Origin of the sequence: Pseudomonas sp. PA-4-8C (assembly GCF_021606625.1) — a bacterium.
Classification (GTDB): domain Bacteria; phylum Pseudomonadota; class Gammaproteobacteria; order Pseudomonadales; family Pseudomonadaceae; genus Aquipseudomonas; species Aquipseudomonas lactis.
This window is the reverse complement of sequence record NZ_WKCD01000012.1, coordinates 1-57,671: the sequence shown is the minus strand read 5'-3', so window position 1 is coordinate 57,671 and position 57,671 is coordinate 1. Positions and strand designations below refer to the sequence as shown.

General features: G+C 62.0%; 51 protein-coding genes and 2 pseudogenes (1 of these 53 running past the window's edge). 34 read left to right on the top strand and 19 right to left on the bottom strand.

Annotated features, from left to right (window positions below; translation table 11 throughout):
* Positions 1-606, top strand: part of the annotated coding region (locus tag GIW04_RS04225) for a protein adenylyltransferase SelO family protein (RefSeq protein WP_236478933.1) (this coding region is incomplete at its 5' end). The annotated region extends 327 nt beyond the left edge of the window; 606 of its 933 annotated nt are in view.
* A gap of 4 nt (positions 607-610) precedes the next feature.
* On the opposite strand, the gene GIW04_RS04220 is transcribed toward GIW04_RS04225, so the two are convergent.
* Together GIW04_RS04220 and GIW04_RS04215 are read right to left on the bottom strand one after the other, a co-directional pair.
* The gene (locus tag GIW04_RS04220) at positions 611-1,012 is read right to left on the bottom strand and encodes a helix-turn-helix domain-containing protein (protein ID WP_003187963.1); all 402 of its coding nucleotides are present in this window, start codon (positions 1,010-1,012) and stop codon (positions 611-613) included.
* Positions 1,009-1,305 carry a type II toxin-antitoxin system HigB family toxin gene (locus GIW04_RS04215; protein WP_003187960.1) on the bottom strand — a complete coding sequence of 99 codons (297 nt, stop codon included), beginning with the start codon at positions 1,303-1,305 and terminating at the stop codon, positions 1,009-1,011. Before GIW04_RS04215 ends, GIW04_RS04220 begins: the two co-directional genes overlap by 4 nt.
* 216 nt (positions 1,306-1,521) lie before the next feature.
* Between GIW04_RS04215 and trxC the strand changes: the two genes are divergently transcribed.
* Entirely contained in the window at positions 1,522-1,956 is a 435-nt protein-coding gene (gene trxC / locus GIW04_RS04210) for a thioredoxin TrxC (protein WP_120247920.1), read from the top strand.
* A gap of 130 nt (positions 1,957-2,086) precedes the next feature.
* On the opposite strand, the gene GIW04_RS04205 is transcribed toward trxC, so the two are convergent.
* Positions 2,087-2,302, bottom strand: coding sequence for a DUF6124 family protein (locus tag GIW04_RS04205; RefSeq protein WP_047712416.1), 216 nt, complete (start codon positions 2,300-2,302; stop codon positions 2,087-2,089).
* A 474-nt stretch (positions 2,303-2,776) separates the two neighbouring features.
* Entirely contained in the window at positions 2,777-3,547 is a 771-nt protein-coding gene (locus tag GIW04_RS04200; RefSeq protein WP_003187956.1) for a ParA family protein, read from the bottom strand.
* A 315-nt stretch (positions 3,548-3,862) separates the two neighbouring features.
* Between GIW04_RS04200 and GIW04_RS04195 the strand changes: the two genes are divergently transcribed.
* The 20 genes from GIW04_RS04195 to GIW04_RS04100 all read left to right on the top strand — a co-directional run bounded on the left by GIW04_RS04195 (position 3,863) and on the right by GIW04_RS04100 (position 21,355).
* On the top strand, positions 3,863-4,582 hold the full coding sequence (locus GIW04_RS04195; RefSeq protein WP_003187954.1) for a beta-ketoacyl synthase chain length factor: 720 nt from the start codon (positions 3,863-3,865) through the stop codon (positions 4,580-4,582).
* Entirely contained in the window at positions 4,558-5,370 is an 813-nt protein-coding gene (locus tag GIW04_RS04190) for a lysophospholipid acyltransferase family protein (RefSeq protein WP_003187953.1), read from the top strand. Before GIW04_RS04195 ends, GIW04_RS04190 begins: the two co-directional genes overlap by 25 nt.
* Positions 5,348-5,617 carry a phosphopantetheine-binding protein gene (locus GIW04_RS04185; protein ID WP_120247918.1) on the top strand — a complete coding sequence of 90 codons (270 nt, stop codon included), beginning with the start codon at positions 5,348-5,350 and terminating at the stop codon, positions 5,615-5,617. Before GIW04_RS04190 ends, GIW04_RS04185 begins: the two co-directional genes overlap by 23 nt.
* Positions 5,618-5,626: 9 nt before the next feature.
* Positions 5,627-5,881, top strand: a complete 255-nt coding sequence (locus tag GIW04_RS04180; protein ID WP_003187949.1) for an acyl carrier protein — start codon at positions 5,627-5,629, stop codon at positions 5,879-5,881.
* Positions 5,878-6,423 carry a membrane protein gene (locus tag GIW04_RS04175; protein WP_034134724.1) on the top strand — a complete coding sequence of 182 codons (546 nt, stop codon included), beginning with the start codon at positions 5,878-5,880 and terminating at the stop codon, positions 6,421-6,423. The genes GIW04_RS04180 and GIW04_RS04175 overlap by 4 nt, the downstream gene beginning before the upstream one ends.
* Positions 6,420-8,090, top strand: coding sequence for an acyl-CoA synthetase family protein (locus GIW04_RS04170; protein WP_120247917.1), 1,671 nt, complete (start codon positions 6,420-6,422; stop codon positions 8,088-8,090). Before GIW04_RS04175 ends, GIW04_RS04170 begins: the two co-directional genes overlap by 4 nt.
* Positions 8,091-8,239: 149 nt before the next feature.
* Positions 8,240-8,974, top strand: a complete 735-nt coding sequence (locus GIW04_RS04165) for a glycosyltransferase family 2 protein (protein WP_019818323.1) — start codon at positions 8,240-8,242, stop codon at positions 8,972-8,974.
* Positions 8,971-9,906, top strand: coding sequence for an LpxL/LpxP family acyltransferase (locus GIW04_RS04160; RefSeq protein ID WP_003187943.1), 936 nt, complete (start codon positions 8,971-8,973; stop codon positions 9,904-9,906). The genes GIW04_RS04165 and GIW04_RS04160 overlap by 4 nt, the downstream gene beginning before the upstream one ends.
* A complete protein-coding gene (locus tag GIW04_RS04155; RefSeq protein WP_057709590.1) occupies positions 9,890-11,431 on the top strand; it encodes an HAL/PAL/TAL family ammonia-lyase in 1,542 nt (513 codons plus the stop codon). The genes GIW04_RS04160 and GIW04_RS04155 overlap by 17 nt, the downstream gene beginning before the upstream one ends.
* Positions 11,424-11,849, top strand: coding sequence for an acyl-CoA thioesterase (locus GIW04_RS04150; RefSeq protein WP_120247916.1), 426 nt, complete (start codon positions 11,424-11,426; stop codon positions 11,847-11,849). The genes GIW04_RS04155 and GIW04_RS04150 overlap by 8 nt, the downstream gene beginning before the upstream one ends.
* Positions 11,846-12,529 (top strand): outer membrane lipoprotein carrier protein LolA, encoded by a 684-nt coding sequence (locus GIW04_RS04145; protein WP_120247915.1) that lies wholly within the window; start codon positions 11,846-11,848, stop codon positions 12,527-12,529. The genes GIW04_RS04150 and GIW04_RS04145 overlap by 4 nt, the downstream gene beginning before the upstream one ends.
* The gene (locus GIW04_RS04140) at positions 12,519-14,831 is read left to right on the top strand and encodes an MMPL family transporter (RefSeq protein ID WP_120247914.1); all 2,313 of its coding nucleotides are present in this window, start codon (positions 12,519-12,521) and stop codon (positions 14,829-14,831) included. The genes GIW04_RS04145 and GIW04_RS04140 overlap by 11 nt, the downstream gene beginning before the upstream one ends.
* Positions 14,832-14,864: 33 nt before the next feature.
* Positions 14,865-16,112: an NAD(P)/FAD-dependent oxidoreductase gene (locus tag GIW04_RS04135; protein ID WP_034134716.1), complete on the top strand. Its 1,248-nt coding sequence runs from the start codon at positions 14,865-14,867 to the stop codon at positions 16,110-16,112.
* Positions 16,109-16,858, top strand: coding sequence for a class I SAM-dependent methyltransferase (locus GIW04_RS04130; RefSeq protein ID WP_034134715.1), 750 nt, complete (start codon positions 16,109-16,111; stop codon positions 16,856-16,858). The genes GIW04_RS04135 and GIW04_RS04130 overlap by 4 nt, the downstream gene beginning before the upstream one ends.
* Positions 16,855-17,337: a hypothetical protein gene (locus GIW04_RS04125; protein WP_120247913.1), complete on the top strand. Its 483-nt coding sequence runs from the start codon at positions 16,855-16,857 to the stop codon at positions 17,335-17,337. The genes GIW04_RS04130 and GIW04_RS04125 overlap by 4 nt, the downstream gene beginning before the upstream one ends.
* Positions 17,334-18,500 (top strand): beta-ketoacyl-[acyl-carrier-protein] synthase family protein, encoded by a 1,167-nt coding sequence (locus GIW04_RS04120; protein WP_003187932.1) that lies wholly within the window; start codon positions 17,334-17,336, stop codon positions 18,498-18,500. Before GIW04_RS04125 ends, GIW04_RS04120 begins: the two co-directional genes overlap by 4 nt.
* Positions 18,497-18,958, top strand: coding sequence for a hotdog family protein (locus tag GIW04_RS04115; protein ID WP_003187930.1), 462 nt, complete (start codon positions 18,497-18,499; stop codon positions 18,956-18,958). The genes GIW04_RS04120 and GIW04_RS04115 overlap by 4 nt, the downstream gene beginning before the upstream one ends.
* Positions 18,955-19,683, top strand: a complete 729-nt coding sequence (gene fabG / locus GIW04_RS04110) for a 3-oxoacyl-ACP reductase FabG (RefSeq protein ID WP_094774362.1) — start codon at positions 18,955-18,957, stop codon at positions 19,681-19,683. The genes GIW04_RS04115 and fabG overlap by 4 nt, the downstream gene beginning before the upstream one ends.
* Positions 19,683-20,909: a beta-ketoacyl-ACP synthase gene (locus GIW04_RS04105; protein ID WP_236270078.1), complete on the top strand. Its 1,227-nt coding sequence runs from the start codon at positions 19,683-19,685 to the stop codon at positions 20,907-20,909. The genes fabG and GIW04_RS04105 overlap by 1 nt, the downstream gene beginning before the upstream one ends.
* 26 nt (positions 20,910-20,935) lie before the next feature.
* Positions 20,936-21,355, top strand: coding sequence for a hypothetical protein (locus GIW04_RS04100; RefSeq protein ID WP_003187927.1), 420 nt, complete (start codon positions 20,936-20,938; stop codon positions 21,353-21,355).
* Between the two features lie 38 nt (positions 21,356-21,393).
* Here the strand turns inward: GIW04_RS04100 and GIW04_RS04095 are convergent, their stop codons facing one another.
* Positions 21,394-22,287, bottom strand: a complete 894-nt coding sequence (locus tag GIW04_RS04095) for a LysR family transcriptional regulator (RefSeq protein ID WP_120247912.1) — start codon at positions 22,285-22,287, stop codon at positions 21,394-21,396.
* Positions 22,288-22,468: 181 nt separating this feature from the next.
* Here GIW04_RS04095 and GIW04_RS04090 point away from each other — a divergent pair, with 181 nt between their 5' ends.
* Positions 22,469-23,686 (top strand): MFS transporter, encoded by a 1,218-nt coding sequence (locus tag GIW04_RS04090; RefSeq protein ID WP_236313509.1) that lies wholly within the window; start codon positions 22,469-22,471, stop codon positions 23,684-23,686.
* Positions 23,687-23,786: 100 nt separating this feature from the next.
* Here the strand turns inward: GIW04_RS04090 and hemE are convergent, their stop codons facing one another.
* The 10 genes and pseudogenes from hemE to pilM all read right to left on the bottom strand — a co-directional run bounded on the left by hemE (position 23,787) and on the right by pilM (position 38,231).
* Positions 23,787-24,854 (bottom strand): uroporphyrinogen decarboxylase, encoded by a 1,068-nt coding sequence (gene hemE / locus GIW04_RS04085; protein WP_003187922.1) that lies wholly within the window; start codon positions 24,852-24,854, stop codon positions 23,787-23,789.
* A gap of 223 nt (positions 24,855-25,077) precedes the next feature.
* Positions 25,078-26,496 (bottom strand): FAD-dependent oxidoreductase, encoded by a 1,419-nt coding sequence (locus GIW04_RS04080; RefSeq protein WP_003187920.1) that lies wholly within the window; start codon positions 26,494-26,496, stop codon positions 25,078-25,080.
* Between the two features lie 32 nt (positions 26,497-26,528).
* The gene (gene gltB, locus GIW04_RS04075; RefSeq protein ID WP_094774364.1) at positions 26,529-30,974 is read right to left on the bottom strand and encodes a glutamate synthase large subunit; all 4,446 of its coding nucleotides are present in this window, start codon (positions 30,972-30,974) and stop codon (positions 26,529-26,531) included.
* 352 nt (positions 30,975-31,326) lie between these two features.
* Entirely contained in the window at positions 31,327-32,904 is a 1,578-nt protein-coding gene (locus GIW04_RS04070; RefSeq protein ID WP_057709582.1) for an SPOR domain-containing protein, read from the bottom strand.
* A gap of 9 nt (positions 32,905-32,913) precedes the next feature.
* A complete protein-coding gene (aroB, locus tag GIW04_RS04065) occupies positions 32,914-34,014 on the bottom strand; it encodes a 3-dehydroquinate synthase (RefSeq protein ID WP_069556714.1) in 1,101 nt (366 codons plus the stop codon).
* A 126-nt stretch (positions 34,015-34,140) separates the two neighbouring features.
* Positions 34,141-34,659, bottom strand: coding sequence for a shikimate kinase AroK (gene aroK, locus GIW04_RS04060; protein ID WP_003187914.1), 519 nt, complete (start codon positions 34,657-34,659; stop codon positions 34,141-34,143).
* 4 nt (positions 34,660-34,663) lie between these two features.
* Positions 34,664-35,917 (bottom strand): annotated as a pseudogene (locus GIW04_RS04055) (type IV pilus secretin PilQ); the annotation flags it as partial.
* A 141-nt stretch (positions 35,918-36,058) separates the two neighbouring features.
* Positions 36,059-37,030 carry a pilus assembly protein PilP gene (locus GIW04_RS04050; protein ID WP_120247911.1) on the bottom strand — a complete coding sequence of 324 codons (972 nt, stop codon included), beginning with the start codon at positions 37,028-37,030 and terminating at the stop codon, positions 36,059-36,061.
* Positions 37,027-37,578 (bottom strand): PilN domain-containing protein, encoded by a 552-nt coding sequence (locus tag GIW04_RS04045; RefSeq protein WP_003187909.1) that lies wholly within the window; start codon positions 37,576-37,578, stop codon positions 37,027-37,029. Before GIW04_RS04045 ends, GIW04_RS04050 begins: the two co-directional genes overlap by 4 nt.
* Entirely contained in the window at positions 37,575-38,231 is a 657-nt protein-coding gene (pilM, locus tag GIW04_RS04040; protein WP_169856546.1) for a type IV pilus assembly protein PilM, read from the bottom strand. The genes GIW04_RS04045 and pilM overlap by 4 nt, the downstream gene beginning before the upstream one ends.
* A gap of 233 nt (positions 38,232-38,464) precedes the next feature.
* Between pilM and GIW04_RS04035 the strand changes: the two genes are divergently transcribed.
* Complete coding sequence (locus GIW04_RS04035; RefSeq protein WP_410174405.1) at positions 38,465-40,927, top strand: penicillin-binding protein 1A; 2,463 nt, start codon at positions 38,465-38,467, stop codon at positions 40,925-40,927.
* A 213-nt stretch (positions 40,928-41,140) separates the two neighbouring features.
* Here the strand turns inward: GIW04_RS04035 and GIW04_RS04030 are convergent, their stop codons facing one another.
* From GIW04_RS04030 to rpmE, 3 genes are all read right to left on the bottom strand, one after another.
* Complete coding sequence (locus GIW04_RS04030) at positions 41,141-42,409, bottom strand: malic enzyme-like NAD(P)-binding protein (protein WP_003187906.1); 1,269 nt, start codon at positions 42,407-42,409, stop codon at positions 41,141-41,143.
* A 182-nt stretch (positions 42,410-42,591) separates the two neighbouring features.
* A complete protein-coding gene (locus tag GIW04_RS04025; RefSeq protein ID WP_120247910.1) occupies positions 42,592-43,398 on the bottom strand; it encodes a thermonuclease family protein in 807 nt (268 codons plus the stop codon).
* Between the two features lie 14 nt (positions 43,399-43,412).
* A complete protein-coding gene (gene rpmE, locus GIW04_RS04020; protein WP_003187904.1) occupies positions 43,413-43,643 on the bottom strand; it encodes a 50S ribosomal protein L31 in 231 nt (76 codons plus the stop codon).
* Between the two features lie 357 nt (positions 43,644-44,000).
* Here rpmE and GIW04_RS04015 point away from each other — a divergent pair, with 357 nt between their 5' ends.
* The 10 genes from GIW04_RS04015 (at position 44,001) to GIW04_RS03970 (ending at position 56,894) form a co-directional block, all read left to right on the top strand.
* The gene (locus GIW04_RS04015; RefSeq protein ID WP_120247909.1) at positions 44,001-46,220 is read left to right on the top strand and encodes a primosomal protein N'; all 2,220 of its coding nucleotides are present in this window, start codon (positions 44,001-44,003) and stop codon (positions 46,218-46,220) included.
* 204 nt (positions 46,221-46,424) lie between these two features.
* On the top strand, positions 46,425-48,161 hold the full coding sequence (argS, locus tag GIW04_RS04010; protein WP_236478932.1) for an arginine--tRNA ligase: 1,737 nt from the start codon (positions 46,425-46,427) through the stop codon (positions 48,159-48,161).
* Position 48,162: 1 nt separating this feature from the next.
* Positions 48,163-48,864 carry an SPOR domain-containing protein gene (locus GIW04_RS04005; protein WP_003187899.1) on the top strand — a complete coding sequence of 234 codons (702 nt, stop codon included), beginning with the start codon at positions 48,163-48,165 and terminating at the stop codon, positions 48,862-48,864.
* Between the two features lie 220 nt (positions 48,865-49,084).
* Entirely contained in the window at positions 49,085-49,615 is a 531-nt protein-coding gene (hslV, locus tag GIW04_RS04000; protein ID WP_003171209.1) for an ATP-dependent protease subunit HslV, read from the top strand.
* 37 nt (positions 49,616-49,652) lie between these two features.
* On the top strand, positions 49,653-50,990 hold the full coding sequence (gene hslU / locus GIW04_RS03995) for an ATP-dependent protease ATPase subunit HslU (RefSeq protein ID WP_003187898.1): 1,338 nt from the start codon (positions 49,653-49,655) through the stop codon (positions 50,988-50,990).
* Positions 50,991-51,154: 164 nt separating this feature from the next.
* Complete coding sequence (locus tag GIW04_RS03990) at positions 51,155-51,532, top strand: gamma-butyrobetaine hydroxylase-like domain-containing protein (protein WP_003187897.1); 378 nt, start codon at positions 51,155-51,157, stop codon at positions 51,530-51,532.
* 249 nt (positions 51,533-51,781) lie between these two features.
* Positions 51,782-53,461, top strand: a complete 1,680-nt coding sequence (gene phaC, locus GIW04_RS03985; protein WP_094774368.1) for a class II poly(R)-hydroxyalkanoic acid synthase — start codon at positions 51,782-51,784, stop codon at positions 53,459-53,461.
* 165 nt (positions 53,462-53,626) lie between these two features.
* Positions 53,627-54,472: a poly(3-hydroxyalkanoate) depolymerase gene (gene phaZ / locus GIW04_RS03980; RefSeq protein WP_120247908.1), complete on the top strand. Its 846-nt coding sequence runs from the start codon at positions 53,627-53,629 to the stop codon at positions 54,470-54,472.
* Positions 54,473-54,562: 90 nt separating this feature from the next.
* Complete coding sequence (gene phaC / locus GIW04_RS03975; protein WP_120247907.1) at positions 54,563-56,245, top strand: class II poly(R)-hydroxyalkanoic acid synthase; 1,683 nt, start codon at positions 54,563-54,565, stop codon at positions 56,243-56,245.
* Between the two features lie 28 nt (positions 56,246-56,273).
* Positions 56,274-56,894 carry a TetR/AcrR family transcriptional regulator gene (locus GIW04_RS03970; RefSeq protein WP_003187893.1) on the top strand — a complete coding sequence of 207 codons (621 nt, stop codon included), beginning with the start codon at positions 56,274-56,276 and terminating at the stop codon, positions 56,892-56,894.
* Positions 56,895-57,081: 187 nt separating this feature from the next.
* On the opposite strand, the pseudogene GIW04_RS03965 reads toward GIW04_RS03970, so the two are convergent.
* A pseudogene (locus tag GIW04_RS03965) lies at positions 57,082-57,555 on the bottom strand (hypothetical protein); the annotation flags it as partial.
* Positions 57,556-57,671 lie beyond the last annotated feature (116 nt).

Below are 57,671 nucleotides of genomic sequence, written 5' to 3'. Positions count from 1 at the left end.
TACTCCTTCAGCAACCAGGTGCCGATCGGGCAGTGGAACCTCAGTGCCTTGGCCCAGGCGCTCACGCCGTTCATCAGCGTTGACGCACTGAAAGAAGCCCTCGGCCTGTACCTGCCGCTGTATCAAGCGCACTACCTGGACCTGATGCGCCGCCGGCTGGGGCTAACCACCGCCGAAGAAGACGACCAGACGCTGGTGGAGGGTTTGCTCAAGCTGATGCAAAACAGCGGTGTGGACTACACGCTGTTCTTCCGCCGCCTGGGCGACGAATCGGCGACGTTAGCCGTGGCGCGGTTGCGTGATGACTTTGTCGACATGGCCGGGTTTGATGCCTGGGCCGAGCGGTACAAGGCCCGTGTTGCACGGGATGGGGATTACACCCAGGAACAGCGCCGTGAGCGGATGCATGCGGTGAACCCGCTGTACATCCTGCGCAACTATCTGGCCCAAAACGCCATTGCTGCCGCCGAGGCTGGGGACTACAGCGAAATTCGGCGGCTGCACGAGGTGCTGTCCAAACCGTTTGAGGAACAGGCGGGGATGGAGCAGTACGCGCAGCGGCCGCCGGATTGGGGCAAGCATTTGGAGATTAGTTGTTCGTCGTGACCCCTTAGATAAAGGTCTCCACCGACACCCCGAAACGCTCGGCCAGCCAACGAATCTGGCGCACGTTGAGCTGGCGCTTTCCGCTCAATATCTCTGAGACGACTGATTGCGCCCCAACGCCCGGGAGGTCGCTCTGGGTGAGGTTGTGCTCACGCATCATGTAGCGCAGCACATCGACCCCGCTGGCGACTGGCATTGGGCGATGCTCACGATCATAAGCTTCGATCCAGTCGCTCAGAATGTCGACCAGGCTCATCAGTGGGCTGTCCTCGTCTTCACCCACCAGACTCAATAGCTCGTCCAAGCCGCACACCAGTGCGTCGTAGTCTGCGTCGTTTTCCGGCTTGCGCAGCACAGGCGAAACGAACTGCCAGTGCTCTGCCGCCACTCGCATAAGTGCGCTCATCTGATTTTTTCCTTCCATTTGTTTTTCTCATAATCACGGTGGTCAAGCAGGTGTTTGATGTAAACGCGCTGCATTCGATACTGCACCGACGCAATCAACCTCAGCTTGTTACCGCCAATATCAAATACATGAAATTCACCTACCTTGTCGGTGGCGGGAAACATGGCTTTCATTGCGGCAAAGTCCTTGGGGGCGTTGCGCTTGATCACGCGATACCACTGATCCAGAGCCGTTGCAGAGCGCGGCCATTTTCCTTTTGCTTCCCAGATCCTGCTTTCACTGATGACTCGCATGCAACGTCCTTATCGCATCTTGCTATGGAGGTTAAACCTGAATTCGAGCTATCGCAATTTGCTATAGCCGCAAACAGACCGGTGGCGCACAACAAAAAGCCTAGCCACACCGCTCACGCTGGCGAGAACGAAAATGTGAGCGGATAAGTATCTATATCCTTGATAAACCTCTGTCTCGACACCAAATACCCAACTGGCCAAACCCAGGAGTCTCCGATGTCCGCACCTCTTGTAATCCCCTGCCCACATTGCAACGGCCTCAACCGCATCCCCGGCGAACGCCTGGGTGACGCGCCCAAGTGTGGGCGTTGCAAGCAGTCGGTGTTGCTGAGCAAACCCTTTGATTTGAAACAGGGTGACTATGCCAGCCAGATCAAGGGCGACCTGCCGCTTTTGGTCGATGTGTGGGCCGACTGGTGCGGGCCGTGCAAGTCGTTTGCGCCGGTATTCGAACAGGCCGCCGGGCAGTTGGAAGGCAAGTGCCGGCTGGCGAAGCTGGACAGTGAAGCTAACCAGCAGCTGTCGGCGCAGTTGGGGATTCGTTCGATTCCCAGTTTGATTCTGTTCAAGAACGGCCGCGAAGTGGCGCGCCAGAGTGGGGCGTTTCCGTTGCCGCAGTTGATGAGTTGGTTGCGTAGCCAGGGGGTGTAAACATCCCCCCATCAACTCGGTCAATGTGGGAGCTGGCTTGCCTGCGATGCAGGCGACTCGGTCTGCCTGGTATACCGAGGTGATGCCATCGCAGGCAAGGCCAGCTCCCACATTAGATGCATTTCATGCGTTAGGTCAGCGGGGCTTCGCGGTCCATCATCTGGCTGACCAGCATGACGCCCAGTTCGCTTAACTGGTGGATGGCCAGCGCTACGTCGCGGTGTTCGCCGGTGAGGTCGTTGGACAGGTTGAGCAGCAAGGTGCGCACCGAGGAGAAGGTTTCGTAGCTGTTGAGTACGAGGGTTTCGGTGGGGAGGTTGGGTGACACGGTATAGAGGTTAGCCATGGATCGTCTCCGGGTTGGGAAGCCGCAACCAGCCCGCTACTAAACGGAGGGTGGCAGCTGTACGCAGGTTAGTAGACCGGGGAGACGCAACCGGCGCGCTCGAAAACGCCCTCCGTACAGCCACCATAGAATTCAGGAAGATCCTGATCGACGATATGCCGTACATCTCACCACGGGCTACTAAACCCGATCACTGAACATTCAGCGACCGGCAAACCTTAGAGACGCCCATCCAGACGCACAAGCCGGCGGATTCTGGCGTAGCTGTAGGCAAGGTTACAAGGCACAAGCCCAATTGCCAGACCCTTCCTACAGACCCTGTGGGACAAATCCAACTCACCTGCCGAAATGCAATCCAAACTGTGGGAGCTGGCTTGCCTGCGATAACGGTGTTCCAGGCGACACATTGACTCAATGTGCCGCCTTCATCGCGGGCAAGCCCGGCTCCCACAGTGTTCGATGTTGCCTGTGGGGTCAGGCGTTTTCCAGCAAGTTATGCAGCTCCACAAACTGCTGCGTCAGCTTATGCCGCGGATCCAGATGAATCAGCGGCTTACTCTCCTGGTGCGACTCACGCATACGCACCGAGCTGGCCAGGTACACCGGCAATACAGGCAACCCTTCGGCAATCAACTCATCGAGAATCTGCTGCGGCAAACTCGCACGAGCCTGAAATTGGTTGACCACAATGCCTTCCACTTCCAGGCCTTCGTTATGGTCGTCCTTCAGTTCTTCGATCTCTGCTAGCAGGCCATACAACGCCTGGCGCGAAAAGCTGTCGCAATCGAATGGAATAAGCACACGATCAGCGGCAATCAGCGCCGAAACCGCATAAAAATTCAGCGCTGGCGGCGTATCCAGGTAAATCCGGTCGTAATCCTCGCTCAACTCATCCAGCAGCTTTCGCAGCTTGTTGATCTTGTGCTTGGCCTCAAGCTTGGGCTGCAGGTCAGCCAGTTCCGGGGTGGCGGTGATCACATGCAGGTTGTCGAAGGGTGTTTCGTAGATATCCACCCTGTTCTTCTTCGAAAACGGCCCCGTAGACAGGGTTTGCTTGAAAAAATCCGCGATCCCCATGGGGATGTCGTCACCCGTCAGCCCGGTGAGGTACTGAGTGGAGTTGGCCTGTGCATCGAGGTCCACCAACAGGGTTCGATAACCTTCGCTGGCGCTGACCGCCGCCAGGTTGCAGGCGATGCTGGACTTGCCCACACCGCCTTTTTGATTGAACACCACGCGCCGCATGGAAAAACCTCCGTGTATCAATGAATGCCCGAGTGTAGAGCGCAAAAGCGCCCATTAGCTACCTCGTTCATCAGGGCTCCGCATCTGGCTAACAAACAAATAGGAGTGCGCCTATTCCACACTCGATCAGCCATGACCAAGAATCTGTAAGTTCTTCCAACTTAATTTGTGATCAATAGTGAACAAATTTTCACCACTATTTGCTAGAACTCCACGGCACCGGGATAATGCGCGCCATTCGGCCATTGCTCCCTGTCCCGGAATCCGGGGCCATTGGCCGCACATGGAAGCCCGCAGGGGCGGGATAACTTCTCAGTGATCAACTTCAACATCGCCCAATGGCGCGCCTGGGCTCCTGGCCTTGAGAGTGCGGACGACTGGCACGCCTGGTGCCGGGACCCGGTGTTGCTGCCTGCCAGCGAAGCGTCCCCCGATGTGTCATTTTTGCCAGCTATGCAGCGCCGCCGCTTGAGCCGGCTGGCGCGCATGGCGTTCAGCGTCGGCTGGCCGCTGGCCGAGGGCCTTGAAGACCTGCCGCTGGTGTTCATTTCCCGCCACGGCGAAACCCCGCGCACCCTGGACATCCTCAGCGACCTGGCCAACGAGCAGCCGCTGTCGCCCACTCAGTTCAGCCTGTCGGTGCATAACGCGGTGATCGGCCTGTGGTCGATCCTGCGTAATGAAACCAGCGAGATGACCGCCCTCGCCGCCGCCGGCGATGGCCTCGAACACGGCCTGCTCGAAGCCGCCGCGTTGCTCAACGAAGGCGCACCCGCCGTGTTGCTGGTGATCACCGAAGAACAACCGCCCCAAGCCTATGCCAGCTGGATCACGGATGTACCCTTCCCCTACGCCCTCGGCCTGTTGCTCACGCCGGGCGACGAGTGGCAACTGGAACTCACCACCGGCACTGTCCAACTCACTCAAACCCAGTGGCCCCACGCCCTGAACCTGCTGCGCACCCTGCTGACCGATCAGGGCGCCTGCCAACATGCCTGGAAGAACCGAGTATGGAACTGGCAACGCAAGCCCTGACCCACAAGCCACGGCAGGCCTATTACTGGCGCCTGTTCGCCACGGCCCTCAGCTTTTGCCTGTTTGGCATCGGCGGGCTGTGCCTGCGCTTGCTGGTGTTTCCACTGCTCAGTTGCCTGCCGGGCGACGCCAGCCAGCACCAACGGCGTGCACGCCACACCATCAGTTGCCTGTTCTGGTTTTTTATTCGCTTGATGAAGGGCCTGGGCATTCTCACGTACAGCGTCGAGGGTGCCGAAAAGCTTGGCCGCCCTGGCCAGATGATCGTCGCCAACCATCCGTCGCTGATCGACGTGGTGTTCCTGATCGGCCTGATGCGCCAGACCAACTGCGTGGTCAAGCAGAGTCTGTTCCAAAACCCGTTCACCCGCAGCCCGGTGCGCGATGCCGGCTACATCAGCAACGACGGCAGCGCCGACATGCTCGATGCCGCAGCCGACGCCCTGCGCGCCGGCCAGACGCTGATCATCTTTCCCGAAGGCACCCGCACCACGCCCGGCGCGGCGCCGGCCTTTCATCGCGGCGGCGCGGCCATTGCGCTGCGCGGTGCGACAATCATCACGCCAGTGGTGATCAAGGTCAGCCCCACCACCCTGACCAAGGCCGAACCCTGGTATCGCATCCCCCACCGTCGATTTCACTTCAGTTTGCGCGTGGGCGCCGATATAGAGCCACAAGCGTTTGCCGCAGTCGGGCCCGCGCCCCAGGCTTCACGCAAGCTCAACGATCACCTGCATCACTATTTCATTAAGGAGCTCGCCGAAGATGAGCGACCAACACCGCCTTGAGCACGACATAAAGCTGCTGATCATCGAGGCCCTGGGCCTGGAAGACATCAGCGTCGACGACATTGGCAGCGACCAGACGCTGTTTGGCGAAGGCCTGGGCCTGGATTCCGTCGACGCCCTGGAATTGGGCCTGGCGATCCAGAAAAAATACGGCATCAAAATCGATGCCGACGCCAAGGACACCCGCAATCACTTCACCAACGTGGCCAGCCTTGCGGCGTTCGTCACGGCCCGACAGGCAGCTTGAGACCGTACCATGCAAACTCGTGACGATATTTTCAACACCCTGCGCGACGCCTTGGTGGAACTGTTTGAACTGCCCCCGGAACGCGTCACCTTGGACGCCAACCTGTACCAGGACCTGGAAATCGACAGCATCGACGCCGTGGACCTGATCGACCACATCAAGCGTCAGACCGGCAAGAAAATTGCCGCCGAAGAATTCAAGGCGGTACGCACGGTGAACGACGTGGTAGAGGCGGTGTACCGTCTGGTCCAGCCCGCCGCATGAGCCGGCTGATCGGCCTTGGCCTGTTATTGGCGGGGCTGCTGTACCCCTTCGCGGTGTATTACGGCACCGAGCACTTTGCACCCTGGCAGTTCGGCTTATTGCTGGGCAGCCTGTGGCTGCTGCGCGCGCTCACCGCTGCGCAGCGCCCGGGCAGCCGGTGGATGGCGGTGGTGGTGATCGTGTTTTGCCTGGCGCTGGCCTGGTTCGATAACCCGCAGTGGCTGCGCTGGTACCCGAGCCTTGTCAGCGCGTTCATGCTGGCGCTGTTCGGCCTGAGCCTGAAGTACGGCCCGCCGATGGTCGAGCGCCTGGCGCGCATGACCGACCCGCACCTGCCGCCCCACGCGGTGGTGTATACCCGCCGGGTCACCCTGGTGTGGAGTGTGTTTTTTCTCTGTAATGGCCTGCTCGCCGCCGCGCTCACCCTGTGGGCGCCGCTGAGCTGGTGGACGTTGTACAACGGCCTGATCGCCTACGGGTTGATGGGGCTGTTGTTTGCCGTGGAATGGCTGGTACGACAAAGGGTTCGAGGCCGCGTATGAAAGGGTTGAAACTTGAGCATTTGCTGCTTGAGCCACTGCGGGATCGTGGGGTGACTACCGAGCCCGCCATGAATCACGCGCAACTGTGCGAGCGCTCCTTGAGCCTCGCCGCAGGCTTGCAGGCCCAGGGCATCCGGCGCCTGGCCGTGCACCTGGAAGACGCCGGGCTGCTGGCGATTGCGCTGCTGGCCGCCTGGCGGGCCGGTGCGAGCGTGCTGCTGCCCGCCGACCTGCAACCCCAGACCCGCCAACGCTGGGCCGCTGCCGTGGATGCCTGGCTGGTGGACGCCAGCGACCTGGACGCGCTGTATCAAGCGCCCTTGAGCGCCGCCGCCCTCGACTTGGACAGCTGCCAACTGAGCCTGTGCACCTCCGGCTCCAGCGGCGAGCCCAAGCGCATCGACAAGTCCCTGCGCCAGCTGGCCAATGAAGTAGAGGCGCTGGAGGCCCTGTGGGGCAAAGACCTCAAGGACGCCTGCATCATCGGCAGTGTCGCCACCCAGCATATCTACGGCTTGCTGTTTCGCGTGCTGTGGCCGCTGTGCGCAGGTCGCACCTTTGTGCGCAAACAACTGGCGTTCCCCGAAGACATGCAGCGCGCCAGCCGAGAGCACCGGCAATTTGCCTGGGTGGCCAGCCCGGCGTTGCTCAAGCGCATGGGCGACAACCTCGACTGGCCGGCACTGAGCCAGGTTGCGCGAGTGTTTTCCTCCGGCGGTGCATTGCCGATTGAAGCTGCCGGCAGCCTCTACGACCGTTTACAGCAATGGCCGACGGAAATCCTCGGCAGCTCGGAAACCGGCGGCATCGCCTGGCGCCAGGGTGCGCAACCCTGGCAGCCGTTTGCCGATGTACAACTGAGCCAGGATGCCGACGGCGCTCTGCGTATCGCATCAAAATACCTGCCCGAAGGGCACATCGAACAGACTGCCGACGCTGCACGCATCCATGCCGATGGCTGTTTTGAGTTGCTGGGCCGCCTGGACCGTATCGTCAAGCTGGAAGAGAAACGCATCTCCCTGCCGATGCTCGAACAGGCGTTGATGACCCACCCGTGGGTCGCCGAAACCCGCTTGGGCGTGGTGCAGGAAAACCGCGCCTCCCTCGGCGCGCTGGTGGTGCTCAGCAGCGATGGCTTGCATGCCCTGCGCAACCAGGGCCGCCGCACGCTCACCCAAACCTTGCGCCAGCACTTGAGCCAACATTGCGAGGCCCTGGCCTTGCCGCGCCGCTGGCGTGTGCTGCGCCAATTGCCGCTGAACAGCCAGGGCAAGCTGCCCCAGGCCGATATCGAAGCCTTGTTGCTGGCGCCTCGCCCGAAAGGGCCTGAGGTGTTGGCGCAAGTCGAAACCGAAGGTGAATGGACCTTGCAACTGAGCATCCCACCGGACCTGGCCTATTTCAGCGGGCACTTCCCGGTCACCCCGGTACTGCCAGGGGTGGTGCAGGTGGAATGGGCGTTCAACCTGGGCCAGCAATTGCTCGACCTGCCAACCCGGTTCGCCGGCATGGAAGTGCTCAAGTTCCAGCAACTGGTGCGCCCGGGCGATCACATCGAACTGCACCTGCGCTTTGATCGGGAGCGTAGCAAGCTGTACTTCGCCTATCGCAATGGGGTTGCTGCCTGCTCAAGCGGGCGGATAGTGCTGGAGGCCGCGCATGCATAAGCCGGGTGAGCACTTCGTGCTCAATCGCGGGCAAGCCCGCTCCCACACTGGATCGGTGTCGGCCAACAATCTTATGAGCACAGCAAGTCCAATGTGGGAGCTGGCTTGCCTGCGATGCAGGCGGCCCGGTGTATCGGGTGCCCCCCATCATGCATAACCCCTGCGCTTTAATCCCGGTGTACAACCACGAAGCCGCCGTGCCAGCCGTGGTCCACAGTGTGCTGAAAAGCGGCCTGCCCTGCCTCTTGGTGGACGATGGCAGCAGCGCCGCCTGCGCAGCCGTGCTGGCGCACCTGGCGACGCTGGACAACGTCACCCTGCTGACCCTGCCCAGCAACCAGGGCAAGGGCGGCGCCGTGATGGCCGGTTTCCGCGAGGCAGCGCGCCTGGGCTACACCCACGCCCTGCAAGTGGACGCCGATGGCCAGCACGACCTGCGCGAAGTCGAGACCTTTATCCACACCTCACGCCAGCACCCCGACGCCGTCATCTGCGGCTACCCCGAATACGACGACAGCGTGCCCAAGGGTCGCCTGTACGCACGTTACCTGACCCACGTTTGGGTGTGGATCAACACCCTGTCGCTTGAGATTCGCGACTCGATGTGCGGCTTTCGCGTGTACCCGCTGGCGCCGACCCTGGCGCTGATGGACTCGGCCTACATCGGCACGCACATGGATTTCGACTCGGACATCCTGGTGCGCCTGGCCTGGCGCAACCAGCCCATGCGCTGGCTGCCCACCCAGGTGCACTACCCCGCCGACGGCCTGTCGCACTTTCGCTTGTTGCGCGACAACCTGCGCATCAGCGCCATGCACACGCGGTTGTTCTTCGGCATGCTCGTGCGCGCGCCGATGATCCTGTGGCGACGGTGGCAAGCATGAACGACAGCACCAAGCACTGGGCCGACCGCGAAGAACGCGGCAGCTTCTGGCTGATGAAGTTCACCGCGGTCGCGGTAAAAGTCCTCGGCCGTCGCCTGTTGAGCCCGTTGCTCTACAGCATCGTGTTTTACTTCTTCCTGTTCGGCCGCACCGCACGCCACAGCGCCTGGCAATACCAGCAGCGCCTGGCGCAGTGGAGCGGGCGCGACGACCTGCTGCCGAGCCACCGCACCGTCTTTGCCCAGTTCATGGCTTTTGCCGATTCGCTGCTGGACAAGCTCGACGTGTGGAACGGCAAGCTGCGCCTGGAGCAAATCGAGATCAATGACCCGGCGCAGTTGCGCAGCCAACTGCGTGGCGAGCGGGGGCAAATGCTGGTGGGCGCACACCTGGGCAACCTGGAAGTGTGCCGCGCCCTGGCGGAGATCGGTGAGCAGGTCACCATGAATGTACTGGTGCACACCAAGCACGCCGAGCGTTTCAACCGCCTGCTGGGCGAGGCTGGCGCGACCCATTTACGCCTGATCCAGGTCAGCGAACTGGACCCGGCCACCATGCTGCTGCTCAGCCAGCGCCTGGACGATGGCGAGTGGCTGGCGATTGCCGGCGACCGTATCCCGCTGCACGGCGGGCGCACGGTGCGCGTGGACTTCCTCGGCCATACGGCGGCATTCCCCCAAGGCCCATGGCTGCTGGCGGGCTTACTCAAGTGCCCGGTCAATCTGCTGATGTGCCTCAAGCACCAGGGTCGCTATCGCCTGACCATCGAGCCCTTTGCCGATTTGATCGAATGGAAGCGCAGCACCCGCGAGCAGGTTATCGCCCTGTGGACCGCCCGCTACGCCGCACGCCTGGGCCAGTTCTGCCTGCAAGCGCCCCAACAATGGTTCAACTTTTACCCTTTCTGGAAGACCGATGACCACGCCTCTTGAGCCCATCACCTTTGGTGAACGCCCCCTGCGCATCGAAGACGTGCTGGCCCTGGCCAACCGCCAGGTGCCCACTCGTCTGCAGGACGATGCCGCGTACCGCCAGCGCATCGCCAAGGGCGCGCAGTTCCTCGACTCGCTGCTGGACAAGGAAGGCGTGATCTACGGCGTGACCACCGGCTACGGCGACTCCTGTGTGGTGGCAGTGCCGCTGGAGCACGTCGAAGCGTTGCCGCGTCACCTGTACACTTTTCACGGTTGCGGCCTGGGCAAGTTGCTCGACGCCCAAGCCACCCGCGCCGTGTTGGCGGCGCGTTTGCAGTCGCTGTGCCATGGCGTGTCGGGTGTTCGCGTGGAGCTGCTGGAACGCCTGCATGCCTTCCTCGAAAACGATGTATTGCCACTGATCCCGGAAGAAGGCTCGGTGGGCGCCAGCGGTGATCTGACGCCGCTGTCCTACGTGGCCGCGACCTTGTCTGGCGAACGTGAAGTGCTGTTCCGCGGCGAACGCCGCCCGGCAGCCGACGTACACCGTGAACTGGGCTGGGAGCCGCTGGTACTGCGGCCCAAGGAAGCCCTGGCACTGATGAACGGCACCGCCGTGATGACTGGCCTGGCCTGCCTGGCCTTTGCCCGCGCCGACTACCTGTTGCAACTGGCCACGCGCATCACCGCGCTCAATGTGGTGGCCCTGCAAGGCAACCCGGAACACTTCGACGAGCGCCTGTTCGCCGCCAAACCACACCCTGGGCAGATGCAAGTCGCCGCGTGGCTGCGCAAAGACCTGGCCATCGACGCGCCCACCGCCCCCCTGCATCGCCTGCAAGACCGTTATTCGCTGCGCTGCGCGCCCCACGTGCTCGGCGTATTGGCGGACAGCCTGAACTGGCTGCGCTCGTTCATCGAGATCGAACTGAACAGCGCCAACGACAACCCGATCATCGATGCCGAAGAAGAACGTGTGCTGCATGGCGGGCACTTCTACGGCGGGCATATCGCCTTCGCCATGGACAGCCTCAAGACCCTGGTCGCCAACGTTGCCGACCTGCTCGACCGCCAGCTCGCACTGTTGGTGGATGTGCGCTACAACCATGGCCTGCCGAGCAACCTGTCGGGCGCCCCGGCTGATCGTGCAATGATCAACCATGGCTTCAAGGCCGTGCAGATCGGCACCAGCGCCTGGACCGCCGAAGCACTGAAAAACACCATGCCGGCCAGCGTGTTCTCACGCTCTACCGAGTGCCACAACCAGGACAAGGTGAGCATGGGCACCATCGCTGCCCGCGATGCGATCCGCGTGCTGGAGTTGACCGAACAGGTCGCCGCCGCGACCCTGCTCGCCGCCAACCAGGGCGTGTGGCTGCGCGCCCAGGCCGGGGATGCCCGGCCACTGCCGCCGGCGCTGGCCGCGATGCATGCAGAGCTGGCCCAAGACTTTGCGCCGGTCATCGAAGACCGCGCCCTGGAAGGCGAACTGCGCCTGTGCCTACAACGCATCGCCGCGCAACACTGGAGGCTGCATGCGTAGCCCGGGCGTGTTGCACAGCGACACTGAAATCCTCGTGCCGTTTTTCGACATCGACACCATGAACGTGGTGTGGCACGGGCATTACGTGAAGTACCTGGAAGTGGCGCGCTGTGCGTTGCTCGACAAGATCGGCCATAACTACACGGCGATGCTCGAAGCCGGCTACGCGTGGCCGGTGATCGACATGCAGCTACGCTATGTGCGCGGCGCGACCTTCGGTCAAACGATCAACGTGCGCGCCAGCCTGGTGGAATGGGAGAACCGCTTGAAGGTGAACTACCTGATTACCGACCGGGCCAGCGGCGAGCGCTTGACCCGCGCCAGCACCGTGCAAGTCGCGGTGCAAATCGCCAGCCGCGAGATGCAGCTGGCCTCGCCCAAAGTCTTCACCGACGCCGTAGAGAGAGCCCTGGAATGAGCCCCCCTGTAGGAGCGAGCTTGCTCGCGAAGATCGCCAACGATAACGCGGGGCGCCTGACACCCCGTGGGGCCCTCAGGTTTTTCGCGAGCAAGCTCGCTCCTACAGTGGCTGCGTTGTTGCTGAGCTTCAGCGCCCACGCCTTCGACCTGCAGCAGTTGAGCGATCAGCTTGCCAAACCCTCCGTGATCCACGGCCACTTCACCCAGGAAAAACACCTGCGCGCCCTGCCCCAGCCGCTAGTGAGCAAAGGCACCTTCGTGCTCGCCAAGGATCACGGCCTGCTGTGGCTGTTGAAAACCCCGCTGCAACAGGACTACCGCATTACAGCTCAAGGCATTGCCCGCCGCGACGCCAATGGCTGGCAACTACTGCCAAACAAGAGCGCCGGCGCCGAACAAAATCGTTTGTTCCTGGCAGTACTGCAGGGCGACAGCAGTGGCCTGCAGCGCGACTTCGACCTGCAACTGCAAGGCGAGGCCCAACAGTGGAAGCTGACGCTGACCCCGCGTTCGCTGCTGCTCAAGCAAGTGTTCACCCAGATCAATATCGACGGCGGCGCGCTGGTGCACAGCATTGAATTGCTGGAAACCCAAGGCGACAGCACGCTGTTGCGCATGCAGGACAGCACGGCCGACCAGCCCCTGAGCGACGCGGAGCAACACGACTTTGCCCAGTGAGCGCCTACTGCCGCGCCTGTTCCTGACCCTGCTGGTGGCCGTGCTGGCCCTGGCCGGCTGGCAGTGGCGTGATGGCGCGCCGTTGTCGGCCAACCTGATGGAGCTGGTGCCCGGCAGCACGCCAGACGCCCTGGAGCTGCAAGCCGAACAACGCATGCAAGAGCCGCTCAACCGCGAAATGCTGGTACTGGTGGGGCATGCCGACCGTCAGCAAGCGGTGGCCGTGGCGCAGCAACTGGGTGAGCGCTGGCAGGCCAGCGGCCTGTTTGAAAAGGTGCAGTGGAATCTGCAAGCCGACTTGCCAGCATTGCGCGAGCAACTGCTGCGTGGGCGTTTGTCGATGCTCTCGTCCAAGGACCGCGAACAGCTGACCCAACAGCCTGAGGCGTTCATCCAGCAACGCGTGCAATCGCTGTTCGACCCCTTCACAGGTTTCAGCCTGGTGCCCAGCCAGGACGATTGGCTCGGCCTGACAGGGCGCATCCAGAACAGCCAACCGCAACACGGCGCGGTGCAAATGGACATCGGCAGCGGCGCCTTGATCGCCGATGCCGACGGCAAGAGCTGGGTGCTGCTGCGGGCGCGCACCACCGGCAACGCCTTCGACATGAAGCTGCCGCTGCAGGTGGCAGACTTGCTAAAAGCCAGCCGCGAGCAAGCCGGCGCACACGGCGCGCAACTGCTCGCCGCCAGCGGTTTGCTGTATGCGGCCAACGGGCAACAGCAGGCCACGCGGGAAATGACCTGGGTCGGCGGCGGCGCCACCTTGGGCATTCTGTTATTGCTGTTGCTGGCGTTCCGGCGCTGGCGGGTGTTGCTGGCGTTCGTGCCGGTGCTAGTGGGCATGCTGTTTGGCGCGGTGGCGTGTGTGGCGCTGTTTGGGCATATGCATGTGATGACCCTGGTACTGGGTTCCAGCCTGATCGGCGTGGCGGTGGATTACCCACTGCATTACCTGTCCAAAAGCTGGAGCCTGCAGCCGTGGCGCAGTTGGCCGGCGTTGCGCCTGACCCTGCCGGGGCTGAGCCTGAGCCTGGCCACCAGCGCTATCGGTTACCTGGCGCTGGCCTGGACGCCGTTCCCGGCGCTGACCCAAATTGCGGTGTTCTCCGCCGCCGGCCTTGTAGGTGCCTATTTGTGCGCCGTGTGCCTGTTGCCCGCGCTGCTCAAGGGCGTGGAACTGCGCCCGGCGCAATGGCCGCTGCGTGTAGCCCAAAGCTTATGGCAGCTACGCACAGCCCTGCTCAAACGCGTGCCCAGTTCGGTGCTGCTGGTGTGGGTGCTGCTGTTCTGCGCGGCGGGCCTGTGGCAACTGAACACTAAAAACGATATCCGCCAATGGATCGGTGCGCCGCCGCAGTTGCTGCACGAAGCCCAGGCCGTGGCGCGCATCACCGGGTTCCAGCCCACCAGCCAGTTTTTCCTGGTGCGGGCGAGCAATCAGCAACAGTTGCTGGAACGCCAGGCCGCCCTGGGCAAACGCTTGGATCAATTGGTGCAGATGGACAAGCTCCAGGGCTACCTGGCGCTCAATCAACTGGTCAGCCTCCCCGACGAACAACAACAGCTGCGCGAGGCGCTGAACAACCTGGCGCCACACTGGCAACCGCTACTGGACCTCGGCGTGCCCCTCACTGCCCTGCAAGCCGAAGTGGCGCAGTTGCAGGCTCTGCCCACCGCAGACATCGACGCCGCACTGCAAGGCCCACTGGCCGAGCCCTGGCGCACGCTGTGGCTCGGCCCGGTGGACGGCGGCGTGGCGGCCATGGTCAGCCTGCAAGGCTTGAACAACCCGGCGTTGCTACGGGTGCAGGCGCTGGACTTGCCCGGCGTGCAGTTGGTGGATCGCCTGGGTGACTTGAACCGGGTGTTTGCCGACACGCAGATCAGCGCTGCCGAATTGAAGTTGCTGTCTTGCGTGCTGATCGTGCTATTGCTGATTGCGCCCTTCGGCGTTGGCGGCGCCTTGCGTATCGTCGCCCTGCCGCTGCTGGCCGCGTTGTGCAGCCTGGCCAGCCTCGGTTGGCTGGGCCAGCCACTGACCCTGTTCAGTCTGTTTGGCCTGTTGCTGGTCACGGCCATCAGCGTTGACTATGCGATTTTGATGCGCGAGCAGATCGGCGGCCCTGCCGTCAGCCTGTTGGGAACACTGCTGGCGGCACTGACGACCTGGTTGTCGTTCGGCCTGCTGGCGGTCTCCAGTACACCGGCCGTGAGCAATTTCGGCTTGTCGGTCAGCCTGGGCCTGGCGTTCAGCTTTATGCTGGCGCCCTGGGCCGGCCGACAGAAACACGCCTTATGAATGTGATTAGCGCCCATGCGGCAAGGAGCCCTCGTGCCCACAGTTGAAATGGAACGTCGCCAGGTGGTGGTGATCGGTGCCGGGCCTTCCGGTGCCATCGCGGCCGCGCTGTTAAAGCGCAAAGGGCATGATGTATTGATCATCGAGCGCGAGCATTTCCCGCGCTTCTCGATTGGCGAAAGCCTGCTGTCACACTGCATCGATTTTATCGAAGAAGCCGGCATGCTCGACGCAGTGCAAGCGGCTGGCTTCCAGGTAAAAACCGGCGCCGCATTCGCCTGGGGCGAGCGCTACAGTGCCTTTGATTTCAGCGATACCTTCAGCAACGGCAAGCCCACCACCTTCCAGGTGCAGCGCGGCGAGTTCGACAAGTTGCTGGCCGACCAGGCGGCGCTGCAAGGCGTGGAAATCCGCTATGGCCAAACCATTGTCGGCGTGGATTTTTCTGCCGAGAGCCGGTATTTGCATGTGCGCCGCCAGAATGGCAGTGAGTACCACCTCAAGGCCAGGTTCGTGCTCGATGCCAGTGGCTATGGCCGTGTGTTGCCACGCCTGCTGGACCTGGAAGCACCGTCGAATTTCCCGCTGCGCCAGGCCGTATTCACCCACGTCGAAGACCGTATCGAACACCCAGGCTTTGACCGCAGCAAAATCCTGGTGACCACTCACCCGACCAAGCGCGATATCTGGTTCTGGACCATCCCGTTCAGTAACGGCCGTTGCTCGGTGGGCGTGGTCGCGGCCAAGGAGCATTTCGAGGGCGCGGGCAGCGACCTCGACGCCTGCCTGCGCTGCTTTATCGAGCAAACCCCAAGCCTGTCCGGCGTGCTGCAAAATGCCGTGTGGGACACCCCGGCGCGCACGATCGGCGGCTACGCGGCCAACGTCAAAACCCTGCACGGCCCAGGTTTTGCGCTGCTGGGCAACGCGGCGGAATTCCTCGACCCGGTGTTCTCTTCCGGCGTGACCATTGCCATGCGTTCGGCGAGCATGGCCGCGGGTGTGCTGCACCGCCAATTGAGCGGCGAAACGGTGGACTGGCAAACCGAGTTTGCCGAGCCGCTCAAGCGCGGTGTCGATACCTTCCGTTGCTACGTCGAAGGCTGGTATGCGGGCACGTTCCAGGACGTGATTTTCCATCCTGGCAGTTCACCGGAGATTCGCCGCATGATCAGCTCAATCCTGGCCGGTTACGCCTGGGATGAACGCAACCCGTTTGTCAGCGAGCCGAAGCGGCGCTTGCGGATGTTGTCGGATATTTGTGCGAGTGAAGCGGTATGAGCAGCCCTGGCGTTGAAAAAAACTACCTGAGTCAAAACTACGTCGAAGAAACCAAGTTCGGTTTCTGGTTCCTGCGCAGCCATACCTGGCAGCATCACGTGTTGCGCGTGGCGATCAATGACCTGCGCAGCCTGTTCAGCGAGCCGCTACCGGTAGCGCCGGTGTTGTTGGATGCTGGTTGCGGCCAGGGCAAATCCTTCCAGTTGCTGCATCAGGTGTTCGCACCTTCGCGCCTGATCGGCCTGGATGCCGACCCCCACAGCCTGGCACTGAGCCGCGAAGAAGCTGCGCGCCTGGGGCTGGACGTCGAACTGATCGGCAGCGACTGCGCGACCCTCAACGTGCCGGATGCCAGCGTCGATATCCTGTTCTGCCACCAGACCTTCCATCATCTGGTGGAACAACATCGCGCACTCAAGGAGTTCTATCGGGTGCTCAAGCCGGGCGGCTATCTGCTGTTTGCCGAATCCACCGAAGCCTACATCGACACCTGGGTGATTCGCTGGCTGTTCCGCCACCCGATGCATGTGCAAAAGAGCGCCGAAGAGTACTTGGAGATGCTGCGCGAGCAGGGCTTTGAGTTCGCTGCACAGAACATTTCGTACCCTTACTTGTGGTGGAGCCGTTCCAGTGACTTCGGCCTGCTGGAACGCTGGGGCCTGCGCAAGGCACCACCCGTGGGCCAGCGCGAGGAAACCCTGGTCAACTGCGTAGCGCGTAAACCTGTGGAGAATGCGGCCCCATGATGCGCCTGCTGTTGATAAGTTGCCTGCTGCTGCTCGGCGCCTGCGCCAGCCAGGCGCCGCTACCGGAGAAAATGCCGGCGCTGACCTTGCCGATGCAATTGCATGTGCAGCGCCTGGCAGACGGCCAGAGCCAGGACTGGCTGCTGGTGATCCAGCGCGAAGGCCAAGCGCTTCGCTGGTCGATGATGGACCCGCTGGGCATTCCCCTGGCCCGGCAAAAACTGCTCGATGGGCAGTGGCAGGCAGACGGCTTGCTGCCGCCCAACCCCCAGGCGCGCACGCTGTTTGCCGCGCTGCTGTTTGCCCTCACCGCGCCCGGTGACGTACCGGCGTTGTATCCGACTGCCCAGGCCATGGACCTGACGCGCACGCTGCCGGGCCACTGGCAAATCATCTATCAGTCTTCCGAGGTGTTCAGCGTGAACATGGCCGGCCAGCCGCTGAGTTACCGCATCACCCCGCTGGGTGTGAGCCGATGACCGCCTACCTCAATGCCCTTGGCGTGATCTGTGCCCTTGGCCGTGGCCAGGCCGAGGTCAGCCGTAACCTGTTCGCCGGCGATTGCTCAGGCATGCGCGCCGAAAGCGGCTGGGTGCCGGAGCGCGTAGTGCCGGTGGCCGCCGTACAGGGCGAGCTGGCAAGCCTGCCCCCAGAGCTGGCCGAGCAAAGCAGCCGCAATAACCAGTTGCTGCTGGAAGCGGCGCTGCAGATCAAGGATGAGATTCGTCAGGCCATCCAGACCTACGGCCCTGGCCGGGTCGGGGTTGTGCTCGGCACCAGCACCTCGGGCATTGACGAAGCCAGCCGTGGCATTGCCCATTACCTGCAAAACACGCAGTTCCCCGCTGACTACGATTACCAGCAACAGGAACTCAGCGCCCCGGCCAACTTCCTCGCCGACTGGTTGAACGTGAGCGGCCCGGCCTATGTGATTTCCACCGCCTGCACCTCCAGCGCCCGTGCATTGATGAGTGCCCAGCGCCTGTTGGACCTGGGGGTGTGCGATGCGGTGATCTGCGGCGGTGTGGACAGCCTGTGCAAGCTGACGCTGAACGGGTTTACCGCGCTGGAAGCCGTGTCTGCCGAGCGCTGTAATCCGTTCTCGGTGAACCGCAACGGCATCAATATCGGTGAAGCGGCGGTGCTGTTCCTGATGAGCCGCGAGCCGGCACCGGTTGCCCTGCTGGGCAGCGGTGCCAGTTGCGACGCGCACCATATCTCCGCGCCCGAGCCCGGCGGCAAGGGCGCGTTGCTGGCCATGCGCAAGGCCCTGGCCAGTGCAAAACTTTCGCCCGAGCAGATCGGCTACCTGAACCTGCACGGCACCGCGACCCAACATAACGACGCCATGGAAAGCCTGGCAGTCGCCAGCCTGTTTCCCGGCGGCGTCGCCTGCTCGTCGACCAAGCCCATGACCGGCCACACCCTCGGCGCGGCCGGGGCCCTGGAAGCCGCGTTCTGCTGGCTGAGCCTGACCCATCGCCTGCTGCCACCGCATGTATGGGACGGCCACCCCGACCCGGCTATGCCCGCGTTGCAATGGGTGCGCAGTGGCGACACCTTGAAAAAACCCTGCCTGATGAGCAACTCGTTTGCCTTCGGCGGTAACAATGTCAGCCTGATAATCGCAGAGGCCCCATGATCGATTGGCCACTCGCCGAACTGCTGCCCCACGCGGGCGACATGATCCTGATCGACCAGGTGCTGTCGTTCGATGAAGAGCAGATTCACACCCGCGTCACCGTCAAGCCCGGCGGCCTGTTCAATCGTGCAGACGGCAGCTTGCCGGCCTGGGTCGGCATCGAGCTGATGGCGCAAAGCGTCGCCGCCTATGCCGGTTGCCATGCACGCCAGCAAGGCAAGGCCGTGGAGCTGGGCTTCCTGTTGGGCACACGTAAGTTCGAGTGCAACGTGGAGCACTTTGCGGCCGGCGCCGAACTGAACATCCACGGCCTGCGCTCCCTGGAAGACGACAACGGCATGGGTGTGTTCGAATGCCACCTCACCGGCGACGGCATCCAGGCCAGCGCGCGCTTGAACGTATTTCGACCGCCCCAGGCGGCCAACTATTTAGCTGAATCGAAGGACGAAACGCCATGACTGAATCCGTACTGGTCACCGGCTCCAGCCGTGGCATCGGTCGCGCCATTGCCCTGCGCCTGGCCCAGGCCGGCCATGACATCGTGCTGCATTGCCGCAGCGGCCGTGCCGAAGCCGACGCGGTACAGCTCGAGGTCCAAGCCCTGGGGCGCAAGGCCCGCGTGCTGCAGTTCGACGTGGCGGATCGCGCTGCGTGCAAAGAGATCCTTGAAACCGATGTGGAGCAGCATGGCGCCTATTACGGCGTGGTGCTCAATGCCGGCCTGACCCGCGACGGCGCCTTTCCTGCCCTGTCGGAAGACGATTGGGATGTGGTGATGCGCACCAACCTGGATGGTTTCTACAATGTGCTGCACCCGGTGATGATGCCGATGATCCGGCGCCGCGCCGCCGGGCGTATCGTGTGCATCACCTCGGTGTCCGGCTTGATCGGCAACCGCGGCCAGGTCAACTACAGCGCGTCCAAAGCCGGCTTGATCGGCGCAGCCAAGGCGCTGGCCATCGAATTGGGCAAGCGCAAGATCACCGTCAACTGCGTGGCGCCGGGCCTGATCGACACCGCGATGCTGGATGAAAACGTACCGGTAGAAGAACTGATGAAAATGATCCCGGCCCAACGCATGGGCACGCCGGAAGAAGTCGCTGGCGCAGTGAATTTCCTGATGTCCGCCGAAGCCAGCTATATCACGCGCCAGGTGCTGGCCGTGAACGGGGGCCTGTGCTGATGAAGCGCGTTGTCGTCACCGGCATGGCCGGCGTGACCTCCCTGGGCAGCGACTGGGACACCATCGCCGCGAACTTTCGCGCCAACCGCAGCGGCATCCGGCGCATGGATGAGTGGGACCGTTTCACCGAGTTGAACACGCGCCTGGCCGGCCCTATCGACGATTTCGTCGTGCCCGCGCACTGGACGCGCAAGCAGCTGCGCAGCATGGGCCGCGTCTCGCGCCTGGCGGTGTGGGCAGCAGAGCAGGCCTTGCAGGACGCCGGCTTGCTCGGTGACGAGTCGATCAAGGACGGGCGCATGGGCGTGGCCTGTGGTTCGTCCACCGGCAGCACCGATGTGATCAAGGCGTTCGGTAATATGCTGCTCAACTCGGTGGCCGAGGGGCTCAATGCCAACTCTTATGTGCGCATGATGCCGCACACCACGGCGGCGAATATCAGCATTTTTTTTGGCCTCACCGGCCGGCTGATTCCCACCTCCAGCGCCTGCACCAGCGGCAGCCAGGGCATTGGCTACGCCTATGAGGCGATCAAGTTCGGGCGTCTGCCGTTGATGCTCGCAGGCGGCGCGGAAGAACTGTGCCCCACCGAAGCCATGGTGTTCGATGCGTTGTACGCCACCAGCCTGAAAAACGATGCGCCGCAAACCAGCCCGCGCCCCTACGACAGCGGCCGCGACGGCCTGGTGATCGGTGAAGGTGGCGGCATGTTGGTGCTCGAAGAGTTGGAGCACGCACTCGCGCGAGGCGCGCATATTCATGCGGAGCTGGTCGGCTTCGGCAGCAACGCCGACGGCCAGCACACCACCCGCCCGGAACAGAAAACCATGCGCCGCGCCATGGAGCTGGCCCTGGAAGACGCAGGTCTTGAACCGTCCGCCATCGGCTACGTGAACGGCCACGGCACGGCCACCGATCAGGGCGACATCGCCGAAACCCTGGCCACCAGCAGCCTGTTTGGCAGCCGCATGCCGATCAGTTCGCAGAAAAGTTTCCTGGGGCACACCCTGGGTGCGTGCGGGGCGTTGGAGTCGTGGTTCAGCATCGAGATGATGAACCGCGACCAGTACGTGCACACCTTCAACCTGGACGCGGTCGACCCGCAATGCGGCGAGCTGGACTACCTGCAAGGTGGCTTTCGCCAGATGCACAACGACTACGTGATGAACAACAACTTTGCCTTCGGCGGCGTCAACACCTCGTTGATCTTCCGCCGCTGGGCCTGACTTTTTAATCGACTGGAGAGAACGGAATGTCTTCCCTGCTACGCGCTACCCTGATCACCCTGGCCCTGCTGACCACGGCTGGCTGCACCAGCAAACCGGTGCTCAACACCCAGCACGAGTTACCGGCCACAAGCCAGGTCAGCGAAGAAAAAATGAAGCAAGTGATCGTCGCCGCTCTGCAAAAACGCGAGTGGACGGTACAACGCCTGAGCCCACAACTGGTGCAGGCCGAGATCACCGTGCGCGGCCAGTTCTACGCCGCCATCGACATCCGCTACACCCGCAACAGCTACGCCATCACCTACCGCGACAGCCGCGACCTGGGCTACAAGGACGGCAAGATCCATCGCAACTACAACCGTTGGGTGAGCATGCTGGATCGGGATATTCTGGCGGGGCTGCGTACTTACAGCGTGAATGAAGCAAATACTTCGCCCCAAAACTGACCCCCCTGTGGCGAGGGAGCTTGCTCCCTCGCCACAGGTTATTGAGCGGCCTTACGCGTCAACAACTCCACAAACCCTTTCGCCATCGGCGTTTGCGCGCCCTTACGCTGCACCAGCCACACCGCCGTCACCGCCTGCGGGTCGAGCAAGGTGCGATAGACCACGCCGTCAATGCGGATGCGCTGGTAAGACGCCGGCAACACCGACACCCCCAACCCCGCCGCCACCAGGCCGATGATGGTCATTGCTTCCCCTGCTTCCTGGGCAAAGTGCGGGCTGAACCCGGCGTCGCGAGCCAGGTTGAGCAATTGTGCGTACAGGCCGCTGCCGTAACTGCGCGGGAAGAACACAAAAGGCTCCTCGGCCAATTGCTCCAGGTGCAAGCCGCGCTCGCTGCCCTGGGCCAACGGGTGGCCGGCGCTCAGTACCGCTACCAAGTGTTCGCGCATCAACTCGACCACGCTCAGTGAGTCGGGCAAGGGCAAAGGCCGCATCAGCCCCACCTGAATCGACTCATCCACCAGCGACTCGGCCACTTGGGTGCTACTCATTTCTTGCAAGTTCAGATGCACCGCCGGGAATGCCTGGCGGAAGGCAAAGATCGCCCGGGGAATGCTCGCGTTGAACGGCGCAGACGAGGTGAAGCCGATCTTCAACTCACCCAGCTCGCCCAACTGCGCACGCCGCGCCACATCTGCCGCCTTGTCGACCTGGGCCAGTACCAAGCGTGCCTCTTGCAAGAACAAGCGCCCTGCCTCGCTCAGCTCGACCCGACGATTGGTGCGCTCGAACAAGCGTGCGCCCAGCTCGTGTTCCAGCGCCTGGATCTGCTGGCTCAGGGGTGGCTGCGAGATGCCCAGCACCTGCGCGGCGCGGCCGAAGTGCAGTTCTTCGGCAACGGCGATGAAGTAGCGCAAATGGCGGAATTCCATGCAAGCCTCATTAGGTCGTAAAAACTATCAAACAGGTCGAACAATATATTGGAAAGAATCATTAGCCAGCTATATTCTTTTTTGCATTGTCAGTCCTGGCAGACTTTCCTCCCCGAGGTCCCCCGTGAATCCTGCTGTTGCTCCACTTGCCCAACACACCCCGCCCTCAGCCCTCGATGAGGTGGTGGCGCAGCTTAATGACGCGTACATCGAAAAAGGCACGCCGATGTTCATGCGCACGGTGCTGGCGCTGTTCTCCGGCGGCTTCGCCACGTTTGCCTTGTTGTATTGCGTGCAGCCGATGATGCCGGCGCTGTCCCATGAATTTTCCATCAATGCGGCGCAAAGCAGCCTGATTCTGTCCGTCGCCACCGCGATGCTCGCCTGCGGCCTGCTGATCACCGGGCCGATATCCGACAGGCTGGGGCGCAAGCCGGTGATGGTTGCCGCGTTGTTCTGTGCGGCGCTGGCCACCATCGCCAGCGGCTTGATGCCGAGCTGGGAGGGCATCCTGTTGATGCGCGCACTGGTGGGCCTGTCCTTGAGCGGCCTGGCCGCCGTGGCCATGACCTACCTCAGCGAAGAGATCCACCCGCAGCACATCGGCCTGGCCATGGGCCTGTATATCGGCGGCAATGCGATTGGCGGCATGAGCGGGCGCCTGATCATCGGCGTATTGATCGATTTTGTCAGCTGGCACACCGCAATGCTGATCATCGGTGCCCTGGCGTTGATCGCTGCCACGGTGTTCTGGAAGATCCTCCCCGAATCGCGCAACTTCCGCGCCAGCAGCCTCAAGCCGCGCAGCCTGGTGGACGGCTTCGTCATGCACTTCAAGGACGCCGGCCTACCGTGGCTGTTCCTTGAAGCCTTCCTGCTGATGGGCGCCTTCGTGACGATGTTCAACTACATCGGCTATCGCCTGCTGGCCTCACCCTATGAGCTGAGCCAGGCGGTGGTCGGCCTGCTATCAGTGGTGTACCTGTCGGGCATCTACAGCTCGGCCAAGATCGGCTCCCTGGCCGACCGCCTCGGTCGCCGTCGGGTGCTGTGGGCTACCATCGTGCTGATGCTCGCCGGCATCGCCCTGACACTGTTCACCCCGTTGTGGCTGGTGGTGCCAGGCATGCTGGTGTTCACCTTCGGGTTCTTCGGCGCCCACTCGGTCGCCAGCAGCTGGATCGGCCGCCGTGCGGTGAAAGCCAAGGGGCAGGCGTCGTCGCTCTACTTGTTCTGCTACTACGTGGGGTCGAGCATTGCCGGGACGGCGGGAGGGTTCTTCTGGCATTTTGCCGGGTGGAACGGGATTGGCGGATTCATTATCGCGCTACTGATCGGCGCGTTGCTGGTGGCGTTGAAGCTGGCGAAGTTGCCGCCACTGGGGAATATGCAGACCTGACGCGATTGGCTTTATGTGGGAGCTGGCTTGCCTGCGATGGCGGTGTTGAATTCGCCGCCGCCATCGCAGGCAAGCCAGCTCCCACAGTTTGTTTTGCGTTTTACTCGTGGTACTGCGCCGACAGTTCGTGCACTGCGCGCAAGAACGCACCCGCGTGCTCCGGGTTCACTTCCGGTGTGATACCGTGGCCAAGGTTGAACACGTGGCCACTGCCTTTGCCGTAGCTAGCCAGGATGCGCCCTACTTCGGCGCGGATCGCTTCTGGCTTGGCGTACAGCACGGTCGGGTCCATGTTGCCTTGCAGGGCCACCTGGTTGCCGACGCGACGGCGCGCTTCGCCGAGGTCACAGGTCCAATCCAGGCCCAGTGCATCCGCGCCCGCGTCGGCGATGCTTTCCAGCCACAGGCCGCCGCCTTTGGTGAACATGATCACCGGCACCTTGCGGCCTTCGTGTTCACGGATCAGGCCGCTGACGATCTTGCGCATGTAGGCCAGGGAGAATTCCTGGTACGCCGCCGCCGACAGGTTGCCGCCCCAGGTATCGAAGATCTGCACCGCTTGCGCACCGGCCATGATCTGGCCGTTGAGGTAGGACGTGACCGACTGCGCCAGCTTGTCCAGCAACAGGTGCATGGCTTGCGGGTTGTCGTAGAGCATGGCCTTGGTCTTGCGGAAGTCTTTCGACGAGCCGCCTTCGACCATGTAGGTGGCCAGGGTCCATGGGCTGCCGGAGAAGCCGATCAGCGGCACGCGGCCGTTGAGCTCGCGGCGGATGGTGCTCACGGCGTCCATCACGTAGCCCAGGTCTTTGTGTGGATCAGGAATCGGCAGGGCTTCGATATCGGCCAGGGTGCTGACGACCTTCTTGAAACGCGGGCCTTCGCCGGTTTCGAAGTACAGGCCTTGGCCCATGGCGTCGGGGATGGTGAGGATATCGGAGAAGAGGATGGCCGCGTCCAGTTGTGGGTAGCGGTCCAGCGGCTGCATCGTGACTTCGCAGGCGAACTCCGGGTTCATGCACAGGCTCATGAAATCGCCCGCATTGGCGCGACTGGCGCGGTATTCCGGCAGGTAGCGACCAGCTTGACGCATCATCCACACCGGGGTGACGTCTACGGGTTGCTTGAGCAGGGCACGAAGGAAACGGTCGTTCTTGAGGGCAGTCATGTCGGCATCCGCAAAAAAAGTGCGGGCATTTTCTCAGAGCGCGACGCAAAAGGCACGGAATGCACCGTGCCTTTTGTCTATCGGGTCAATTTGTCGCGGCAATGCCGCCGCAGGATCGTTCCCACGCTCCGCGTGGTAACGCCTCCTGTGACGCTCCGCGTCATGCTGTTCGGGACGCGGAGCGTCCCTGGCGGCATTCCCACGCGGAGCGTGGGAACGATCATCAGACTTGCAGGTAGTCCAGGATGCCTTCGGCGGCGTTACGGCCTTCGAAGATCGCGGTGACCACCAGGTCAGACCCGCGCACCATGTCGCCACCGGCGAAGATTTTCGGGTTGCTGGTCTGGTGCTTGTACTGGCCTTGTTCCGGGGCTACAACGCGGCCCTGGCTGTCGGTCTGGATTTCGAACTGCTCAAACCACGGCGCCGGGCTTGGGCGGAAGCCGAAGGCGATGACCACGGCGTCGGCCGGGATGATCTCTTCGGAACCCGGGATCGGCTCGGGGCTGCGACGCCCACGGGCATCCGGTTCGCCGAGACGGGTCTCGACCACCTTCACACCTTCCACACGGTCTTCACCGACAATAGCGATCGGCTGGCGGTTGTAGAGGAATTTCACGCCTTCTTCCTTGGCGTTCTTCACCTCTTTGCGCGAGCCGGGCATGTTGGCTTCGTCACGGCGATAAGCACAGGTCACCGACTTGGCGCCCTGGCGGATCGAGGTGCGGTTGCAGTCCATCGCGGTGTCGCCACCGCCCAGCACCACGACCTTCTTGCCCTTCATGTCGACGAAGTCTTCCGGCGACTTTTCAAAGCCCAGGTTGCGGTTGACGTTGGCGATCAGGAAGTCGAGCGCGTCATACACGCCCGGCAAGTCCTCACCGGCAAAGCCGCCCTTCATGTAGGTGTAGGTGCCCATGCCCATGAACACCGCATCGTATTCGGCGAGCAGTTGCTCCATGGTGATGTCTTTGCCGATCTCAGTATTGAGGCGGAACTCGATACCCATGCCGGTGAACACTTCACGACGGTGGCTCAGTACGGTTTTTTCCAGCTTGAACTCGGGGATACCGAAGGTCAGCAGGCCACCGATTTCCGGGTTCTTGTCGAACACCACCGGGGTCACGCCGCCACGCACCAACACGTCAGCACACCCAAGGCCCGCCGGGCCTGCGCCGATGATCGCGACGCGCTTGCCAGTCGGCTTGACCTTGGACATGTCCGGGCGCCAGCCCATGGCGAACGCCGTATCGGTGATGTACTTCTCCACCGAGCCGATGGTTACCGCGCCGAAACCGTCGTTGAGGGTGCAGGCCCCTTCACACAAGCGGTCTTGCGGGCACACCCGGCCGCAGACTTCCGGCAGGGTGTTGGTCTGGTGCGACAACTCGGCGGCGGCGAGGATGTTGCCCTCGGCCACCAGTTTGAGCCAGTTGGGAATGAAGTTGTGCACCGGGCACTTCCATTCGCAATACGGGTTACCGCACCCCAGGCAGCGGTGGGCCTGGTCGGCCGAGTGTTGGGGTTTGAAGGGTTCGTAGATCTCCACGAACTCTTTCTTGCGTTGACGCAACAGTTTCTTCTTCGGATCTTTGCGCCCGACATCGATGAACTGGAAGTCGTTATTCAGACGTTCAGCCATGTTAAAACCTCATCAAACTGTTCAGGCGCATATCACTGCGGGTTGGCACGGATGCTGGAAAGCAACGATTTCAGGTTGGCAGCCTTGGGCTTGACCAGCCAGAAACGACGCAGGTAATCATCGAGGTTTTCGGCGAGGTTGCGACCCCATTCGCTGCCGGTTTCCTCGACGTACTCGTCCAGCACGTGCTGCAAGTGGTTCCGGTAGGATTCCATGGCTTCGCCGCTGATGCGCTGGATCTCGACCAACTCGTGGTTGACCTTGTCGACGAAGGTGTTGTCCTGGTCGAGCACGTAGGCGAAACCGCCGGTCATGCCCGAACCGAAGTTGTAACCGGTCTTGCCCAGTACTGCGACAAAGCCTCCGGTCATGTACTCGCAGCAGTGATCGCCAGTGCCTTCCACCACGGTGTGGGCACCGGAGTTACGCACGGCGAAACGCTCACCGGCAGTACCTGCGGCAAACAGCTTGCCACCGGTGGCGCCGTACAAGCAGGTGTTGCCGATGATGGCACTGTCCTGGGTCTTGTACACGCTGCCAGCCGGCGGGACGATGACCAGCTTGCCGCCGGTCATGCCCTTGCCCACGTAGTCGTTGGCGTCGCCTTCCAGGTACATGTGCAGGCCACCGGCGTTCCACACGCCGAAGCTCTGGCCCGCAGTGCCCTTGAAGCGGAAGGTAATCGGCGCTTTCGCCATGCCCTGGTTGCCGTGCTCGCGCGCGATTTCGCCGGAGATGCGTGCGCCGATGGAACGATCGCAGTTGCAGATATCCAGCGCGAATTCGCCACCGCTGGCGTCGTTGATCGAGGAGCCGGCCATTTCGACCATTTTCTCGGCCAGCAGGCCTTTGTCGAACGGTGGGTTGCGGTCCACCTGGCAGAATTGTGGCTTGTCTGCCGGGATGTGATCGCTGCCCAACAGCGGCGTGAGGTCCAGATGTTGTTGCTTGGCGGTCTGGCCTTCGAGGATGTCCAACAGGTCGGTGCGACCGATCAGCTCTTCCAGAGAACGTACGCCCAGCTTGGCCAGCCACTCACGGGTTTCTTCGGCGACGTAGGTGAAGAAATTCACCACCATGTCGACGGTGCCGATGTAGTGATCCTTGCGCAGTTTTTCGTTCTGAGTCGCTACGCCGGTAGCGCAGTTGTTCAGGTGGCAGATACGCAGGTATTTGCAGCCCAGGGCGATCATGGGCGCAGTGCCGAAGCCGAAGCTTTCGGCGCCGAGGATCGCGGCCTTGATCACATCGAGGCCGGTTTTCAGGCCGCCGTCGGTCTGTACTCGCACCTTGCCGCGCAGATCGTTGCCGCGCAGGGTCTGGTGGGTTTCGGCCAGGCCGAGTTCCCACGGTGCACCGGCGTACTTGATCGAGGTCAGCGGCGAAGCGCCGGTGCCGCCATCGTAGCCGGAGATGGTGATCAGGTCGGCATAGGCCTTGGCCACACCGGCGGCAATGGTGCCGACGCCGGCTTCTGCCACCAGTTTCACCGAGACCAGGGCCTGCGGGTTGACTTGTTTGAGGTCGAAGATCAGCTGCGACAAGTCTTCAATCGAGTAGATGTCGTGGTGCGGCGGTGGCGAAATAAGGGTCACGCCCGGTACGGCGTAACGCAGCTTGGCGATCAGGCCGTTGACCTTGCCGCCTGGCAGTTGACCACCCTCACCCGGCTTGGCGCCTTGGGCCACCTTGATCTGCAGCACCTCGGCATTCACCAGGTACTCCGGGGTCACGCCGAAACGGCCGGTGGCCACCTGCTTGATTTTCGAGCTTTTGAGCGTGCCATAGCGCGCCGGGTCTTCGCCGCCTTCGCCGGAGTTGGAACGCGCCCCCAGGCGGTTCATGGCTTCGGCCAGGGCCTCGTGAGCTTCCGGCGACAAGGCGCCCAGGGAAATACCGGCGGAGTCGAAGCGCTTGAGGATCGACTCCAGCGGCTCGACCTGGCTGATGTCCATCGGCGTGTCCAGGGTCTTCACCTTGAACAGGTCGCGGATCATCGACACCGGGCGGTTATCCACCAGGCTCGTGTATTCCTTGAACTTGGCGTAGTCGCCCTGCTGCACAGCGGCTTGCAGGGTGTTGACCACGTCCGGGTTGTAGGCGTGGTATTCACCACCGTGCACGAACTTGAGCAGGCCACCTTGCTGAATCGGCTTGCGCGCGCTCCAGGCCTCCAAGGCCAGGGCTTTCTGTTCGGCTTCGATGTCGACGAAACGCGCGCCCTTGATGCGGCTCGGCACGCCACGGAAACTCAGCTCGCAGACTTCTTCGGACAAGCCGATGGCTTCGAACAACTGCGCGCCGCGGTACGAGGTGACGGTGGAGATGCCCATCTTCGACAGGATCTTCAGCAGGCCCTTGGTGATGCCCTTGCGGTAGTTCTTGAACACCTCGTAGAGGTCGCCCAGCACTTCACCGGTACGGATCAGGTCACCCAACACTTCGTACGCCAGGAACGGATACACCGCCGAAGCGCCGAAACCGATCAGCACCGCAAAGTGATGCGGGTCGCGGGCGGTGGCGGTTTCCACGAGGATGTTGGAGTCGCAGCGCAGGCCTTTTTCGGTCAGGCGGTGGTGCACCGCACCGGTCGCCAGGGACGCATGGATCGGCAACTTGCCCGGCGCGATGTGGCGGTCGGTGAGTACGATCTGGGTACGACCGGCACGCACAGCTTCTTCAGCCTGGTCAGCAACGTTACGCACCGCGGCTTCAAGGCCCAGGCTCTCGTCGTAGTTCAGGTCGATGATCTGGCGGTCGAAGCCTGGACGCTCCAGGGTCATCAGCGAACGCCACTTGGCCGGGGAAATGACCGGCGAGCTGAGGATCACGCGCGAGGCATGCTCAGGCGATTCCTGGAAGATGTTGCGCTCGGCGCCGAGGCACACTTCCAGGGACATCACGATGGCTTCACGCAGCGGGTCGATCGGTGGGTTGGTCACCTGAGCGAACTGCTGGCGGAAATAGTCGTACGGCGTGCGCACGCGCTGGGACAGCACGGCCATTGGCGTGTCGTCGCCCATGGAGCCGACGGCTTCGTAGCCTTGCTCACCGAGGGGGCGCAGCACCTGGTCGCGCTCCTCGAACGTGACCTGGTACATCTTCATGTATTGCTTGAGCTGGTCGACGTCATAGAAAGCCGAACCGTGGTCGTTGTCTTCCATGGTCGCCTGGATGCGCAGGGCGTTCTTGCGCAGCCATTGCTTGTACGGGTGACGCGACTTCAAACGGTTGTCGATGGCGTCGGTGTCGAGGATCTGCCCGGTTTCGGTGTCCACGGCCAGGATCTGGCCAGGGCCGACACGGCCTTTGGCGATCACGTCTTCCGGCTTGTAGTCCCACACGCCGATTTCCGAGGCGAGGGTGATGAAACCGTTGGTGGTGGTCACCCAACGCGCCGGGCGCAGGCCGTTACGGTCGAGCAGGCACACCGCGTAGCGGCCGTCGGTCATGACCACGCCGGCCGGGCCGTCCCACGGCTCCATGTGCATCGAGTTGTACTCGTAGAACGCACGCAGGTCCGGGTCCATGGTCTCGACGTTCTGCCACGCAGGCGGAATGATCATGCGCACGCCACGGAACAGGTCGATGCCGCCGGTAACCATCAGCTCAAGCATGTTGTCCATGCTGGAGGAGTCGGAACCCACGCGGTTGACCAGCGGGCCGAGCTCTTCGAGGTCCATCAAGTCGTTGGCGAACTTGGTGCGCCGGGCCTGGGCCCAGTTGCGGTTGCCGGTGATGGTATTGATCTCGCCGTTGTGGGCGAGGAAGCGGAATGGCTGGGCCAGCGGCCATTTCGGCAAGGTGTTGGTGGAGAAGCGCTGGTGGAACACGCAGATCGCGGTTTGCAGGCGCTCATCGCTCAGGTCTGGATAGAAGGCGGTGAGGTCCGCCGGCATCATCAGGCCTTTATAAATGATGGTCTTGTGGGAAAAGCTGCAGATGTAGTGGTCGGTGTCGGCGGCGTTGAGCACCGACGAACGACGACGGGACGTGAACAGCTTGATCGCCATGTCCTGGTCGCTCAGGCCATCGCCTGCGATGAACACTTGTTCGATCTGCGGCAGGCGCTCCAGGGCCAGGCGGCCGAGCACGCTGGTGTCGATGGGCACTTTGCGCCAGCCGACGATCTGCAGGCCGGCGGCGGCGATCTCGCGGTTCATGTTCTCGCGAGCGGCTTCGGCTTTTACCGGGTCCTGGTTGAAAAACACCATACCCACGGCGTACTGCTTGGGCAGTTCAACCGCAAATTGCTCTTTAGCGACAGCGCGCAGGAACTGGTCGGGCTTTTGAATCAGCAAGCCACAGCCGTCACCGGTCTTGCCGTCGGCGTTGATCCCACCGCGGTGGGTCATGCAGGTCAGGGCCTCGATGGCCGTTTGCAAAAGGGTATGACTGGGCTCGCCCTGCATGTGGGCTATCAGGCCGAAACCGCAGTTATCCTTGAATTCATCGGGTTGGTACAGACCTGCTTTCATAGACACTTTCTCACCAGGCTGCCTCTTTTACCGAGGCAAATTTCTTTTCAATTCAACCGGTTACCTTCCACGCCGAACGTACGCCGGCTTAGCGGGGGCAAAAGGGAGGTCATTGTACACACCGACACAGACGCTCACAAATTTAGCGACGAAATGTCGCAAATCTATGTCGCATTTATGAAAGGTTTAAAGCGATATGCTGTGCTAGTCAAAACTTTTTTAATTCTGACCGCTACGACTCAAAAGCTACTGTGGCGCAGACACCACAAAGCGCGCGGCCTGTAAGGGCAGCACGCACTTGCGGATTTTTTTGAGGTGCCGGGAGGGCGGCCTGGGTAAGGCCGCCGGATCTTCAGCGAGTTGCTGCCAGTTCTTGTTGAACGCTGGCAACAGTGCGAGGCCAAGGTTTACCAGCCTGAACCTTCGCTGGCAAGGCTTTGATGGCAGAATCGGCTGCGGCGCGGCTTGGGAAGCTGCCGTAGGTGATCACGTAGAGAGGCTTGCCGTTGAGCACTTTCTTGAAATAACGGTACTGGCCGCCCTGCTCTTTGACGAACGCCTGGGCGTTGGCTTCGGAGCTGGTGCCGAGGATCTGTACCACAAAGTTGCCGGTAGGCTGGCTGCTGTACCAGCTGCTGCCAGCAGCGCCGGCCTTGGCAACGGTGGCGGCTGGTTTTTCCGCAGGCTTGGCAGCCGGGGCTGGTTTGGCGGCTGGCGCCGGTGCAACAGGCTTGGTCACCGGAGCAGGCTTGGCGGTGGCAACGGTCGGCGCCGGAGTCGGAGCTGGCTTGGCGACCGGAGCAACCGGCGTCGCTGGCACACCGGCCGGTACGCCTGCAGGTGGTGCGGTGGTGGTCACGGTCGGCGGCGTAGCGCTGGAGCCTTCCACCGGCACACCGTCGTCGCCTTCGGAGATGCCGCCAGCTTCTTCGGCCAGCGGGCCGCGCATCACAGGTTGGCCGACCATCGGCAGGTTGGTCGGTTGGCCGGAGTTGGCAAATTCGACGTTTGGCGTGGGCTTGCCCAGTGGCAACTGCGCCTGTTCGGTTGGCGCGCCGGTGGTTGTCGGTGCTTTGTTACGGCCCGGGATCAACCAGGCGGCGGCAACAGCGACCACGACAACGGCGGAAATAGCCAATACGTGCTTCTTAGGCATAGTGAACCCCATCTTTGGACGCTTGACCGCAGAGCGGCTGGCAATCATGGCTTCGATCATGGCATCGCGGGCAACCTGGTTGATGTTTCCAGGCCAGCCATCGGAGCTTTCGTGAATATCAGAGATCTGCGCAGCGGTGAAAAGTTCGATACCCGCCCCGGCGCCTTCAAGGCGCTGTGCCAGGTATTCGCGGGTTTCTTCCTCTTCGTACGGCTGCAACTCGATGACGTGGAACAGCTCCTGCTCACCACTGATCTGCTCCAGATCGGCGATCAGCGACGACTCACCGAACAGGAACACATGCGGGCGACCTTCCGGCGTACCCGCCGCCAGCGCCAGCAGCGCTTCGAGGGCGGACTCGTCGAGCTGCTCGGCATCGTCTACCAGCAGGTAGACTTCCTGGCCGGTCAGGCCCAACTGCACCACTTGCTTGAGAATCGCGTTCGGCTCGGCATTGGAGACGTCCAACGCCTGCGCCACCTGGCGCAGTACGCCGGCCGCATCACCGGCACCGCGGGCCGATACCACCACACTCTGCACCGATTGTTTGTTGGTGCTGGCCACCAGCGCCTGGCGCAGCAAGGTCTTGCCGCTGCCCAGAGGGCCGGTGACCACCAGCAGCAACTGGCTGTAGCGCGCGAGGTGATGCAACTGCCCAAGCACCGGTTTGCGCTGGGCGGGGAAGAATTTGAAACCCGGCACCCGTGGAGCAAAGGGGTCGTGGCTCAAGTGGTAATGGCCGAGGAACGCCTCGTCGGCATGCAAACTAGTCATCGGGTCTTATTAACCTTTGAGCTGGGCCAGGGCGCGGTAATCCGCTCCCAGCGTGGCCTGTAGAATCTCTTTTGGATAATCGTCGGTCACCACGGCTTCGCCCATGTGGCGCAGCAGTACCAGTCGAAGTCGACCGTCGATCACTTTCTTGTCTATCGCCATATGTTCAAGGAAATCCGCCTCGGTCATCTCCGCAGGCGGAACAACCGGCAAACCGGCGCGCTGGAACAGGCGGATACCGCGATCACGCTCTTGGGCGCTGATCCAGCCCAGGCGCTGCGACATGTCCAATGCCATCACCGTGCCAGCCGCTACGGCTTCCCCATGCAACCACACACCATAGCCCATGTGCGTTTCGATCGCATGGCCGAAGGTGTGGCCCAGGTTCAGCGTGGCCCGCACGCCGGACTCGCGCTCGTCGGCGTTGACCACCAGCGCCTTGGCCGCGCAGGAGCGGGAAATCGCTTCGGTGAGCGCCACCTGGTCGAGGCCGCGCAAGGCGTCCATGTGCTCTTCCAGCCAGGTCAGAAACGGCTCATCGCAGATCAGCCCGTACTTGATGACTTCCGCCAGGCCGGCCGACAGCTCACGCGGTGGCAGGGTGTTGAGGGTAGCAGTGTCGATCAGCACAGCTTGGGGCTGATAGAACGCGCCGACCATGTTCTTGCCCAGCGGGTGGTTGATACCGGTCTTGCCGCCCACCGACGAATCGACCTGGGACAGCAAGGTGGTCGGCACCTGGATAAAATCCACGCCGCGCTGGTAGCAGGCCGCGGCAAAACCGGCCATGTCGCCAATCACACCGCCGCCCAGGGCGACCACAGTGGTTCGACGGTCATGGCGTGCGGTCAGCAGGCCATCAAAGATCAGTTGCAGGGTTTCCCAGTTTTTGTGGGCCTCGCCGTCAGGCAACACCACGGAGATCACCGAGTACGCCGCCAGGCTGCGGCTCAAACGCTCAAGATACAGCGGCGCAACCGTTTCGTTGGAGATGATCGCCACCTGCCGGCCGGCAATATGCGGCGCAAGCAGTTCGGGCTGGTCCAACAGACCTGCGCCAATGTGGATCGGGTAGCTGCGCTCGCCTAGATCGACCTTAAGTGTCTGCATGTGTCCCCGCGTTGAAGATGGAGTGACGACCGGCACTGTCGATATCTCGACACCGCTTGGTGGCTCTACGCCATACCTTACAAGGTGATGGCGCGCCGCCGAGAATAGCGCATTTCGGGCCAGGCTTTAACGGGGTGGCAACCGTTGCAGGCGCTCAAGGATGTCGAGTACGACCATCCGAGGTGGCCGCTCATCGGTTTCTACCACCAGATCGGCGATTTCCCGATACAGCGGATCGCGCAGCGCCAGCAGATCCCGCAGGGTTTTAGCCGGGTCGGCGGTGCGCAGCAACGGGCGATTGCGATCACGGGCGGTACGGCCCACCTGCTGTTCGACCGATGCGTGCAAATACACCACCCGACCACCAGCATGCAGCGCCCGACGGTTTTCATCGCGCATGACGGCGCCACCGCCAGTCGCCAATACCACGCCATCGCAGCCGCACAGCTCGGCAATCATCGCCTGCTCGCGGTCACGAAAGCCCAGTTCGCCTTCTTTATCGAAGATCCATGGGATATTGGCACCCGTGCGCAATTCAATTTCCTTGTCGGAATCTTTGAATGGCAGGCGCAGCTCTTTGGCCAGCAAACGGCCGATGGTGCTTTTTCCAGCCCCCATCGGCCCTACAAGAATCAAATTTCGCACAGAATCAACGACTCACAGCAATCGCCTGGTTATTCATGATACGCGGAGTCAGGAATACCAGCAGCTCGGATTTTTTCTCCGCCAGCACATCGCGCCGGAAAAGGCGGCCAAGATACGGCACATCGCCCAAAAATGGCACTTTATCTACCACTTTGCTTTGGGTATTGGAGAAAACCCCGCCAATGACGATGGTCTCGCCATCCCTGACCAGAACCTTGGCGTTGACCTCGTTTTTCTTGATCGGCGGCACGTCATTGAGGCGGTTCAGGTAGTCGGGCTCATCCTTGGTGACCTTGACCGCCATGATCACATGGTCGTCAGGGGTGATTTGCGGCGTGACTTCAAGCGACAGCGAAGCCTCTTTGAACGACACCGAGGTGGCGCCCTGGGAGGTGGATTCCTGGTAAGGAATCTCGGTGCCCTTGAGGATGCGTGCAGTCTCTTTGTCGGAGGTGACGACCTTGGGCTGCGAGACGATCTCACCGTTGCCGGTTTTTTCCATGGCAGTCAGCTCAAGGTCCAGCAACAGGTTGTCGGTGATATAGGCGATCCCCAGGCCCGAGGTTCCGGCCAGCGCCCCCAAGTCGACAAAGGGTGAACTGGGCGGGTTTTGCGGCGGCTCGGCGCCGTCTGCCTGCGGCTTGGCAATACCCCCAACGCCGCCGTGGCCGCGTGTGAGCCGCCCACCCCAGCGCACACCCAGGCTTTTGTCGTAGTCGACATTGGCCTCCACAATTCGCGCCTCGATCATGACCTGGCGTACCGGGATATCCAACTGCGCCACGATGCGCCGCAGCTCTTCGAGCCGCTCGCCAGTCTGGTAGGCAATGATGTTGTTGGTGCGGTCATCCACCGCCACCGAACCGCGCTCATCGGTGGCGCCCTCAAAGCCGGTCACCGACTGAAACAGCTTGGCCAGGTCGGCGGCCTTGGCGTAATTGACCTGCAGCAGCTCCCGCCGCAAGGGCGCCAGTTCGGCCATCTGCTTGCGCGACTCCAGCATCAACAGCTCGCGAGCGGCCAATTCATCGGCGGGCGCCACCAGCAACACGCCCGCCTTGACCCGCTTGTCCAAGCCCTTGGTTTGCAGCACCAGGTCCAGCGCCTGGTCCCAGGGCACATCCTTGAGCCGCAGAGTGATCGAGCCCTGCACCTCATCACTGGTCACCAGGTTGAGCCCGGCGACATCGGCGATTTGCTGCAATACCGCGCGCAGGTCGATTTCCTGGAAGTTCAGAGTCAGTTTGGCGCCTGTATAGCTGACCGACGAGGCACTGTCAGGCGGCGGCAGTTGGATCAGGTCCAGGCGATTGGGCACAGCAGCAGCCATCGGTGCCGTGAACGCTATCCATAGCGCCACACCGAAGGACGAGAAGGTCCTTTTCATTGTTTGATTCCGTTATGAGTTGACGTTCAGCACAAGGGTTCGCGGGCGTTGCAACCAAGCGCCCTGTCCATCGGGAAACAGCTCCACCAGCTCGACAGCCGCGTCCTGGATGGCCGTGACCTGGCCATGATCCGGCCCCAGGTAATCACCCACCGCCAGTCGATACACCCTGGCTCCAGCGCGCAGCAAGGCGAAAGCCTGCATACCCCTGGACAGCGTGCCGACCATTTCGAACTGTTCCAGGCGCATACCCTCCAACAGCCCCCGTGGCCGGGTGAAATTCGGTGCAAGAGCGGGCCGGCCAGGCACATGGACTGCTTGCAAGGCAGGCGGCTTGAACGGGTCGCGCAGGGACGACGGGGCGTAGACAAATGGCGGCCCGGGATCGAGTACCTGACGGGCCTTGCCGTTTTGCAGGGTGCCACGATAGGTCTTGGCGAGCATGTTCAGACGCAGCAAGGCGCCCTGATGCCCAAGCGTAACGTCCTGCACGGTAACTACCCGAGGCAACCCACCCAAGGCACCGACAAACGTCGCCAGGTCGTGGTAAGCCCCGGAGGCGCTTATCTGCATGGGTTGTTCGATATAAAGCTGCCGAGGAATTTCATCCAGCACACTGATGCCTTCAACCCACACCCCATGGGCAGCCGCCAGCCGGGCGAGGTCTTCCAGCACGGCTGGCACCTCGGGCTCGCCGGGCAATTGCCCGAGAAGGCTGGCAACATTGTCTTCCATGCTCCGCACCTGCTGGGTGCGCAGTTCAAGGCTGGCGGCCAAGCCGGTCTTTTCTGTGAGTTGCTGCTGCAGCGCCTGCTCCCGCGCCTCAAGCCCGTGCAATCGCTCCCGCTGCGGCCCCCCATGCGAAACTTCACCTATCGCCAGCACCACGCCGGCCAGCGCACAGCCAAGCAGCACCTTGCCCGGCAGGGACCATTTAGCAGCGTTGTCAGAGAGCATGGAAAAATCGAGCCTGGGCAGGCTCATGGTTGCGCCTCGCTGGATTCCCCCTGGCGCACCATCAGCTGGAATTCACTTTCACCGCGCGCACCTTCGGCCTGCACGCGCTGCAGGCGGGTCGAACTGGAGCCCTGGGCTGGCTTGAGCTGCTGCATCAAACGGGCGATATCCTGGTTGCTTTCAGCTGTGCCGCGAATGCTGATGGTGTCGCCGTTTGCGACCACCTCATGCAGATGGACACCTTCAGGCACCGCACGAGCCAATTGCTCGAACAATCGAGCCCCGGAAGAGCGGGCATCATGCAGGTCCTGCACCACCTTCATGCGTTCGGCCAGTTGCTGGCTTCGCTCCTGAAGATCGTCGATGGTCTTGATGCGCGAGTCCTGGGTGGCGATGTGCTCTTCCAGGCGGCTGTTGCGGCTTACCTGCCGGTCTATCGCCTGGTCGATCACTTGATCAGCCAACCACAATGCCGCGAGCGCCACGCAGGCAAACGCCAGCAATAGCACCAACAGGTATTTGCGCCTGCGCTGCGCCAGGGCCTGGCGCCAAGGCAAAAGATTGATTCGTGTCATCCAGCGAAACTCCTCAGGGCCAGCCCGCAAGCCACTCCCATCCCTTGGGCATCCAAGGCCCATTGTGCACCATCGACTCTATGACCCGGCGTGAAGCTGGCAAAATCCTGAAGGCAAGCGCGCTGCAATGCAAACCCTTCTACATCGACCACTCGCGGCACCAGCCCCGCCAGGGCCAAAACCGCCTCGCGCGCTTCGACCTGCTCGCGCAGGCACGCCGCCAGCATCACCTCTACCCACTGCGGGCCTTGAGCCGATGGCCCTTGAACCTGAAAGTCGATGGCCACTTCATCCAATGGATAAGGGATGAACTGGTCGGCTTCCATCTGGATCTTCCAGGCCATTTCCTCGTCGCTGAGGCCGGCGTCCATGTCAATCAGCCGGGTAATCACCGACGGGCCTGCAACCGCCACGGCAGCGTATCGGGCCGAGGACCCCAATCTCGACCGCGCCTGTTGCAGCACCCGCCCCACGGTTTCAAGGTCCAGCAGGGTGCCATCGACCACCGCGTGGGGCGGCAAAACTTGCGTGACGTAGCCCTGGACGCTGAAACCGCCGGACGAACGGCCCAGTTCGATCAACTTGATACCGCTGTCATTGATATCGACCCCCAACACCGTGTCGACTTTTCGCCTGAAATATCCCTTTCCCATAAAACTCCCCAAAACTTTCCCTGTCATACCGGCTGTCATCTCGCCTGATTGCTGCCAGGCACCTTGCATTCGGTCGGCTTGTTCAAGGCTCGCGAATGACGCCCCAAGCCGAAAAATGCTTTAATGCCCAGCGTTTTTTCCCGCTTTTTATCTGCTGCCCGGGTCGATCCATCGTTTGCCATGCATGCCCCGACGCGTAACTCTTTCTTTTCTCTGGAAATCCAAAAGCCTTGATTCGTCTGCTGAAGTTTTTCGGGTACTCCATTGTCGCCATCGTCTGCGGGCTGCTGCTCGTATTCAGCGGGGCCTACCTCTACCTTAGTCCGGGTTTGCCCTCCGTAGAGGCCCTCAGAAGTATCCAGTTGCAGATTCCTTTGCGGGTCTACAGCAGCGATGAAAAACTGATCGCGGAGTTCGGCGAAATGCGCCGCACACCGATCCGTTTTGCCGACATTCCGCCCAATTTCATCAGCGCATTGCTGTCCGCCGAAGACGATAATTTCGCCAACCACTACGGCGTAGATCCCAGCAGCCTGGTGCGCGCAGCCACGCAATTGGTAAAAAGCGGACACATTCAATCCGGCGGCAGCACCATCACCATGCAGGTGGCGAAGAACTTCTTCCTTACCAGCGAGCGCAGCTTTTCCCGCAAGGCCACCGAAATCCTGCTGGCGCTGCAGATCGAACGCCAGCTGACCAAGGATGAAATCCTCGAGCTGTACGTCAACAAGATTTACCTGGGCAACCGCGCCTACGGCATCGAGGCCGCGTCGCAGGTCTACTACGGCAAGTCAATTCGTGACGCCAGCCTGGCGCAAATGGCAATGATTGCTGGCCTGCCCAAGGCGCCGTCGCGCTTCAACCCGCTGGCCAACCCGGCGCGCAGTAAAGAACGCCGCGACTGGATCCTGGGCCGCATGTACAAGCTGGGCAAGATCGACCAGGCCGCTTATGAAAGCGCCGTGGCCGAACCGCTGAATGCCAGCTATCACGTGCCGACGCCGGAAGTGAATGCACCCTATATCGCTGAAATGGCCCGCGCCGAGATGGTCGGCCGTTATGGCAGCGAGGCCTACACCGAAGGTTTCCGCGTGACCACGACGGTACCGAGCAATTTGCAGGAAATCGCCAACCATTCGGTACATGAAGGCCTGATCACTTATGACCAGCGTCACGGCTACCGCGGCCCCGAGTCGCGCCTGCCGGGCAAGACCCTGAGTGCCTGGACCACCGAATTGGGCAAACAGCGTTCGATCAGCGGCCTGGACCCGGCCATCGTTACCCAGGTATCGAAAGACGGTATCCAAGTGCTGACCCGCTCTGGCGAAGCCCATGTAGCCTGGGACAGCATGAAGTGGGCACGCCCGTTCCTGAACACCAACAGCATGGGCCCGATGCCCAAGCAGCCCTCCGACGTGGCCCAGGTTGGCGATTTGATCCGCGTGCAACGCCAGAAGGATGACAGCCTCAAATTCAGCCAGGTGCCGCTCGCCCAGGGCGCCCTGGTGTCCCTGGACCCGCAGAACGGTGCAATCCGCGCGCTGGTCGGCGGTTTTGCCTTCGAGCAGAGCAACTACAACCGCGCCACCCAGGCCAAGCGCCAGCCAGGCTCCAGCTTCAAGCCGTTTGTCTACAGTGCCGCGCTGGACAACGGCTACACCGCCGCCAGCCTGGTCAACGACGCACCAATCGTGTTTGTCGATGAATACCTGGACAAGGTCTGGCGCCCGAAGAACGACACCAACACCTTCCTCGGTCCGATCCGCATCCGCGAGGCGTTGTACAAGTCGCGCAACCTGGTGTCGATCCGCCTGCTGCAGGCGATGGGCGTAGGCAAGACCATCGACTACATGACGCGCTTTGGCTTCGCCAAGTCTGACCTGCCGCCGAACCTGTCCCTGGCCCTGGGTACCGCAACCCTCACGCCAATGGAAATCGCCACCGGCTGGAGCACCTTTGCCAACGGCGGCTACAAGATCGCGCCGTACCTGATCGATAAGATCGAAAGCCGCAATGGCGACACCCTGTTCACCGCCAACCCGCCACGGGTACCCGGCGATGTGGTCAATGGCGTGGCCGCCACCGACGGGCTCGCAGCACCGAGCAACGGCGGTATCACCATCGAGCCGACGCCAGGCACGCCAGCGGCCGCAAACGCCGGCGCACCCGCTGAACCGCAAGCGCCAGCAGTTGCCGAGCGCATCGTGGATGGCCGTACCACTTATATCCTCAACAGCATCCTGCAAGACGTGATCAAGAAGGGCACCGGCCGCCGCGCACTGGCCCTGGGCCGTGCGGATATCGCCGGCAAGACCGGTACTACCAACGAATCCAAGGACGCCTGGTTCTCCGGTTACAACGGCGACTACGTGACCACCGTGTGGACCGGCTATGACCAACCGGAAAGCCTGGGCCGCCGCGAATTCGGTGGCACCGTCGCCCTGCCGATCTGGATGAGTTACATGGGCGCCGCCCTCAAGGACAAGCCGCTGCACACCCAGCCGGAACCGGAAGGCATCCTCAGCCTGCGCATCGACCCCATCAGTGGCCGCGCGGCCTCCCCAAGCACACCGAATGCGTACTTCGAGCTGTTCAAGAGTGAAGACACGCCGCCGTCGGTCAATGAACTGGGCAACGGTGTAGTGCCGGGCAGCCCGCTGCCGGCGGATGAAGGCGCGCCGATCGATTTGTTCTGACCTGATCACGCTGATCGGCCGATCGTTCCCACGCTCCGCGTGGGAATGCATCCTGTGACGCTCTGCGTCACGACCTTAAAAGCCGACGCGGAGCGTCCAGGTGGGCATTCCCACGCAGAGCGTGGGAACGACCAGCCATAGGCGCTCGCTACCCACAAAAAAGCCCCGACTGATCACTCAGCCGGGGCTTTTTTGTGGGTGCGCTATAACGGCTTAGCCGTTGAACACATCATCCACGCTTTGCAGCGGGTAGTTCTTTGGATACGGCAGGGTAGCCACACCAGTCTCGATCGCGGCCTTGGCCACGGCATCGGAGATCAGGGTGATCAGGCGCTTGTCCATTGGTTTGGGAATGATGTACTCACGACCGAATTCCAGCTTGGCGCCACCGTAGGCGTCGCACACGTCCTGAGGTACCGGCAGCTTGGCCAGCTCACGCAGGGCGTTGGCAGCAGCCACTTTCATTTCTTCGTTGATGCGCTTGGCGCGAACGTCCAGGGCACCACGGAAGATGAACGGGAAGCCCAATACGTTGTTGACCTGGTTCGGGTAGTCCGAACGGCCGGTGGCCATGATCACGTCGCTGCGGGTGGCGTGGGCCAGCTCAGGAGCGATTTCCGGATCCGGGTTGGAGCAGGCGAACACGATAGGGTTCGGCGCCATGGATTTGAGGCCTTCAGCGCTCAGCAGGTTCGGGCCGGACAGGCCAACGAACACGTCGGCACCGTCGAGGGCGTCAGCCAGGGTGCGCTTGGAGGACGGGTGGGCGAACATCGCCTTGTACTGGTTCAGGTCGGTACGCTCGGACTGGATCACGCCCTTGCTGTCGACCATGTAGATGTTTTCCAGCTTGGCGCCCATGCTGATGATCAGCTTCATGCAGGAAATGGCTGCGGCACCGGCGCCCAGGCAGACGATTTTCGCCTCGCCCAGGGTTTTGCCAGCGATTTCCAGGGCGTTGATCATGCCGGCTGCGGTAACGATCGCGGTGCCGTGCTGGTCATCGTGGAATACCGGAATGTCGCACTGCTCGATCAGGGCCTTTTCAATCTCGAAGCACTCAGGTGCCTTGATGTCTTCCAGGTTGATGCCACCGAACGTGATGGAAATGCGCTTGACGGTGTCGATGAACGCCTGCGGGCTTTCGGAATCGACTTCGATGTCGAAAACGTCGATGCCGGCAAAGCGCTTGAACAGCACGCCCTTACCTTCCATGACTGGCTTGGAAGCCAATGGGCCGAGGTTACCCAGGCCAAGAATCGCGGTGCCATCGGAAATCACTGCAACCAGGTTGCCTTTGCCGGTGTACTTGTACGCCAGCTCTGGGTCACGGGCGATTTCACGTACGGGTTCGGCAACACCAGGGCTGTAGGCCAGCGACAGGTCGCGGGCTGTGGCAGTGGCTTTGGTGAGCTCTACACTCAGCTTTCCTGGACGAGGATTGGCATGGTATTCGAGAGCGGCAGTTTTCAAATCAGACATATCGGCATTCCGCTTTTACTGTTGGTCGACGGACCGCCGAGGATACGCGTGTCGTAAAGTCCCTACAAGACTGGGCAGTCACAGGTGTCAAGGGCCCTGGGCTACGACTTTTGGCCAAGAGCCACGGGATACAAGGGCTCAACTGTTCACAATCGAAATAAAAAATGTCTACAATTTTTTATTCAAAGCGCCGATTTCAGCATGCCAGGGTCGGTTATTGGCAACAGCCAGCGTGCTTGGCCTTTTTTCAGGCTGCCACGGCGGGCGCGATCCTGCACCCAGCCACGCGCCTCCAGGGTGCGGCCTTGCAGACCATTGAGCATGGCCGTATCGAATTGGCTGATCAACTCGGGCGCAATGCGTAATACCAGTGAACCCTGCAGTTCAATCCAGATTCCGCCGCGATTGCGCTCAACCTTGCTGACCCGACCAGCCACCAGGGCAAACCCGGAGCGCTTGAGATTGGCCACGCTTTGCACCGGCGATTGGCGCCACAGGCCGAGCCGTGCCTGGCGAGCGCTGTTTTCGGCCGCCTGCTGGCAGGCAACCAGGTCCACATTAGGCGCCACGCCCACTTGGTACCCCAGACCCTCGGCCAGCAGTTGCGCCTCCAGGTTCTCGCCATTGGCGCCGTAGAGGTGAGCCAGGGTGCGCCCATAATGGTCTTTGCCTTCGCGCCCCGGCACCAGGCCGACGCGCCCATCACTGGCCTTGACCAATGCCTGCAGGCGCTGGCGCGCGGCGACGGCAAATGGCTCGTCAGGGAGACCCTTCTTGCCGGTTTCCGGCGCGTTGAGGCCGATCATGCGTACGCTGCGACCATCCTTGAACCGCACCGTGTCGCCATCCACCACACGCTGCACCTCGACCCGGGCGATGGCCGCCGGGGCGGGGCAGAATGCTTGGGCCTGGGCGGTCGCCAACCAAATCCCAGGCACAAAAAAGGCGCCCACAAGGGACGCCTTTTTCAACAGCGGGTAAAAGCCCATAAGGCTCTTGAACCTTACTCTGCTGGAGTAGCAGGCTTCTTGCCGAAAGCACCAAAGCGATCTGCGAAGCGCTGTACGCGGCCGCCGGTGTCCAGAGTTTTCTGCTTACCGGTGTAGAACGGGTGGCACTCGTTGCATACGTCAGTACCCAGTGGCTTGCACAGGTTCGAACGAGTTTCGAACTTGTTGCCGCAGCTGCAGGTAACTACGATGGTTTCGTACGCTGGATGGATATCGGCTTTCATGGCACTTCCTCAGGCTAGCGTGCCGCCACTCGACACTATTGTCGAATACCGCACGTAATTAGGCCGCGGATTCTACCAGACCTTTTTAATCGCGCAAGCGACGGTAATGGCCGAAAACTCCCTTTCATCAGAAATTCCTGGCACTGCGCCGTCAATGTGGGAGCCGGGCTTGCCCGCGAAGGCGGTGTGTCAGTCACTGCATTTGTTACTGCACCAGCGCTTTCGCAGGCAAGCCAGCTCCCACAGAAGGCTGAGCCGTCCTGGAGATCCGATCCCAGTACTGGAGACGTGACACCCCCGGTCTGCTAGGCTCGCGCCCCTGCGCCACCGCTTGCCTATATAGATGAGACTCCTCGCGTGCCCGACGCCATTTTGCGCCTAGCCCTGCCCTCGCCCCTGCGCCGCCTGTTCGATTACCGGGCCCCGCCCGGCGTGTCGCGTGCGCAGTTGCAGCCGGGCATGCGCGTGCGCGTGCCGTTCGGGCGCAGGGAACTGATCGGTATTCTGGTGGAAGTCACCGACCACAGCGAAGTGCCTGCCGAAAAGCTCAAGCCGGCGATTGCCTTGCTCGACGCCACGCCGCCGCTGCCGCCCGCACTGTTCAAGCTGTGCCTGTGGACCGCGCAGTATTACCAACACAGCCTGGGCGATACCTTGAGCTGGGCGCTGCCTGTGCTGCTGCGCCAGGGCGAACTGGCCGAAGCGCGCCAGGAGCGTTTCTGGTCGATGGCGCCCGGCGCCCGCCTCGACGACCCGCGCATCGCTCGCGCCCCGCGCCAGCGTGAGGCCCTGGCCACCTTGGCGCAGCATCCCCACGGCGTGGCCCACCAGCTATTAAGCAAGCTGATGCTGAGCAAAGACAGCCTCGACCTGCTGCTGGCCAAAGGCCTGGTGCAGGTGGAAATCCGCAAGCACGCCCCGGACCCGCGCCACGAACATTGGCTGGCCCAGCCGGAGTTGCCGCTCAACCCCGAGCAACGCGCCGCGTATGAGGCGATTCGCGCCGGTTTCGACAGTTTCCACGCGTTCCTGCTGGCCGGCGTCACCGGCAGTGGCAAGACCGAAGTCTATTTGCAACTGATCCGCGAGACCCTGCAGGCCGGCAAGCAGGCACTGGTGCTGATCCCGGAGATCAACCTGGGCCCGCAGACCGTGGCGCGTTTCGAACAGCGCTTCAATGCCCGTATCGCCCTGGTGCACTCGGCAGTCAATGACCGTGAACGCCTGGAGTCGTGGCTGGCAGCGCGGGACGGCGAGGCCGACATTATTATCGGCACGCGTTCAGCACTGTTCACGCCGATGAAAAACCCCGGGCTGATCATCGTCGACGAGGAGCACGATGGCTCCTATAAACAGCAGGAAGGTTTGCGCTACCACGCCCGCGACCTCGCGCTGGTGCGCGCCCGCCAGGAAGACATCCCGATTGTGCTGGGCTCGGCAACGCCTTCCCTGGAAAGCCTGCATAACGCCTACACCGGCCGTTACGGGCTGCTGCGCTTGAACGAGCGCGCCGGTGGCGCCAAACAACCGCGCTTCCTGCGCCTGGACGTGAAAAGCCGCCCGCTGGACAGCGGGATTTCCGGCCCGATGCAACAGGTGATCGGCCAGACCCTCGCCGCCGGCCAGCAGGTATTGGTGTTTCTCAACCGCCGCGGCTTTGCCCCAACGCTGCTGTGCCATGACTGCGGCTGGATGTCTGGGTGCGAGCGCTGCGATGCGCGCATGACCGTGCACCAGCGCCACGGCGAGTTGCGCTGCCATCACTGCGGCCATGTGGAACGGGTACCGCGCCATTGCCCGCAGTGCGGCAAGGTGGACCTGCGGCCCGTGGGCGCCGGCACCGAGCGCGCCGAAGAACGCCTGGGCATTCTGTTCCCGGATTACCCGGTGCTGCGGGTCGACCGCGACAGCACGTCGCGCAAAGACGCCATGAACCAACTGTTCACCACCATCCACAAGGGCCAACCGTGCATCCTGGTGGGCACGCAGATGCTTGCCAAAGGGCATCACTTCCCACGGGTGACGCTCGTGTCGATCCTGGATGCCGATGGCGGGCTGTTCTCCGGCGATTTTCGCGCCAGCGAACGCATGGCGCAGTTGATCGTGCAGGTGGCGGGGCGCGCCGGGCGGGCCGAAGAGCCAGGCCGGGTGATTATCCAGACGCACCTGGCCGACCACCCGCTGCTGATTCAACTGACGGAACAGGGCTACTTTGCCTTCGCCGAACAGGCCTTGAGCGAACGCCGCGCCGCTGGCCTGCCGCCCTTTGCGCACCTGGCGCTGCTGCGTGCCGAGGCCCACAAGCCCGGCCAGGCTGAAGGCTTTCTTGATGAAGCCTGTAGCGCCGCCGAACGTTTATTGGGCGAGTTGGCCCTCAGCGGCATCGAATTACTCGGCCCGGTGCCAGCGCCCATGGAGCGGCGCGCCGGACGTTATCGCGCTCAGCTACTCTTGCAGGCAACCTCGCGCGCGCCGCTGCATCGGCTATTAAATCGCTGGATGCTTGAGCTGGAGCAACTGCCCAGCGGCCGGCAGGTGCGATGGTCGTTGGATGTAGACCCGGTAGATTTGTATTGAGGGTAATTACGTCATCGCAGGCAAGCCAGCTCCCACATTATGAAATGTGAATACCCTTAAATGTGGGAGCGGGCTTGCCCGCGAAGAGGCCCGCAGGTCCGCCATATAGTCTGAACGGTTGGCAAGCCCGCCCTCGCCACGGATAATGCCCAGTTTTTCCACCTGCGCATCGCGCGCCGCCGCTTGCGGTCGAAAGAGAACACCATGAAAGACACCATTCGCCAGCTGATCCAACAAGCCCTCACCCAACTCGTCAACGAAGGTGTGTTGCCTGAAGGCCTGTCGCCGGCGATCCAGGTGGAGAACACCCGCGACAAGACCCATGGCGACTTCGCCAGCAACATCGCGATGATGCTGTCCAAGCCGGCCGGCATGAAACCGCGCGACCTGGCCGAAAAAATCATCGCAGCCCTGCCGGCTGACGCCAGTGTCACCAAGGCCGAAATCGCCGGCCCTGGTTTTATCAACTTCTTCCAGAACACCCAGGCCCTGGCGTTGCGCCTGGATGCCGCCCTGGCCGATGCCCGCATCGGTGCTCGCAAGGCCGGCGACAGCCAGCGCGTGGTCATTGACCTTTCGGCGCCGAACCTGGCCAAGGAAATGCACGTGGGCCACCTGCGCTCCACCATCATTGGCGACGGCGTGGCACGGGTGCTGGAGTTTCTCGGCGACACCGTGATCCGCCGGAACCACGTGGGCGACTGGGGTACCCAGTTCGGCATGCTGATGGCCTACCTGCAAGAAAACCCGATCACCAGCAACGAATTGGCCGACCTGGAAAACTTCTACCGTGCCGCCAAAAAGCGGTTCGACGAGTCTGAAGAGTTTGCCGACCGCGCCCGGGGCCTGGTGGTCAAGCTGCAAGCCGGCGACGAAGAGTGCCTGGCGCTGTGGAACCGCTTCCGTGAAATTTCCCTGTCCCACTGCCAGGAAATCTACGAGCTGCTCAACGTGAAACTGACCATGGCCGACGTGATGGGCGAAAGCGCCTATAACGACGACCTGATCAACGTGGTCAACGACCTCAAGGCCAAGGGCCTGCTGGTCGAGAGCAACGGCGCCCAGTGCGTGTTCCTCGAAGAATTCAAGACCGCCGACGGCGAGCCGCTGCCGGTGATCATCGTCAAGGCCGATGGCGGCTACCTCTACGCCACCACTGACCTGGCCGCCGTGCGTTACCGCAGTGGCGTGCTCAAGGCTGACCGTGCGCTGTACTTCGTCGACCAGCGCCAGGCCCTGCACTTCCAGCAGGTGTTCGAAGTGGCGCGCCGCGCTGGTTTCGTCACCCACCCGATGCACATGGAGCACATGGGCTTTGGCACCATGAACGGCGCCGATGGCCGCCCCTTCAAGACCCGCGACGGCGGCACCGTGAAGCTGATCGACCTGCTGACCGAAGCCCAGGAGCGTGCCTACAACCTGGTGAAGGAAAAGAACCCGGAGCTGGCCGAGGCCGACCTGCGCAACATTGCCCGCGTGGTGGGCATTGGCGCGGTGAAATACGCCGACCTGTCCAAGCACCGCACCAGCGACTACAGCTTCAACTTCGACCTGATGCTCAATTTCGAAGGCAACACCGCACCGTACCTGCTGTACGCCTACACCCGCGTGGCCGGGGTATTCCGCAAACTGGGCAAGGACTTCAGCGAAGTCCAAGGCCAGATCGCGCTGGACGCCGCCCATGAACAGGAACTGGCGGCCAAGCTCGCGCAATTTGGCGAAGTGCTCAACAGCGTTGGCGAAAAAGGCACGCCGCACATCCTGTGCACCTATTTGTACGAAGTGGCCGGCCTGTTCTCCAGTTTCTACGAGAACTGCCCGATCCTGACCGCCGACGACGAAGCCCAGAAACAAAGTCGCCTGCGCCTTGCCGCATTGGCTGGACGCACCCTCAAGCAAGGCCTGGAACTCTTGGGCCTGGAAACTCTGGAGCGTATGTAAGTTGGCTGCCAAGAAAAAACCTGCACCCAAGCGCGGCGCCAGCCGCTACCAGGCCCCGGCGAAGCAACCGATTCCGGGTTGGCTGTGGATGGCCATCGGCCTTACGGTCGGCGCATTTATCGTGTTTCTGATGAAGCTGGAGCCCGGCCAGGGCGATGACGTCAAGCGCGTCAAACAGGAGCAGCAAAAGGCCACGAAAATCGCCGAAGCCAACAAGACCGCGCCGAGCCCGACTGCACCGGTAAAGCCCAAGTACGACTTCTACACGCTGCTGCCGGAGTCGGAAGTGATCGTGCCGCCTGACGCCGTGCCGGAAAAAACCCTGCCGACGCCACAGGTGCCGACCACGCCGGTAACCCCAGCAGAAGCGGCGAAAATCGACACCGCGCGCGCCCAGGCCGCGCTGGCCGGCATCACGCCGCCGCCAGCACCGCCCGTGGCAGCCACCAAGGCTGCGCCGGTGACCAAGTTCTTCCTGCAAGCGGGTTCGTTCCCGAAACAGGCGGATGCGGACCGTGTACGCGCACAGATCATTCTGTTGGGCCAGTCGGTATCGGTGGAGTCTGGCACGGTGAAGGACGCGACCTGGTATCGCGTATTGGTGGGGCCGTTCAGCAACCGTGAACAGCTGACCGTGGCGCAAAAGCAATTGGCCGGCGCAGGGTTTAGCAACCTGTTGTTACAACAACGCCAGAGCCGCTGACGCATACCCACTGATCGTTCCCACGCTCCGCGTGGGAACGTGCCCCTTGACGCTCTGCGTCACAGAGCAGGCGCAGAGCGCCCAAGGCGGCATTACCACGCGGAGCGTGGGAACGATCACCACTCGTCCGCCCTGCCTTCCTACGGTTGAAATCCCCCTCGCCACCCCCATATGAGTTTCCATCAGGGCATTTTCGCCCCGCTGCGTGGAGACTCTCCCCTTGACCACCATCGTTTCAGTACGTCGCCACGGCAAAGTTGTCATGGGCGGCGACGGCCAGGTTTCCCTGGGCAACACCGTGATGAAAGGCAACGCCAAGAAAGTGCGCCGCCTGTACCACGGCCAGGTGCTTGCCGGCTTCGCAGGCGCAACCGCCGACGCCTTTACACTGTTCGAGCGTTTCGAAGGCCAGCTTGAGAAACACCAGGGCCACCTGGTGCGCGCCGCTGTGGAACTAGCCAAAGAATGGCGCACCGACCGCTCCCTCAGCCGCCTGGAGGCCATGCTCGCGGTTGCGAACAAAGACGCTTCCCTGATCATCACTGGCAACGGCGACGTGGTTGAACCCGAGCATGGCCTGATCGCCATGGGTTCCGGCGGCGGCTACGCCCAGGCTGCGGCCAGCGCGCTGTTGAAGAAAACCGACCTGTCGGCCCGTGAAATCGTCGAGACCGCCCTGGGTATCGCTGGCGATATCTGCGTGTTCACCAACCACAACCAGACCATTGAGGAGCAGGACCTCGCCGAGTAAGCCCTGGGCTTATTCAGGCTTGAGGCCGCCAAACACTATGTCCATGACTCCCCGCGAAATCGTCCATGAACTCAATCGCCATATCATCGGCCAGGACGATGCCAAGCGCGCCGTTGCCATTGCGCTGCGTAACCGCTGGCGCCGGATGCAACTGCCGGAAGAACTGCGCGTTGAAGTAACGCCCAAGAACATCCTGATGATCGGCCCCACCGGCGTGGGTAAAACCGAGATCGCCCGGCGCCTGGCCAAACTGGCCAATGCACCGTTCATCAAGGTCGAAGCGACCAAGTTCACCGAAGTCGGCTATGTGGGCCGCGATGTCGAGTCGATCATTCGTGACCTGGCTGACGCCGCCCTGAAGATGCTGCGCGAACAGGAAGTGACCAAGGTCAGCCACCGCGCCGAAGACGCCGCTGAAGAGCGCATCCTCGACGCCCTGTTGCCACCGGCACGCATGGGTTTCAACGAAGACGCCGCACCGGCTACCGATTCCAACACTCGCCAGCTGTTCCGCAAGCGCCTGCGTGAAGGCCAGCTGGATGACAAGGAAATCGAGATCGAAGTGGCTGAAGTGTCCGGCGTGGATATTTCTGCCCCGCCTGGCATGGAAGAAATGACCAGCCAGCTGCAGAACCTGTTCGCCAACATGGGCAAGGGCAAGAAGAAAAGCCGCAAGCTCAAGGTGAAAGAGGCGCTCAAGCTCGTGCGCGACGAAGAAGCCGGGCGCCTGGTCAATGAGGAAGAACTCAAGGCCAAGGCCCTGGAAGCGGTCGAGCAACATGGCATCGTGTTTATCGACGAGATCGACAAAGTGGCCAAGCGAGGCAACTCAGGCGGCGTGGATGTGTCCCGCGAAGGCGTGCAGCGCGATTTGCTGCCGCTGATCGAGGGCTGCACGGTCAACACCAAGCTGGGCATGGTCAAGACTGACCACATCCTGTTTATCGCTTCCGGTGCTTTCCACCTGAGCAAGCCCAGCGACCTGGTGCCCGAGCTGCAAGGCCGCTTGCCGATTCGGGTGGAGCTCAAGGCGCTGACGCCGGGCGACTTCGAGCGCATCCTCAGCGAGCCGCATGCCTCGCTCACCGAGCAGTACCGCGAGTTGCTGAAAACCGAAGGGCTGGGTATCGAATTCCAGGCAGACGGGATCAAGCGCCTGGCGGAGATCGCCTGGCAGGTCAACGAGAAGACCGAGAACATCGGTGCCCGTCGCCTGCATACCTTGCTTGAGCGCCTGCTGGAGGAAGTGTCCTTCAGTGCCGGCGACATGGCCGGTGCGCAGAATGGCGAAGCGATCAAGATCGATGCTGATTACGTCAACAGCCACTTGGGCGAATTGGCGCAGAACGAAGACTTGTCTCGTTATATCCTGTAAGCCTCACTCAATGTGAGAGTGGCTTGTGTGGGAGCTGGCCTGCCTGCCTGCGATAGCATCACCTCAGTGTTCCTGAAACACCGAGGTGCCTGCATCGCGGGCAAGCCCAGCTCCCACATTGGTCCCTCTCACATTTTGAGCCGGTTCCTACAGGGTTATCTCCAATGTCGAAATTTCCTACCGCAGTAAACCTGCACAAAACCTCCAACACCCTCGGCCTGACCTACGGGCCGGATGAAACCTACCAGTTGCCCGCCGAATTCCTGCGGGTGCACTCACCTTCCGCCGAGGTCCAGGGCCACGGCAAACCCATCCTGCAATTCGGCAAGCTCAACGTCCGGTTGATCAAGCTGGAACCGGCCGGCCAGTACGCACTGAAATTGACCTTCGACGACGGTCATGACAGCGGACTGTTCACCTGGGACTACCTCTATCAATTGGCCGTACGTCAGGAGGCTTTGTGGGCCGACTACCTGGCCGAGCTCAAAGCCGCTGGAAAAACCCGCGATCCGAGTGAGTCGGTCGTGCGGCTGATGCTCTAGCCCAAGGGTCTTGCTGTTTAGAGCGCATTTTCTAATTTCATCTGCTTGAATGCCCTGTCGCGTGGCCAACGATTGGCCCGCTTGCGAAAAAAAATAAACTCGGGTAACCAATGGAGCTGGCAAGTTCCCTGCATTTGACGATGCGGTATCAACGGTCACCCGAGTCGCAGTACCAGGCTGGTGTCGTGTATCGAAATTGGGTGCGCAGCAATCGCCGGTACTCGTCTTTCGGACAATGGAGCGTCGTAGATGAGTAACAAGAATAACGATGACTTGAAACGCCAGGCCTCGGAAAACACCCTGGGGTTGAACCCGATCATCGCGTTACGCAAAAAGGACTTATTGGCCTCGGCCAAGATGGTGCTGACCCAAGCCATCAAGCAACCGTTGCACAGCGTCAAGCACGTCGCCCACTTTGGCGTTGAATTGAAGAATGTGATGTTCGGAAAATCCGCACTGGTGCCCGAGGGCGACGACCGTCGCTTCAACGACCCGGCCTGGAGCCAGAACCCGCTCTACAAACGTTATTTGCAGACTTACCTGGCGTGGCGCAAGGAACTTCACGACTGGATCGACGACAGCAACCTGTCGGCACAAGACATCAGCCGTGGCCATTTCGTGATCAACCTGATGACCGAAGCCATGGCCCCCACCAACAGCACGGCCAACCCGGCGGCGGTCAAACGCTTCTTTGAAACCGGCGGCAAAAGCCTGCTCGACGGCCTGTCCCACCTGGCCAAGGACATGGTGCATAACGGCGGCATGCCCAGCCAGGTCAACATGGGCGCCTTCGAAGTCGGCAAGACCCTGGGCACCAGCGAAGGCGCGGTGGTGTTTCGCAACGATGTGCTGGAGCTGATCCAGTACAAGCCCATTACCGAACAGGTACACGAACGCCCGCTGCTGGTGGTGCCGCCGCAGATCAACAAGTTCTACGTCTTCGACCTGTGCCCGGATAAAAGCCTGGCGCGCTTCTGCCTGCGCAATGGCCAGCAGACCTTTATCGTCAGTTGGCGCAACCCCACCAAGGCCCAGCGCGAATGGGGGCTATCCACCTATATCGAGGCGCTGAAGGAAGCGGTCGATGTGGTCACGGCGATTACCGGCAGCAAAGACGTGAATATGCTCGGCGCCTGCTCCGGCGGCATCACCTGCACCGCGCTGTTGGGCCACTACGCGGCGCTGGGGCAGAAGAAGGTCAACGCCCTGACCCTGCTGGTGAGCGTGCTGGATACCACCTTGGACACCCAGGTGGCGCTGTTTGTGGATGAACAGACCCTGGAAGCGGCCAAGCGCCACTCTTACCAGGCCGGCGTGCTGGAAGGCCGTGACATGGCCAAGGTCTTTGCCTGGATGCGCCCCAACGACCTGATCTGGAACTATTGGGTCAACAACTACCTGCTGGGCAACGAGCCGCCGGTATTCGACATCCTGTTCTGGAACAACGACACCACCCGCTTGCCGGCGGCGTTCCATGGCGACCTGATCGAACTGTTCAAAAACAACCCACTGGTACGCCCCAACGCTCTGGAAGTGTGCGGCACGCCTATCGACCTCAAGCAGGTCACCGCCGATATCTATTCCCTGGCCGGCACCAACGACCACATCACGCCGTGGCAGTCCTGCTACAAGTCAGCGCAGTTGTTCGGTGGCAAGGTCGAGTTTGTGCTGTCCAGCAGTGGGCATATCCAGAGCATCCTCAACCCGCCGGGCAACCCCAAGGCGCGTTACCAGACCAGCGAGGGCTTGGCCGGCAGTGCGCTGGAGTGGCAGGAAGATGCGACCAAGCACACCGATTCGTGGTGGCTGCATTGGCAGGTGTGGCAGGCGGAACGGGCGGGGAAACTGAAAAAAGCCCCGACGACATTAGGCAATAAAACCTATGCCGCCGCCGAAGCGGCGCCGGGTACCTATGTACATGAACGCTAGGCATTCTTGTGATTGAAATGAGATCAGATGTGGGAGCTGGCTTGCCTGCGATAGCAATGGGCCTGCTCACTAATCGCGGCCTGAAAGAATGCCATCGCAGGCAAGCCAGCTCCCACACTGACCGAGTTCCTACAGACCAATAGCACCACTTCACAGGGCTTGAGCATGCCGCAACCGTTCATCTTCCGTACCATCGACCTGGATGGCCAGACCATCCGCACGGCGGTGCGTCCGGGCAAGCCGCACTTGACGCCCCTGCTGATCTTCAACGGCATCGGCGCCAACCTTGAGCTGGTGTTTCCGTTCGTCCAGGCCCTGGACCCGGACCTGGAAGTGATCGCCTTCGACGTGCCCGGCGTGGGCGGTTCCTCGACGCCGAACCGGCCCTACCGTTTCCCCGGCCTGGCCAAGCTCACCGCACGCATGCTCGACTACCTGGACTACGGCCAAGTGAACGCCGTGGGCGTGTCCTGGGGCGGCGCGCTGGCCCAGCAGTTCGCCTATGACTACCCCGAGCGCTGCAAGAAATTGATCCTGGCGGCCACGGCGGCCGGTGCCTTCATGGTGCCGGGCAAACCGAAAGTCTTGTGGCTGATGGCAAGCCCCAGGCGTTATATCCAACCGTCCCATGTGGTGCGCATTGCACCGATGATTTATGGCGGCTCGTTCCGCCGTGATTCCAAACTGGCCGCCGAACACGCCAGCAAGGTGCGCTCGGCCGGCAAGCTGGGTTACTACTGGCAGCTGTTCGCCGGGTTGGGCTGGACCAGCATTCATTGGCTGCACAACATCCGCCAGCCCACCCTGGTGCTGGCCGGCGACGATGACCCGCTGATCCCGCTGGTCAACATGCGCCTGCTCGCCTGGCGCATCCCCAATGCACAGTTGCACATCATCGATGACGGCCACCTGTTCCTGATCACCCGGGCCGAAGCCGTGGCGCCGATCATCATGAAGTTTCTCGAAGAGGAGCGCCTGCGCGCCGTGATACATCCGCGACCGGCGGTGTGAAGGAACACACCACCGCGCAACTTGCCAGGAACCGACTATGGTTCTGGATTGGCGTGCCTGCTTGATGTCTTGACGAAGGAGTGTTGGCTCATGCGAGAAAGACCCGTGACGAACCCGGCGCCCACCCCCGCTACGTTCATCAACGCACAAAATGCGATCACCGGCCTGCGTGGCCGGGACTTGCTGTCGACCCTGCGTACCGTGGCCGCGCATGGCCTGCGCAACCCGGTGCACACCGCCCGCCACGCCCTGGCCCTGAGCGGCCAACTGGGCCGCGTGCTGCTGGGTGAGACCGTGCACGAACCCAACCCCAGGGACCATCGCTTCAGCGACCCCACCTGGAAGCTCAACCCGCTGTACCGCCGCAGCTTGCAAGCCTATCTGAGCTGGCAAAAACAGACACGGCAGTGGATCGATGACAGCGCCCTCAGTGACGATGATCGCGCCCGCGCGCAGTTCGCCTTCGCCCTGCTCAACGATGCCGTGTCCCCTTCCAACACCCTGCTCAACCCGCTGGCGATCAAGGAGTTGATCAACTCCGGCGGCAACAGCGTAGTGCGTGGCGTGAGTAATTTGTTCGAAGACCTGCTGCACAACAACGGTTTGCCGCGCCAGGTCAGCAAGCACGCTTTCGAAGTGGGCAAGACCGTGGCGACCACGCCCGGTTCGGTGGTGTTTCGCAATGAGCTGCTGGAGCTGATCCAATACAAGCCCATGAGCGAAAAACAGTACGCCAAGCCACTGCTGGTGGTGCCGCCGCAAATCAACAAGTACTACATCTTCGACCTGAGCCCGGCCAACAGCTTTGTGCAATACGCGCTCAAAAACGGCCTGCAGACCTTTATGGTCAGCTGGCGTAACCCGGACGTGCGGCATCGCGAATGGGGCCTGTCCACCTACGTGGCGGCGCTGGAGGAAGCGCTCAACGTGTGCCGGGCCATCACTGGCGCCCGCGAGGTCAACCTGATGGGCGCCTGCGCCGGCGGCCTGACCATCGCCGCGCTGCAAGGCCACCTGCAAGCCAAGCGCCAGTTGCGGCGCATCTCCAGCGCCAGTTACCTGGTGAGCCTGCTGGACAGCCAGATCGACAGCCCCGCAACCCTATTCGCCGATGAGCAAACCCTGGAGGCCGCCAAGCGCCGCTCCTACCAGCAAGGCGTGCTGGATGGTCGCGACATGGCCAAGGTGTTTGCCTGGATGCGCCCAAACGACCTGATCTGGAATTACTGGATCAACAATTACCTGCTGGGCAAGGAACCGCCGGCATTCGACATCCTGTACTGGAACAACGACAACACCCGCCTGCCCGCCGCCTTGCACGGCGACCTGCTGGACTTCTTCAAGCACAACCCCCTGAGCCATCCCGGTGGGCTGGAGGTGTGCGGCACGCCCATCGACTTGCGCAAGGTCGCGGTGGACAGCTTCAGCGTGGCCGGCATCAACGATCACATCACCCCGTGGGATGCGGTGTACCGCTCCACGCAACTGCTGGGTGGCGAGCGGCGCTTTGTGCTGTCCAACAGCGGGCATATCCAGAGCATCCTCAACCCGCCGGGCAACCCCAAGGCCAACTACGTCGAGAACCCCAAGCTGAGCAGCGACCCGCGCGCCTGGTATTACGACGCCCAGCACGTCGAGGGCAGTTGGTGGCCGCAGTGGCTGGAGTGGGTGCAAAAACGCTCCGGTGTACAACGCGAAACTCTCACCGCCCTGGGCAACCAGAATTACCCACCGATGGAAGCGGCGCCGGGCACTTACGTGCGGGTGCGCTGAGCTCAGCGATCAACTTTAAGAAGACTGGATGAAGACCCGCGACCGTATCCTTGAATGTGCCCTGCAGTTGTTCAACCACAAAGGCGAACCAAACGTGTCGACCATGGAGGTGGCCAATGAAATGGGGATCAGCCCCGGCAACCTCTACTACCACTTCCACGGCAAGGAGCCCTTGGTGCTCGGGTTGTTCGAGCGTTTTCAATCTGAGCTGGCGCCACTGCTGGACCCTCCCGCCGATGCGCAACTGGAGGCCGAGGATTACTGGCTGTTCCTGCACCTGATTGTCGAGCGCATGGCCCACTACCGGTTCCTGTTCCAGGACCTGTCGAACCTGGCCGGGCGCTTGCCCAAGCTGGCCAAGGGGATCCGTCACTTGCTCACGGCGCTCAAGCGCACATTGGCGTCATTGCTTGCGCGGTTGAAGGCGGCTGGGCAACTGGTCAGTGATACCCAGGCGTTGGGGCAACTGGTGGAGCAGATCACCCTGACGTTGCTGTTTTCCCTGGATTACCAACGGATTCTGGACCGTGAAGGTGAAGTGCGGGTGGTGGTGTACCAGATCATGATGCTGGTGGCGCCGCATCTGCTGCCGACGGCGCGGCAGGCGACCGAGAAGTTCGCCTTGAAGTACCTGGATGACGTTGATTAAACATGTAGGAGCGAGCTTGCTCGCGAAAAACGTCAACGATAACGGGGGCTTCCTGAATAAACACGGCGTCTTTGAGTTTTTCGCGAGCAAGCTCGCTCCTACAAAAATGGGGCATGCGGCGTTTTTCAGGCTTGCATAAAAAACGCCCGATCTTCGCAGACCGGGCGTTTTTTGTGTCCCGTAGAAATCAGGACTGACTGGATGGCGTCGGGGTAGCCGGCGTAGCAGTCGGGGTAGCAGCCGCGTGCGTCGGTGCGGACACCGAATTGGCGGTAGAAGCGGCCGGTGCTGGCGCCGTGGCTGGCTTGGCCGTTGCGGCGGGCTTTGCGGCTGCCGGTTTTTTCGCTACCGCAGGCTTTTTGGCCGCGGCAGGTTTGGCCGCAGGTTTCGCAGCGGCGGGCTTGGCAGCAGGTTTAGCAGCAGCGGTTTTAGCCGCAGGTTTGGCAGCCGGTTTAGCTGCAGGTTTCGCGGCGGCTTTAGCGGCCACTGGCTTAGCGGCAGGCTTGGTAGCCGGTTTGGCCGCAGCGGTTTTAGCCGCTGGCTTGGCCGCAGGTTTCGCAGCGGCTTTGGCTGGCGCTTTCGCAGCGGGTTTTGCAGCCGGCTTGGCGGCGGCTTTAACCAGCGGCTTGGCGGCAGTTTTGGCGGCGGGTTTTGCAGCGGCGGTTTTTTTTTTTGGGTTTTTCTCTTTTTCACATCTCCCAGGCCCCCAGACTGTTGGTTGGTGGTCTGGTTTCCGTTTTTTCTTTTAAAAAAAAAACAAGATCTTTTGTCGTGTGG

Bases quoted from the DNA above. Each gene is read 5' to 3' on its own strand.
- GIW04_RS04190 (WP_003187953.1), top strand. From the start codon at position 4,558: ATGGAACTGGCAACGCAAGCCCTGACCCACAAGCCACGGCAGGCCTAT.
- argS (WP_236478932.1), top strand. From the start codon at position 46,425: ATGAAAGACACCATTCGCCAGCTGATCCAACAAGCCCTCACCCAACTC.
- GIW04_RS04165 (WP_019818323.1), top strand. From the start codon at position 8,240: ATGCATAACCCCTGCGCTTTAATCCCGGTGTACAACCACGAAGCCGCC.
- GIW04_RS04200 (WP_003187956.1), bottom strand. From the start codon at position 3,547: ATGCGGCGCGTGGTGTTCAATCAAAAAGGCGGTGTGGGCAAGTCCAGC.
- GIW04_RS04215 (WP_003187960.1), bottom strand. From the start codon at position 1,305: ATGCGAGTCATCAGTGAAAGCAGGATCTGGGAAGCAAAAGGAAAATGG.
- GIW04_RS04220 (WP_003187963.1), bottom strand. From the start codon at position 1,012: ATGAGCGCACTTATGCGAGTGGCGGCAGAGCACTGGCAGTTCGTTTCG.
- GIW04_RS04185 (WP_120247918.1), top strand. From the start codon at position 5,348: ATGAGCGACCAACACCGCCTTGAGCACGACATAAAGCTGCTGATCATC.
- GIW04_RS04125 (WP_120247913.1), top strand. From the start codon at position 16,855: ATGATGCGCCTGCTGTTGATAAGTTGCCTGCTGCTGCTCGGCGCCTGC.
- GIW04_RS04080 (WP_003187920.1), bottom strand. From the start codon at position 26,496: ATGGCTGAACGTCTGAATAACGACTTCCAGTTCATCGATGTCGGGCGC.
- rpmE (WP_003187904.1), bottom strand. From the start codon at position 43,643: ATGAAAGCCGATATCCATCCAGCGTACGAAACCATCGTAGTTACCTGC.
- GIW04_RS04025 (WP_120247910.1), bottom strand. From the start codon at position 43,398: ATGGGCTTTTACCCGCTGTTGAAAAAGGCGTCCCTTGTGGGCGCCTTT.
- GIW04_RS04180 (WP_003187949.1), top strand. From the start codon at position 5,627: ATGCAAACTCGTGACGATATTTTCAACACCCTGCGCGACGCCTTGGTG.
- GIW04_RS03970 (WP_003187893.1), top strand. From the start codon at position 56,274: ATGAAGACCCGCGACCGTATCCTTGAATGTGCCCTGCAGTTGTTCAAC.
- pilM (WP_169856546.1), bottom strand. From the start codon at position 38,231: ATGGGAAAGGGATATTTCAGGCGAAAAGTCGACACGGTGTTGGGGGTC.
- GIW04_RS04045 (WP_003187909.1), bottom strand. From the start codon at position 37,578: ATGACACGAATCAATCTTTTGCCTTGGCGCCAGGCCCTGGCGCAGCGC.
- GIW04_RS04070 (WP_057709582.1), bottom strand. From the start codon at position 32,904: ATGACTAGTTTGCATGCCGACGAGGCGTTCCTCGGCCATTACCACTTG.
- phaC (WP_094774368.1), top strand. From the start codon at position 51,782: ATGAGTAACAAGAATAACGATGACTTGAAACGCCAGGCCTCGGAAAAC.
- phaC (WP_120247907.1), top strand. From the start codon at position 54,563: ATGCGAGAAAGACCCGTGACGAACCCGGCGCCCACCCCCGCTACGTTC.
- GIW04_RS04095 (WP_120247912.1), bottom strand. From the start codon at position 22,287: ATGGAATTCCGCCATTTGCGCTACTTCATCGCCGTTGCCGAAGAACTG.
- GIW04_RS04145 (WP_120247915.1), top strand. From the start codon at position 11,846: ATGAGCCCCCCTGTAGGAGCGAGCTTGCTCGCGAAGATCGCCAACGAT.
- GIW04_RS04030 (WP_003187906.1), bottom strand. From the start codon at position 42,409: ATGTCTGATTTGAAAACTGCCGCTCTCGAATACCATGCCAATCCTCGT.
- GIW04_RS04160 (WP_003187943.1), top strand. From the start codon at position 8,971: ATGAACGACAGCACCAAGCACTGGGCCGACCGCGAAGAACGCGGCAGC.
- trxC (WP_120247920.1), top strand. From the start codon at position 1,522: ATGTCCGCACCTCTTGTAATCCCCTGCCCACATTGCAACGGCCTCAAC.
- GIW04_RS04100 (WP_003187927.1), top strand. From the start codon at position 20,936: ATGTCTTCCCTGCTACGCGCTACCCTGATCACCCTGGCCCTGCTGACC.
- GIW04_RS04130 (WP_034134715.1), top strand. From the start codon at position 16,109: ATGAGCAGCCCTGGCGTTGAAAAAAACTACCTGAGTCAAAACTACGTC.
- GIW04_RS04150 (WP_120247916.1), top strand. From the start codon at position 11,424: ATGCGTAGCCCGGGCGTGTTGCACAGCGACACTGAAATCCTCGTGCCG.
- aroB (WP_069556714.1), bottom strand. From the start codon at position 34,014: ATGCAGACACTTAAGGTCGATCTAGGCGAGCGCAGCTACCCGATCCAC.
- GIW04_RS04205 (WP_047712416.1), bottom strand. From the start codon at position 2,302: ATGGCTAACCTCTATACCGTGTCACCCAACCTCCCCACCGAAACCCTC.
- GIW04_RS04155 (WP_057709590.1), top strand. From the start codon at position 9,890: ATGACCACGCCTCTTGAGCCCATCACCTTTGGTGAACGCCCCCTGCGC.
- hemE (WP_003187922.1), bottom strand. From the start codon at position 24,854: ATGACTGCCCTCAAGAACGACCGTTTCCTTCGTGCCCTGCTCAAGCAA.
- GIW04_RS04170 (WP_120247917.1), top strand. From the start codon at position 6,420: ATGAAAGGGTTGAAACTTGAGCATTTGCTGCTTGAGCCACTGCGGGAT.
- fabG (WP_094774362.1), top strand. From the start codon at position 18,955: ATGACTGAATCCGTACTGGTCACCGGCTCCAGCCGTGGCATCGGTCGC.
- GIW04_RS04105 (WP_236270078.1), top strand. From the start codon at position 19,683: ATGAAGCGCGTTGTCGTCACCGGCATGGCCGGCGTGACCTCCCTGGGC.
- GIW04_RS04175 (WP_034134724.1), top strand. From the start codon at position 5,878: ATGAGCCGGCTGATCGGCCTTGGCCTGTTATTGGCGGGGCTGCTGTAC.
- GIW04_RS04050 (WP_120247911.1), bottom strand. From the start codon at position 37,030: ATGAGCCTGCCCAGGCTCGATTTTTCCATGCTCTCTGACAACGCTGCT.
- GIW04_RS04115 (WP_003187930.1), top strand. From the start codon at position 18,497: ATGATCGATTGGCCACTCGCCGAACTGCTGCCCCACGCGGGCGACATG.
- phaZ (WP_120247908.1), top strand. From the start codon at position 53,627: ATGCCGCAACCGTTCATCTTCCGTACCATCGACCTGGATGGCCAGACC.
- gltB (WP_094774364.1), bottom strand. From the start codon at position 30,974: ATGAAAGCAGGTCTGTACCAACCCGATGAATTCAAGGATAACTGCGGT.
- GIW04_RS03990 (WP_003187897.1), top strand. From the start codon at position 51,155: ATGTCGAAATTTCCTACCGCAGTAAACCTGCACAAAACCTCCAACACC.
- hslU (WP_003187898.1), top strand. From the start codon at position 49,653: ATGTCCATGACTCCCCGCGAAATCGTCCATGAACTCAATCGCCATATC.
- GIW04_RS04120 (WP_003187932.1), top strand. From the start codon at position 17,334: ATGACCGCCTACCTCAATGCCCTTGGCGTGATCTGTGCCCTTGGCCGT.